Raw genomic sequence first — 43,545 nt, 5'->3', positions numbered from 1 at the left:
GAGGCCGACCTTCCCGTCATTGCGGCATCGCTGCAAATGGAGATCGACGACCTCTTCCCGGTCGCCGAAACGCTTCAGATGCTCCGGTTCGCCGAACTGGTCGGGGGAGACATCCGGCTGCCCCCGGAAGGCAAGCGTTCGCCCAAGCCGACGTCGACGAACGCAAGCAGCTGTTTTCAAAACACCTGCTGACCTATGTGGCACTTGCTGCGCACATACGCCGAATCCTGGACGAGCGGCCGAGCCACCGCGCGCCCTGGAGCCGGTTCTCGGACGAGCTTGAGGACTACATGTTGCCGGACGCAGCCGAAAAGACGCTGCGGGCGATCATCAGTTGGGGCCGTTATGCGGAAGTGTTTTCCTACAATGACGTAACGCAAACCTTCAGTCTTGAAAATCCCTGAGGGGAGGTGATTTTCAGATTAATGGCGTATTGTGAATTGAGCATGAGGCGATTGAAAGAGTCCCGGTCTTGAAAAGCATATTGGTGGCGCTGGATCTGGAGGGAGAAGGCGGAGCGGTGCTGAGCCGGGCGGTTGAGCTTGCTGGAAAGCACGGCGCTTGGCTTTCGCTTCTCCACGTCATCGAAGCAGAGGCGCTTTCACATGTCACCTCGGGACAGAGCGAAGGTGACCTGCAGGACGAACTCAGACGGGACGCCGTCACCCGGATCGAGGAGTTCCTGGTCGAAGCCGGGCGGACCCGGCGCACCGATGTGCGGGTTGAGTTCGGATCTCCCCACGAAGTCATCACCCGAGTGGCGAGTGAGCAATCGGCAGACCTTGTCGTGCTCGGGCCGGGCAAAAGCGAGGGCAAGTCGCTGCGCGAAAAGGCGCTGGGTTCAACCGCCGACAGGGTCATCAGGACCTCGCCCGCGCCGGTCCTCGTGGTCAAGTCCAACGCGACGGAGCCCTACCGTCACGTCATGATCGCTGTCGATTTCTCGGCTCAATCGATATCGGCCACACAGGAAGCGCGCAAACTCGCTCCCCATGCAGGGCTGCAATTGGTTCATGCTGTCGACCTCCCGCTCCCGTTCGAACAGGCCCTGCTGCGTGGCGGAACGTCGCGGACCGAGATAGACCGGTTCCGGCTAACGAGAGTTGCCAAGGCCCGCGACGAACTTTTGACATTCGCCCGAGACGTTGTGGACGTCGACACTTCCGATACGACAATCCTCGAAGGCGAGCCTGGCCCCGCGCTGATCCACCTCGCGAGAAGCAAGCGCGTCGACCTGCTTGCTCTGGGACCGCATGGTCGCGGAGTCGTTCTCCAGGCGCTCCTGGGCAGCGTCACGCAACGGATACTCAGGGAAGCTGAGTGCGACGTTCTGGTCGCAAGCACCCGCAAATAACCGATACCGACGGTTCCGATGAGGAGAGCGGCCGGGTTCTTCGTTTTTCGGCGTCCTGCTAGACGGGCGCGGCGATGACCGCCAGGAACGCTTCTCCGTACCGCGCGATCTTGGCACCGCCGACACCCGGGATTTCCGTCATATCCTCGACACTGGCAGGGCGCCGCCGCGCCATCTCGCGCAGGCTCGTATCGTGGAAAATCACATAAGGGGGCACGCCCTGCTCACGCGCGAGACGCAAACGCTCCGCGCGCAGTGCCTGGAAGAGTGCTTCTTCCTCGGGCGAGGCCATGGGGTCCGCAGACGCCGCCGCCGAAGCGGTCCTTTGTCGCCGCCGCGATACGGGGTCGCGGCGAAGTTCGACCGGCTGCTGTCCCTGGAGAACCGACCGTGCACTTTCTTCCAGTTTGAGCGCGCCATAGGCGGTGTGGTCGATGGAAATGATGCCGCGCGCCGCGAGCTGCCTGAAGACGGATTGCCAACTCTTCTGATCGAGGTCCTTTCCGACGCCGAATGTCGGCAAATCGTCGTGCCGGCTGCGCTCGACCTTCTCCGTCTTGTTGCCGCGCAAGATATCGATCAGATGTCCGGCGCCGAAGCGCTGCCCCGTCCGGTAGATAGCAGAGAGCGCCTTGCGCGCCGCTTCCGTTCCATCCCACATTTCGGCGGGCGTAAGGCACGCATCGCAATTGCCGCAGCCGCCTTCGTGGCTCTCGCCGAAATGTGCGAGCAACGCCTGACGCCTGCAAGTGGCCGTCTCGCAGACATGAAGAAGCGCATCGAGCTTCGCGCGTTCGACCTGTTTCACCGATTCAGGCGATGCGCCCTCGTCGATCATCCGCCGCCTGAGCGAAACGTCGCTCATGCCCCAGGCCATCCACGCATCGGAAGGAAGGCCATCGCGCCCTGCCCGGCCCGTCTCCTGATAGTAAGCCTCGATGCTTGACGGCAGATCGAGATGCGCGACAAAGCGCACATCGGGCTTGTCGATGCCCATGCCGAAAGCGATGGTGGCGACGAGCACGGGACCTTCGTCCTTCAGGAAAGCGTCCTGATGCTTGTCGCGGATCGCGCGATCGAGACCCGCATGATAGGGCAGCGCGAGAATGCCCTGCGCCGTCAGCCACTCCGCCGTCTCCTCGACCTTCTTCCGGCTCAGGCAATAGACGATGCCGCTCGCGCCCTCATGCGCCCGCAGGAAATCGCGAAGCTGGCTTTTGGCGTTATCCTTGCGCACGATGGTGTAGCGGATGTTCGGACGATCGAAACTCGCGGAGAAAATCCGCGCGTCGTCGAGCTGAAGGCGGTGAATGAGATCGTCGCGTGTTTGCGGATCTGCCGTGGCCGTAAGCGCAAGACGCGGCACATCCGGAAATCGTTCCTTGAGCTTCGCGAGCTGCAGATATTCCGGCCGGAAGTCGTGCCCCCACTGGCTGATGCAATGCGCTTCGTCGATGGCGAAGAGCGCCAGAGGTACCCGCGACAGCAGGCTGATGAAACCGTCGCCCGCGAGTCGCTCGGGCGTCACATAGAGAAGATCGAGTTCTCCCTCCGTCAGCGCGTCGCGAATGCCGCGCGCTTCCTCGGGCGTCAGCGTGGAGTTGAGCGCGGCGGCACGCACACCCGACTGGCGCAGCGCCTCCACCTGATCGCGCATCAGCGCGATGAGCGGCGAGACGACGACGGCGACGCCCGCACGGCAAAGGGCGGGTATCTGGTAGCAGAGCGACTTGCCCGCGCCGGTCGGCAACAGCACCACTGCGTCGCCACCCCCGACGACATGCTCGATGATCTCGCCCTGCTGGCCCCGGAACGAGGGAAGTCCGAATATCTCCTTCAGCACCCTTTCCGGGTGAGGTTCATTTGTCACTTCCATGGGTCCGGGCATTGGCGACTCAGTCAGGGGTATCTCTCGCGGGCGGTGAAGCTAACATCTGCGCGCCCCGGAGGAACCCGCCTGAGTTGAACCAACCGCCTGACTTGTGCGTATTTCTCATAATGACGCCCGGTTAGGACTTCAGGGCTTCAGCCGCTATAATCGGTCGGCTGACGGAGGGAGGCTTGAATGACCAATATCCCCTTTGACGGAACAAGAAACGGGGAAGCTGCCGCGGAGAGCGTCGACGTGACGCCGGCAAATCTGCGCACCATGCCCGGCATCCCTCCCCTTGCCCGCCTCGCCTTTCGCGCCTTGCTGAAGATACGCCACGGCTCGATCCTGATGATCCTGCCCGACGGCAGGAAGCTCCGTTTCCAGGGCAGCGAGCCGGGCGAGCACGCGGTGATGGTCATCCGCGATTTCGGCCTGACCCGCCGCTTCTTCGCGAGCGGCGACCTTGGTGCGGCGGAAGCCTTTCTCGACGGCATGTGGGACAGCCCGAACGTGACGGCGTTCCTGCAATTCTTCCTGCGCAACAGCGAGGCGCTGCAGGACAAGCTGATGGGCGTACCCATCGCCCGCTTTGTCTCCCGCCTGGGGCACCTGATGCGGCGCAATTCCAAACGCGGCTCGAAACGCAACATCGAATACCACTACGACCTCGGCAATAATTTCTACCGGCGCTGGCTCGATCCGACGATGACCTATTCGTCCGCGCGCTTCGAGCATGCGGGGCAGGACCTGTCGGCCGCGCAAATCAACAAGTACCGCTCCCTCGCGGAGAGCATCGACCTCAAGCCTGAACATCACCTCCTCGAAATCGGCAGCGGCTGGGGCGGCTTCGCCGAATACGCGGCAAGCGAAATCGGCTGCAGCGTCACTGGCGTCACGATCAGCAAGGAACAACTCGCCTTCGCGCGCGAGCGGATGGAGAAGAAGGGCCTGACCGACAAGGTCGACATCCGCTATCAGGATTACCGCGACATCGACGAACGTTTCGACCGCATCGCCTCGATCGAGATGTTCGAGGCAGTGGGCGAGGAGTACTGGCCCGCCTATTTCGACAAGGTCAGAAACTGCCTGAAGCCGGGTGGCAAGGCCGGGCTCCAGATCATCACCATCGCCGACCGCTCCTTCGCCGCCTATCGCAAGCGCGCGGACTTCATCCAGCGCTACATCTTCCCCGGCGGCATGCTGCCCTCGCCCTCCGTGCTCCGGCAGCAGGTGGCGCGGGCGGGCCTCACCTGGGTCGGCAATCGCGATTTCGGCCTCGATTATGCCGAGACGCTCAACCAGTGGCGCAGCCGCTTCCGCGCCGCATGGCCCGACATCCAGCGGCAGGGCTTCGACGAGCGCTTCCGGCGCATGTGGGAATATTATCTCTCCTACTGCGAGGCGGGCTTCCGCGCCGGCAATATCGACGTGACGCAGGTGACCCTCGCGCGGCCCTGACGAGGCCTGCTAGACTGGGCGCCCCACCCGCTGCGGAGCTCCCACATGAAATCCCGCCTTGTCCCGACGCCGCGCACGCTGGCCGATGTCGAAATTCGCTCGCGCGAGATCATCGGCCGCGGCTGGGGCAAGCTGGAACGCTTCGTGTTCCGGCACCGCCGTTTCGACGACGGCTGGTCCGACGAGGTGACTCGCGACATCTATACGATCGGGCGGGTGGCGATGGTGCTGCCTTACGACCCGAAGCTCGACGCCGTGGTGCTGATCGAGCAGTTTCGCACCTGCGGCCTTGTCTGGGGCGAGGCGACCTGGCTCTTCGAGGCGGTGGCCGGGATTATCGATGAGGGGGAAACGCCGCCCGAGGTCGCGGCGCGCGAGGCCATGGAGGAGGCAGGCTGCCGGATCGGCGAACCCGTCCACATCTCGACGGTCTGGTCCTCGCCCGGCGGCTATGGCGAGCGGAGCTGGCTCTATACCGCCCTGACCGATCTTTCGGGCATAGGCGGCATTCACGGCCTCGCCCATGAGCACGAGGATATCCGCGCGGTGGTGGTGGGACTGGATGAAGCCCATGAGGCAATTGCCGACGGCCGGATCGTGGATGCGAAGACTATCCTGATGATTCAATGGCTTGTACTCAACAAGTCCCAAATCGGATGAGTATCGAATTCGCGCCTTCGGCTTGAACCGGGGCCTCCCCCTCCGTATGTTCCTGTTCGCACCGGGCCCATCCGGACCGCCTTCACCTTTTCAAGAACAGATAACAAAGCCTAGGCAATGGACATCAAAAACGGTCTCGTCGACTCGATCGGCAACACACCCCTGCTGCGCCTGAAGCGCGCATCGGAAGAAACCGGCTGCGAGATTCTCGGCAAGGCTGAGTTCCTGAACCCGGGCCAATCCGTGAAGGACCGCGCCGCGCTCTACATCATCGAGGATGCGGTAAAGCGCGGCACGCTGAAGCCGGGCGGCGTCATCGTGGAAGGCACGGCGGGGAACACCGGCATCGGCCTTGCGCTTGTCGGCAATGCGCTCGGCTTCCGCAGCGTGATCGTGATCCCGGAGACGCAGTCGCAGGAAAAGAAGGACATGCTGCGGCTCTGCGGCGCGAAACTGATCGAAGTGCCGGCGGTGCCTTACAAGGACCCGAACAACTACGTGAAGTATTCCGGCCGCCTCGCGGAAGAACTGGCGGCGAAGGAACCGAACGGTGCCATATGGGCGAACCAGTTCGACAATGTCGCGAACCGCCTCGCCCATATTGAGACGACAGGTCCGGAAATCTGGAAGCAGACCGACGGCAAGGTCGACGGCTTCATCTGCGCGGTCGGCACAGGCGGCACGCTGGCCGGCACCGGCATGGCGCTGAAAGAGCGCAACAGGAATGTACAGATCGGCATCGCCGACCCGATGGGTGCGGCGCTCTATCATTTCTACAAGCATGGCGAACTGAAAGCAGAGGGCACGTCCATCACCGAAGGCATCGGCCAGGGCCGCATCACCGCCAATCTGGAAGATGCACCGATCGACCAGGCCTTCCAGATCGCCGATGAGGAAGCGCTGCCGATCGTTTTCAACCTGCTGAAGGAAGAAGGCCTCTGCCTCGGCGGGTCGAGCGGCATCAATGTCGCAGGGGCGATCCGTCTCGCTAGGGAAATGGGCCCCGGCCATACTATCGTCACGGTGCTTTGCGATTACGGCACGCGCTACCAGAGCAAGCTGTTCAACCCCGCCTTCCTGAAGGAAAAGGGATTGCCTGCGCCGGACTGGCTCTGAGAAGAAGGGTTCGTTCAAGACCATGTTTGAGGCCGCCTCACCGCTCGTTACGACCGAATGGCTTGCGAAGCATCTGGACGCGCCGGATGTGCGCATTGTCGATGCCTCATGGTACCTGCCGCAGATGCAACGGGACGCGCGCGCCGAATATGAGCGCGAACACATTCCCGGTGCGGCCTTCTTCGACATCGACGAAATCTGCGATCTCGCCAGCCCCTACCCCCACATGCTGCCCGCGCCCGAGAAATTCTCGTCGCGGGTCCGCGCCATGGGGCTCGGCGACGGCAACCGCATCGTCGTCTATGACGGCGCCGGATTGTTCAGCGCCGCACGCGTCTGGTGGATGTTCCGCGTCATGGGCCACGACGATGTGGTGGTGCTCGACGGCGGCATGAAGAAATGGAAGGCGGAAGGCCGCCCGACCGACGACCAGCGCCCGCGTACCTCCGCGCGCCATTTCACGGCGCGGCGCAACACGGGCCTCATCCGCGACCGCGAGGCGATGCTGCGGAATATCGACACCTGCGCCGAACAGGTGCTGGACGCACGGAGCGCCGGCCGGTTCTGCGGCACAGAACCTGAGCCTCGCGCCGGCCTGCGCGGCGGCCACATTCCGGGCAGCCTGAACCTGCCGGCCGGAACGCTCGTCGCGTCCGACGGCACGCTGAAGAAGCCGGAAGAGCTCCGTGCGCTGTTCGAAAAGGCCGGCGTCGACCTCAACCGCCCGGTCGTCACCACCTGCGGCTCGGGCGTTACCGCCTCCATTCTAGCGCTCGGTCTTGCCGTTCTCGGCAAACCGCAAGTCCCGGTCTATGATGGCTCATGGGCCGAGTGGGGCGCCGTAACGGAGATGCCGGTCGAAGTCTGACGCGCTGGGGCATATGGGGAAGAAACACAAGACCATCGTCACCCATCTCGAAATGACGGCGCCGCCGCGACTGCCGCCCGTCCCGCGCCCGCTCGGCAAATACGCTCTGATGCGCGTGGAAAAAACCCCAATCCATTTCTACCGCTACCTCTACGACACGATTGGTCGCAACTATGTCTGGGTGAACCGCAAGCGGCTGGCCGACGACGCGCTGGCGGCAATCATCCAGCATGAGGATGTCGATATCTATGTTCTCTATTGCAACGGTGCGCCGGCTGGCTATTTCGAACTCGACTTCCGTTCGAAGCCACGTGTCGAACTGTCATTTCTCGGGGTCATGCCGGAGCATATCGGCAAGGGGCTCGGCCGCTTTCTTCTCGGCGAGGCGATCACGCTCGCCTGGGCCCGCAACCCGAACCGCCTGATCGTGCAGACCTGCACGCTCGACCATCCCCGCGCCCTGCCCCTCTACCAGCGCTTCGGCTTCTCGCCCTGCGGGCAGGAGGAAGTGGTGCTGGAGGAGATCGACTAGATTCAATGCGCCAAAATCTGCGCGAGGAATTCCTTTGTCCGCGCATTCTTCGGGGCGCTGAAGAACTCTTCCGGCGGCGCTTCCTCGATGATCTCGCCTTCATCCATGAAGACGACCCGGTTCGCGACCTCGCGCGCGAAGCCCATTTCATGCGTGACGCAGAGCATGGTCATGCCTTCGCGCGCAAGCTCGACCATCACATCGAGCACTTCCTTGATCATTTCAGGGTCGAGCGCAGAGGTCGGCTCATCGAACAGCATGATCTTCGGGTTCATGCAGAGCGCCCGGGCGATCGCCACCCGCTGCTGCTGGCCGCCTGAGAGCTGACCTGGATATTTGCCTGCCTGCTCGGGGATGCGAACGCGCTCGAGGAATTTCATGGCAAGGTCGCGCGCATCCGCTTCCGGCATCTTGCGGACCCAGAGCGGCGCCAGCGTGCAGTTTTCCAGAACCGTCATGTGCGGAAAGAGATTGAACTGCTGGAACACCATGCCGACCTCGCGGCGCACCTCGTCGATCCGCTTCAAGTCTTCGGTGAGCTCGATACCGTCGATGACGATGCGGCCTTCATCATGCGGTTCCAGATGATTGATGCACCGAATGAGGGTGGACTTGCCTGAGCCGGACGGCCCGGCGATGACGATGCGCTCGCCTTCCTTGACCGTGAGGTTGATGTCCTTCAGCACATGAAAATCGCCGAACCATTTATGCACGCCAGACATTTCGATCATCGTCTTGTCGGAGACGCTCATTTTTTTCGGGGCTGCGTTGTCCGCGGACATGGCTTCTCCTAACGCTCGTGTCCGGTATTGAGCCGGCGTTCCATGAAGTTCGAATACTGCGACATGCCGAAACAGAAGACCCAGAAGACAAGCGCCGCGAAGATGTAGCCTGTCAGCGCGCCCTGCGGTACGGTCCAGTTCGGATCGCTGAGCTGCGCACGCACCTGGCCCAACAGGTCGAAAATGCCGACGATCAGCACCAGCGTCGTATCCTTGAATAGACCGATGAACGTATTGACGATGCCGGGAATGACATGGCGAAGAGCTTGCGGCAGCACGACGCCGATCATCGCCTGCCAATAGCCGAGGCCAACCGCGCGCGCCGCCTCGTACTGCCCGGCAGGAATGGCCTGTAACCCGCCACGCACGACCTCCGCCATATAGGCCGACGAAAAGAGCGCGACGCCGACGAGACAGCGCAGCAGATTGTCCGGGTTCAGCCCTTCCGGCAGGAAGAGCGGCAACATGACGCTCGCCATGAAGAGCACGGTGATGAGCGGCACCCCGCGCCAGAACTCGATGAAGACGATCGAGAGCATGCGGATCGCGGGCATGGAGGAGCGGCGGCCGAGCGCCAGCACGATACCGAGCGGCAGCGACACGACGATGCCCGTGACGGCAACGACGAGGGTGACCAGCAGGCCGCCCCATTCACTCGTCGGGACCGGCGGCAATCCGGGCCGGTCGCCCGCGAGCAGAACCAGCGCGATCAGCGGATAGACGACGAGGAGGAAAATGAGATTGAAACGCTTCGCGGGTGCCGCAGGGATCAGCATCGGAACGATGGTCGCGATACCGAGTGCGAAGACGATGTTCACGCGCCAGATTTCGGATGGCGGATAGCGGCCATAGATGAACTGATCGATATTCGCCCAGACGAAGGGCCAGCATGCGCCGGCGTCCGGAACCAGGCAGGCCTCGCGCGTCGTCCCCGTCCATACCGCGCTGAAGATCGTGAAGTCGAGCAGCGGCGGGATAACCATCCAGAGGATGTAAACCGAAACGAGCGTCAGCACCGTATTGCCGACGCCGGAGAAAAGATTTCGGCGCGCCCAGCCGAGCGGCGAGCGCGAGGTGCCGGGTTTCATGCGAGGGCGGCCGCTGACGTCTTCCATGCCCATAACCTAGCGCTCCCTCAACGCGATGCGCGCGTTGTACCAGTTCATCGCGAGCGAGGTGAGAAGGCTCAGCGTGAGATAGACCGCCATGGTGATCGAGATGACTTCGATCGCCTGGCCCGTCTGGTTGAGCACCGTGCCGGCAAAAACAGCGACGAGATCGGGATAGGCGATGGCAACGGCGAGCGAGGAGTTCTTGGTGAGATTGAGTATCTGGCTCGTGAGCGGCGGCACGATGAGCCGAAGCGCCTGAGGGATGACGACGAGACGGAGCGTCGTGCTTTCTTTCAGCCCGAGCGCAGCCGCCGCCTCGGTCTGGCCGCGACTGACGGACTGGATACCTGCGCGCACGATCTCCGCGATGAAGGCGGCGGTATAGAGCGTGAGGCCGAGCGTGAGCGCGACGAATTCCGGCAGCAGGCGCATCCCGCCCGCATAGTCGAAGCTGCCCCGCGTTGCGAATTCAAGATGAAACGGTGCGCCGCCGATAGCCCAGACGAGTGCCGGAAGAAACACGATCAACGCCGCCGACACACGCCACGCAGGAAAAAGCTGTCCGGTCGCCAGTTGCCGCTTTCGCGACCAGCGCACGAGAAAGACGCTGCCGATAATCGCGAGGATGAGCGCTGAAAGGAAAGCGAGGGCACTGGCATCGAAAACCGGTTCCGGCAGAATGAGCCCACGATTGCTGAGAAATACGCCCGGGACCGGCTCAAGGCTTTGCATGGGCCCCGGCAAGGGCCGCAGGACGACGAAATACCAGAAGAAGAGATGAAGCAGGAGCGGAATGTTCCGCATGATTTCGACATAGGCGGCGGCGAGATTGGCCAGCAGCCAGTTACGCGAAAGCCGCGCCACACCGACGACGAAGCCGAGCAGCGTCGAAAGCGCAATACCGATGACGGCGACGACGAGTGTGTTCAGCAGACCGACGAGAAAGGCACGGCCATAGCTCGATTGTTCGGTATAGGGGATCAGTGTCTGGATGATGCCGAAGCCAGCCGTCGTATCCAGGAAGCCGAAGCCGGACGAAATATTGAGGCGCTCGAGGTTTTGCTGCGCGGTTGCGACGAAGAACCAGACAAGGCCGATGACGATGCCGAGAACCGCAGCCTGATAGATCACGGAGCGGACGCGCGGATTGTACCAGCTGAAGCCCAGCCCGTTCCCCCTCCTCGCTCCTTGACCGGCCTTCGCCATGCGCGCCCCTCGCCCCTTCGTCCCGGCTACCGGATCGGCGGCGCATACATGATGCCGCCATCGTTCCAGAGCGCATTGAGACCGCGTTTTATGCCAAGCGGCGTTTCAGCGCCGACATTGCGCTCGAATATCTCGCCGTAGTTGCCGACCGCACGGACGATGCGCGCCACCCAGTCGCCTTCAAGGCCGACTGCCTGCCCGTAAGCGCCCTCGTCGCCGAGAAGACGCCGCACCAGCGGGTTCTCGCTCGCCAGCATCTCGTCAATGTTTTTCGAGGTGATGTCGAGTTCCTCCGCATTCACCAGTGCATTGAGCGTCCAGCGGGCGATGTCGGCCCATTGGGGATCTCCCTGCCGGACGGCGGGTCCGAGCGGTTCCTTGGAGATGATTTCCGGCAGCACGATATTTTCATCCGGGTTCTTCATCTTCAGGCGCTCGGCATAAAGGCCCGAGGCATCCGTCGTGTAGCCATCGCAACGGCCCTGATCGTAGGCGCTGATCGCCTCGTCGTTCTTCTCGTAGGAAAGGACCTGGTAGCTGAGCCCCCGGCCGCGAAAGAAATCGGCGACGTTCAGTTCCGTCGTCGTGCCCGTTTGCGTGCAAATGGTGGCACCGGCAAGTTGAACGGCGGAGGTGATGCCGGACGCCTTTCGCACCATAAAGGCCTGCCCGTCATAATAGATCACGCCGACGAAATCGAAACCGAGCTGGGTGTCGCGCGACATCGTCCATGTCGTGTTCCGCGACAGAATGTCGATCTCGCCCGATTGCAGCGCCGTGAAACGGTCTTTCGCCGAGAGCGGCCGGAACCGGACCTTGGCCGGATCGTCGAAGATCGCGGCGGCCAGCGCGCGGCAATAGTCGACGTCGATGCCGGTCCAGTTGCCCCGGTCATCCGGATTGGAAAAACCGGGCAATCCCTGGCTCACGCCGCATTGAAGAAAGCCGCGCCGCTTCACCCGCTGCAGGGTGCTGCCCGCCGCGACGCGCTGCGCGCCTTCCGTAACCGGTGCCGCCTCCGGTTGTATCTCGCGCGCGCCTCTCGTAGCCGGCTCATAAGGCAGCATGAAATAGAGTCCGCCCACGCCAATCAGAATGCCCAGAATGAGGGCGACGAGTGGGTTCTTCATTCAGCTTCCTTTGCCGGGACCGGCGGACGGGGTGTTATGCTCGATTCGCTGAGACTAACCGCCAGGACCGGAAGCGCAAACCCTTACGCATTTTACTTGGACGGTGATTTTACCCTTAAATGGCGGCCTGTACCCGAACCGCGCCACGAGCAAAACCGGATGAAGAAAAAGCAGGATACGCTGATCGTAACGGCAGGCCGTGACCCGGAGGCCAATTTCGGCATCGTCAACCCACCAGTTTATCACGCATCGACTGTACTTTATCCGACGATTGAGGCCGTCAAGGCGCGCACGCAACCCGTCACCTATGGACGGCGTGGCACACCGACGACCTTTGCTCTGCAGGACGCTATCGCCGAGCTTGAGGGTGGCTACCGCTCGGTGCTGACGCCATCGGGGCTTGCCGCGGTGACCACAGCCCTGCTCGCCCACCTGAAGACCGGCGATCATCTGCTGATGACGGACAGCGTCTACGAACCTTCACGCCACTTCTGCGACAAGGTGCTGATGCGCTATGGCATCGCCGTCGAATATTACGATCCGCGCATAGGCGCCGGCATCGAAAAGCTCATCCGCCCTGAAACCAAAGCGATCTTCACGGAGTCGCCCGGCTCCGTCACTTTCGAGGTGCAGGACATCCCGGCCATCGCGGACGTCGCACACCTCTCGGGCGTCCTTCTCATGATGGACAATACCTGGGCATCGCCTCTCTATTTCAAGCCGTTCGAGCACGGCGTCGACGTCTCGATCCAGGCGGTGACGAAATATCTCTGTGGACACTCCGACGTGATGATGGGATCCATCACGACGACCGAGGCGGCCTGGAAGGAAACGCTCGCCGGGCATGGCGCTCTCGGCACCTGCGCCGCACCGGACGACATCTACCTCGTGCTGCGTGGCATTCGTACACTCTCCGTGCGTCTCGAACGTCACATGCAGACCGGTCTCAAACTCGCGCACTGGCTCGCCGGGCGCCCAGAAGTCGCACGGGTCATCCATCCCGCCCTGCCGAGCCATCCGGATCATGCAATCTGGAAGCGCGACTTCACCGGTGCGAGCGGCCTCTTCTCGATCGAACTGCAGCCCTGTTCGGACAAGGCGCTGGCGGCACTTCTCGATGGTCTCGAACTCTTCGGCATGGGCTATTCCTGGGGTGGCTTCGAAAGCCTCATCATCCCGCAATATCCGGCAAAAATTCGGACGGCGACCCGGTGGACAGCGGCGGGCCAAATCCTTCGTCTGCACGCGGGGCTTGAAGACCCGGACGACCTCATCGCAGATCTGAAAGCGGGCTTCGAGCGCCTCCACGCGGCCAACGGATAGGAAAACCATGCGCTGGGCCTTCGTCATCCCGATCACAGTTCCGACGCTCATTGCCGGACGCGCTGCCGATACGAGAACCGACCTTCTCGCCAGCTCGGCCTCACCGAGGGCATAACCGTCTGGGCACTTGTCAAGACCGTCGCCGTCGCAGGCGGCGGCAAGCCTCATTCCATGTGGTCCGAATTGGCCCTCGGCGCAAAGCCCTGCTAAAACCTCGCCGGTCCGAGGGAGGAATATCGAATGGCGTTCGAGAAGCAGATCGAGGAATTGGAAGCTCGCCGTGCAAAAGCACGCGCCATGGGCTCTCCAAAGCGTCTGGCAGAGCGGAAGGCAGCGGGCATCCTGAATGCGCGTGAACGGGTCGCGCTTCTTGCCGACGATGGCAGCTTCCGCGAATCGGGCCTCCTCGCGACCTCTGTCCAGCCCGACCACAAGGACAAGTCGCCCGCCGACGGCATGGTTTCCGGTTACGCCCGCGTCGGCGGCCGGCTCGTCGGCGTCAACGCCTCCGATTTCACGACGCTCGGTGCGTCGTCTGCCATGACGCTCGGCAAGAAGCAGGCGAAAATCAAGAACGACTGCTTCAAGAACGGATTGCCGCTCATCCAGCTCATGGAGTGCGCCGGCGGCCGTATTCCCGACATCATGGGCGCGGCGGGCATCGGCGGCAGCGGCGAGCGTGGCGAGATCAACCGCTATTCGCGCATCCGCACATCGCCTGCGCTCGCGGCCGTGATGGGTCTTACCTATGGCGGCGGCGCCTTCAACTGCATCAATTCCGATTTCGTCGTACAGCGCAAAGGCGCCGTGCTGGCGGTCTCGAGCCAGATGGTCACCTCTGTCGCGCTCTCGGAAGAACTCGATCCGGAAGAGCTCGGCGGCTGGAAGCATCATACGCAAACAGGACTTGTCGATGCCGTGGCGGATACGGACGAGGAAGCAATTGAGATCCTGAAGCGCTTTCTCTCCTACATGCCGGACCATGCGGGCCAGCGGCCGCCTCTCGCGCCTGTCCCGGCGGGTGCCGAAGAAAATATCAAGAACATTCTGAATGTCGTGCCGGAAAGCCGTGCGCAAACTTACGATGTTCGCCATGCCATCGAAGCCATCGCAGATCCCGACAGTTTTTTCCCTCTTAAGGAGCGTTTCGCCAAGGTCGCCGTCACCGGCCTCGCCCGCATCGGCGGCGAAGCCGTCGGCATCATCGCATCCAATCCGAAATTCAAGGGCGGTGCGCTCGACGCGGACGCCTGCGACAAGATCACGCCGTTCATCGTGCTCTGCGACAGTTTCAATATTCCGATCGTCTTCCTCGCGGACACACCTGGCTTTCTCGTGGGCCAGGAGAGCGAGCGCAAGCGCCTGCCCGGCAAGATCATGAACTTCATGATGGCGCTCGAACTCGCGACGGTGCCGAAAATCGCACTCATCCTGCGCAAGAGCTTCGGGCAGGCTTATCTGAACATGGGAGGCGGGAAGTCCGACCACACCGCAACATGGATGTCCGGCGAGATCAGCTTCATGGACCCGGCCGTCGCCGTGAACATCGTCTATGCGACGCGCGAAGCGGCCGATCCGGAGCGCTACAAGGACCTCGTGCGCGAGGTCGCCAAGGATACCACCGCCTACGATCTCGCCGCGCCCTATATGGCGCAGGAAGTGATCGATCCGCGCGAAACACGCCAGTACATCAAAGACATGCTCGCCGTGAATTGCCGCAACCTGACGGGCGGAATTGGCGAACATCGGCTGGCGAATTGGCCCCCCGCATTCTGATATTCAAAACAGTCGAACCGGAACAGGGAGAAGAAAAATGGCTACCGTTGAAGTGAAAAGCGAGATCACCGGCAAGGTCTGGAAGATCGAAACGAAGCCCGGCGACCGGCTGGAAGAAGACGACGCCATCCTCATACTGGAATCGATGAAGATGGAAATTCCCGTCTGCGCACCGGCCGATTGCAAGCTCGTTGAAATCCTGGTCGCCGAGGAAGACTCGGTTTCCGAAGGTCAGGTCGTTGCCATCGTCGAGGAGGAGTAAGTTTACGCCTCGCCGAAAATGCTTTTGAGGTGGGCGTTGAGAAACTTGCCCGTCGGGTCCAGCCGCCGTCGCAGCCCGCGAAACTCATCCCATTTGGGATAGAGTGCTTCGAAATCCGGCGCGGTAAGCGTATGGAGCTTGCCCCAGTGCGGCCGGCCCTCATAGCGACGAAAGATGTCTTCCACGCCGGCAAAGAGCGCCTTGTAGGGTTGCCGGTGATACTGGTGGACCGAAATCGTCACACTGTCGCGACCGTAAAAGGGACTGAGCCATGCGTCGTCGGCGGCGACGTAGCGGAACTCGAGCGGGAAGAGAAAATTGACCCCGCATTTCCGCATATGTTCGCCCACTTCGCGAATGCAGTCAGGGCCCTTTTCGGCGGGCACCGCATATTCCATTTCGTTGAAACGAACGTTGCGGTCGCTCGGAAACGCATCGTGCGACCAGCGAACCTTGGTTTTCTGCTCCCCGTTCTCGCCCGAGCCACCCGAATAACGCGAGCCGCTTGCCGAGGTCATGAACTTCTGGATGGGGCCGCGCATGAAAGGCAGCAAACGCGAGACTTCGCACGCCCACATCATCGTCTTGTCGTCGCGCGCCATCTCGCCATCCGGCCTGCGGCGGCGAGGGCGCGGTTCCTTGTCGACCTCCTTCAGGATTTTTACCAGCGCATGATCCGCGAAGGGAAACCAGAAGAACTCGAAATGCCGATTCGCATCGCGCAGCTCCGCGGCGCGAGCGAGCGCCTCGGCAATCGCCATCCGGCCGCCCGTCTCTTCCAGGGCATAGATCGGGCGGCATTGCATGGTGATCTCGGTCATCACGCCGAGGCTGCCGAAACTCACGCGTCCTGCGTCGAAGACGTCGGTGTTTTCGGTGGAGTTGCAGGAAATGATCTCGCCGCTCGCCGTCGCCAGACGGAAGCCCCGGACAGCCGCCGAGATGGAACCGAGCGTACCGCCGGTGCCGTGCGTGCCTGTGCCGACAGCGCCGGCAAGCGCCTGGCGGTCGATATCGCCCTGGTTGATGAGCGCGAGTCCACGCTCGAAAAGCTCAGGCCCCAGATCCTGGATCGTGGTGCCTGCCTTGATGCGCGCTGTCAGCGCGGCTTCGTCATGATCGATAACGCCACGAAGGCCCCACAAGGTCATGATGGTGCCGCTGCTTTCCACCAGCGGCGTGAAGGAATGCCCCCGCCCGGCGACGCGTATAGGCGAAACCGCGGTCCGTAGTACTTCCGCGACCTCTTCCTCCGTCGAAGGCGCCGCCAGCCCTTTCGGCCATGCTTTTACCCAACCGGACCAGTTCGACCAGACATCCGTCATATCGCCTCCGTTTCGTATTGCCGAGCCGATGATAACGGAGACCGCGCCTTGTTGCCTGCGAAAACAAAAGCCCCGGCTTTGCAGCCGGGGCGATCTTTTTCAGCCACGCGATGCTCGCTTATTGGGTGTTGACGATACCCTCGAGGGTCTTGGCCGCAGCCGTCATTTCCGCCGCGCTTTCTTCTCGCGTCAGAGGCTTGAAATCGCGCGCCATCTTGCTCGCTTCCTTGATTTCGGCCGGCGTCATGCTTTCGGAGAGCTTCTCGATCGCCTCGGTCGCGAAGCGCGGGAAACCGCCCTCGATTGCAAGCTGATAGAAGAAATAAGCCTTCACTTTGTTTGCTTCGACGCCGACACCGTCTTCATACATGGTGGCAATGTTGTATTGCGAGCTCGGTAGCCCCTGGCGGGCTGCCGCTTCATACCACTTCGCGGCACGGCTCATGTCCTGAGGCACACCCCAGCCCTTGTCAAACATGGTGGCCAAATCCATCTGGGCGCGCATGTCGCCGCCTTCGGCGCCGATCGTGTAATATTTGACGGCCGTCTCGACATCGCGCTCCACGACCTTGGCATCGAAATGTTCCTCGCCGAGGCGGAAGGCCGCGCCCGGATCCTTGTTCACTTCTACTGCCCGTTTCCACTCCGCAAGCGCCTCGGGGTAGAACCCTCGCGTATAGAGGTCTTCTCCCGACGCCTCGTTCGGCGCCCCCTCGATGGAGGGATCGGGTTTGCTCGGGTCGGCCATCGCCTCTTCGGCCGGCGCACTCATGCTGAAAGACACCAGGAAGGCCGTCAGCAGAGCCAGCGAGACAAACCATTGGCTGACGGAAACCTGACGGCGTTGGGCCACAGTTCCGGAATTTCGCATCTTCCACCTCCCGCAGGGCGGACGGCCCGCCTCCCCGGCGGGTCCAGTCGAGCCTCTTATTTTGAGCTTCCATGATCGGGAAGCTCATGAATATCCACAAGTTAAAGCTTGGTCAGATTATGCCCCGCAATCTCCCATCCAATAACATTATGGGTAATACTAGGGCGAAGACGAGCCGGAGTCCGGCTCGATCGTGAGATTGTTCTCGATGCTCGCCACATCGGGAGTGCCCCGAACCGCTTCCTCCACCTGCTCGCGCTCATCTTCGCTCCGCACGGCCCCGTTGATGGTGACGTCGCCGTTTGAAACCTCGACCGTTATCCTTGTGGCATCGACCGACCTGGCACCGGAAAGACGCTTGCCAACTTCCCGCATGATTGCCTCATCCGGCAGCGTTTGTTTCTCATAGCCCCCACCGGGATCGGACTTCCGATGCACCGGTGCATAATTGGAATGGGAGATGCCATAGCCCGGCCGCTCCTTGTCGGGATTATAATCGTCGTTGTTCTTGCCCACTGCAGGCCTCCGCGTGAGCCCCACCAGCGACCCGGTAAAGACATAGGTTCCGGAGTGTTCCTTCCAAGCGCACGGAGCGTAAACGTCGCGGATACGCGAACGGAACCGGCACAGTCCCCAATGCGTTTGTTTATTTACTTGTCGAACATCCTCGCCGAGAGGGCCCCCTCAAAAGAGAAAACACGCATCCGCAATGGCGAAACGCAGCACATCCAGCCGAAGCAGCGCCGCGAAGAAAAAACCGGCGCAACAATCGCGATCCCGGAAGAAATCTTCGGCCTCAGCAATCGGCTCCGCGCGTGCTGTCTGGAGCGGCAATCTTCGGCTGGCGCTGGTTTCCTTGCCCGTGAAGATTTTTCCGGCCACCAAGACGGGCGCACGTATCGAGTTTCATCAGGTCCACGAACCATCGGGTAAGCGTATCCGCTACCAGAAGATCGTGCCGGGAATTGGGCCGGTCGACACCGATGAGATCGTCAAGGGTTTCGAATTCGAAAAGGGCCACTACGTCCTGCTCGAACCGGACGAAATCGAAAGCCTGAAGCTCGAAACCAAAAGAACGCTCGATCTCGTTCAGTTCGTGAAGCAGGGAGAAATCGAGCCGCTCTGGTTCGACCGTCCTTACTACGTGGTACCGGACGACAATCTCGCCGAAGAAGGGTACCGCGTGCTGCGCGATGCCCTGCGCGCGTCCGGCAAGGTCGGCATCGGCCAGTTCGTCATGCGCGGCCGCGAGCACATCGCAACACTGAAGCCTTGCGGCAACGGCCTTCTGCTCGAAACACTCCGCTTCGCCGACGAAGTCCGTAGCGCTACACCCTATTTCACCGCCACGGACGATGAAGAGCCGGAAAAGGAACTGCTCTCGCTTGCCGAAGAATTGATCGAGCGCAAGACCGCGCCTTTCGATCCGAAGTATTTCAAGGATCAATACACCGAAGCAGTCCGCGAACTCATCGAGGCCAAGGCAAAGCGAAAGAAGCCGATTGCCGTGGCCGAGGAGGAAGCGCCCGGCGGGGGAGCGCAGGTAATCGATCTCGTGGAGGCTCTGAAGCGTTCGGTCAAGGGTGGAGGCAAGCCCGCCGCGGCAAAGCGCGCGCCCGCGAAGCGCAAGACAGGTTAGCGTGCGATGGCACGACAGAAATCGTCCGGCCTCGAAACCTACTGGGCGAAGCGTCACTTCGACAAGACGCCCGAGCCCCGGGGCAAGAAGGCCCGCCGGGCGGGGCACGGCTATTCGATCCAGATGCATCACGCCCGCAGACTTCACTACGATCTGCGTCTCGAGCTGGATGGCGTACTCAAAAGCTGGGCGATCACCAAGGGCCCAAGTCTCGATCCTGCGGTCAAGCGCCTTGCCGTGCGAACTGAAGACCATCCCGTCGACTACATAAGTTTCGAAGGCAATATTCCCGAAGGACACTACGGCGCCGGCACCGTGCTGCTGTGGGACCGCGGCGAATGGGAACCTATCGGCGACCCGCATGAGGGTCTGAAGAAGGGAAAGCTCGCTTTCGAATTGCATGGCGAACGTCTGAAAGGAAGGTGGGCGCTGGTTCGCTTCAAGGGTGAGCGCGATCCGAAGCGCGAAAACTGGCTGCTCATAAAAGAGCGCGACGAAGAGGCAAGCGACACCGAGGACCCCGTCGAGGAATACAAGACCAGCGTCTCTTCAGGCCGCGCCAGGGAGGACGTGTCCGAAGCACCGAACCTTGTCTGGGACAAAGGCACTGCGCAAAAGGTCGGATCGAAACGGAAGTCGCCCGCGCGGAGAAAGAAGCAGTCCCTGCCCCGCTTCATCGAGCCGGCATTGGCGACCTTGGTCGACGACACGCCGTCGGGAGATGAATGGCTTTTCGAAATGAAATTCGATGGCTATCGCGCACTCGCATCTGTTGCTGGCAACGAGGCCCGCATTTACACGCGAAGCGGCCTCGATTGGACCGACCGTTACGGCGCCCTTGGAGCTGCCTTCGCGGATCTCGATCTGGACCGCGCCCTGATCGACGGCGAAATCGTCGTTACCGACAGACAAGGCCGCTCCAGTTTCAGCGCCTTGCAACGCACCCTGAAAGGCGAGTGGAACGGCAAGCTGTCGTTTTTCGCGTTCGATCTCCTCTTCTCCGAAGGGGAAGATCTACGCAAAAAACCACTGATCGAACGCAAGGAACGGCTGAAGGCGCTGCTTGGCGCGGCAGGAAAAAAGGGACCGGTTTTTTACACCGATCATGTCGAGGGCCACGGCGAGGCAATGCTCGAAACGCTCTGCAAGCGCGGCTTCGAAGGCGTGATTGCCAAGCGCGCCGACCGGCCATATCGCTCGGGACGCGGCAAGACGTGGCTGAAGATCAAATGTCAGCACGAACAGGAATTCGTGATTGTCGGCTGGTCTCCGTCCGAACGCGGCCGGGCATTTTCGTCGCTGCTCCTCGCGATCCGCGAAGGCGGCAAGCTCCGCTATGCCGGAAGGGTCGGCACCGGCTTCTCGCAAAGCGACCTCAAGGCGCTCGCCAGACGATTCGCGGCGCTCGCCCGGCGAACCTCGCCGCTGGAGGATGAAGTTCCCTCGGACATAAAGCGCCGTGTACGCTGGGTTCGCCCGGAGCTCGTCGCCCAGATCGGATTCGCGGAGTTCACACATGACGGCATCGTCCGGCACGCACGCTATCTCGGCCTCCGCGAGGACAAGCCCGCCAGTGCCGTCACACGCGAAACACCGGCTCCCGTGAAGGAGGTCGAGAAAATGTCGAGCGAAGAAGAACCTGTCACGAAAGCGAACGACGGAACGATTATCGAAGGCGTCCACATCACGCATCCCGACCGCGTTCTTTTTCCGGAGCAGGGCGTCACGAAGCTGGAGCTTGTCCGGTACATGCAGAAGGCCGCCGATCTGATGCTGCCTCACCTGGCAAACCGTCTGCTCAGCCTCGTGCGCTGCCCTCAGGGATCGCAGAAGAAATGTTTCTTTCAGCGGCACGCGGGATCGAGCCTTTCCCCAGGCTTCAAGGAACTGCCCGTAAAGGGCTCCAGGGAGCGGGAAGACTATATTTACTTGACCGATACCAAAGGGCTCGTCTCCGCCGCGCAGATGGGCGTCCTGGAGCTCCATATTTGGGGTTCGCATGTCGATGACGTGGAGCGGCCGGACAGAATTGTCTTCGATCTCGATCCGGATCCGGACCTTCCCTTCGATGCCGTCATCGAAGGCGCGGAGCGTATGCGCGCCCTGCTGGAAGCGCTGGAACTGAGAAGCTTCCCGATGCTCACCGGCGGCAAGGGTATCCATGTTGTCGCGCCTCTCACGCGCCGCCACGAGTGGCCCGTGATCAAGGCCTTCACGCGCGCGCTGGCCGAACGCATGTCGGCGGACGCTCCTGACCGCTACCTCGCGAAGATGACGAAGTCGAAACGCACCGGGCGCATCTTCATCGACTATCTGCGCAATGATCGCTCCTCGACCGCGATCGCGCCCTATTCGCCGCGGGCACGCAAAGGCGCGCCGGTAGCATGGCCAGTGAGCTGGAGTGGTTTGGGCAAGGCCCGCTCGGGCGACGAAATGACGATTGAAACCGCATTCGCCGAGCGTCGCGCCGATCCGTGGAAAGACTATGGCTCGGTGCGTCAATCGCTGAAGGCATCCGCGCTGCGCGCGCTCGGCGTCGACCTCTGACGCTGGCGATCCCGGCAGGACTCGAACCTGCAACCGACAGATTAGAAATCTGTTGCTCTATCCGGTTGAGCTACGGGACCGGGAAGCAGCCTCAATGGGTCCAGAGACCCTGCCGGCCGAACTTGAAATTGTCGGCGTAGGACTTGATGGTGCGCCGCCGTCCCTTCGGCTCGAAGATCTGATATTCGATACCGTGCTTATCCGCATAGGCGACCGCTTCTTCCTTGCTGTCGAAGCGCAGCAGCACCTGTGCATTCGTATCGCGGGAACTTGTCCAGCCCATCAGCGGCTCGACATGGCGCGCGCTGCCGGGCTCGAATTCCAGAACCCACTTCTTTGTTTTCGCCCGGCCGGACTGCATGGCCGTTTTGGCCGGTTTGTAGATGCGCGCGCGTGCCAAATCCATTCCCTCGCAGTTCGGTCCCAATCTCAAACTGGGCCGTCGTGAAATTTTATTCTTATCGCCCTAAAAGAGCCGAATTTGCAAGCGACAACAAGGCCATCGCAGAGACAGCAAAGAGGCCAAGAAAAGCTTCGCCAGAGGCCGAAACGTCTCAAAACGGCGAAGATCTGGACCTGCGACCGCCAAGAAGAATGCAGCCCCCAAGGTCGGAGGAGTCCCCCCATGAGCATTCCGCCCCGTTATCTCGACCGCGATACCGCCACCGCCCTTCTTGCCGCCCAAGGCTTCAACAGCCTCGATATCGAATGCATCCTGGACCTGACAGGCCCGGCCACGAGCACCGGCACCTCGCTCTGGTCTGCCCGGAGCGTCGAGCGCCTCGCATCCCGCGCCTGGTGGCTCGACCGGGCCGAGGTCGGACTTGTCTTGCCGCACGCGGCCTGACCGGCCTGCGTCACAGCAGTACACAAACAGCCACAAAGGGAGTCCCGGTAACGGGGCTCCCTTTTGATTTTCGGCTTCGGCTGGACAGAAAGACGATTGGTCGGGGCGGAGAGATTCGAACTCCCGACCCTCTGGTCCCAAACCAGATGCGCTACCAGGCTGCGCTACGCCCCGACATCCGCTGCTGCGGTCGGCCCTGCAATACACCCGATATGCCGGGCGCCGCAACACTGCTTGAAGCAGCTAATTTACGTCCTTGTGGCGTTGCATCAACTTGAAGACACCACTCGCCTTGAGGACGGGGCGCCCGCCGACATGAAGCTCGGCCTCGCAAAAGGCGACCGATTTCGTCGCTTTGGTCACACGGGCCGTACCCTCGAGCCAGTCGCCCGGTCGGGCTGATGACAGAAAATCCGAATTCATCCGTACCGTCAGCGCCACCGTCTGCGTTTCCCGCCACACCGCCGTACCGAGAAGGCCGTCGGCAAACGCCATCAGCATCCCGCCATGCGTGATACCGCGCGAATTGCAGTGCCGCTTCTTGATCCGCACGCCATGCACGAAACCGTCTTCCGTCACCTTGTGAAAGAACGGACCATTATGGCTGGTGTAGGGACCCCGGCTCGTCGAAGGAACAAAGCCCTCCGGCGGGTTGTCGTCGTCGCTGTTCATCGGACCGCGCAGGAAAAATATGGCATCGCCGCAAAATCGCGTGCGGTCCTATAGCATGGCCGGAGAGATAATCGAACCGGCGTCAGTCCGGTGCGATCTCCGCCACCATCAGCCCTTTCGGACCTTCGCCGAACCGCACATTGATCTGCTGGCCAGGCAACAGGTCACGAATCCCGTAACGGCGCAGCGTCTCCATGTGCACGAAGATGTCCGGCGTTCCCTCGCCCCGCGTCACGAAACCATAGCCGCGTGCGCGGTTGAACCATTTGACGATGGCGATTTCGAAATCGCCGATCGGGACCACCCCGGTGACAGGTGATCGGTTTGCCTGACGGGCGCTCCCGCTGACGGTTTTGATTGCGGTCGTGTCGTCGACATCGACGACACGGATGGCTTGATTGCCTTTGGGCCGACGCACCACCTCGCAGGTGACGGTCGCCCCTTCGTCGAGTACTTCCCGTCCGGCCTGCTTCAGGCAGGACAGATGCACGAGTACATCGTCCCCCCCGTCTTCCGGAATGATGAAGCCGTATCCCTTGACCGCATCAAACCATTTGACGACGCCGGTAACTTCGAAAGACACGTCGACGGAATCCGCCGTACTTTCTAAACGCTCTTCCATCCCCACCACGATAGACATCCGGTCAGTCAATATAGGTTTGGCCTCAGTATTGGCCGCACCGGAATTTCTCACTGGTCCGTGGTTCCTCCCCCAGACCCCCCATGTAGATTATGACAACTATAACAGTGTCGGTTAAGCATTGAAAGCGGCCCGGCATCCGGAAATCGACATTGCGAAATCCGGTCTTTCTTGCCCTGCTCATGAGCGCATTGCATATTGGCACCCATCAAGGGATTCCGGCGCACTCGGCGAATGGCGGTCCTCGTCGGCCGCGCAACGAAGTGCGGTTCCCGGCTACGCAAGCCGGGCAGCCGGCGTCGTGCCATGGCCTTTCGCTCGCAGGGGGAGCATGACAAAAGCAGTTGGACTATTGATCGCGCTGTTCGCGCTCTGGCTCGCCTTGTCCGGGTACTTCAAGCCGTTCCTGCTCACCCTTGGCATTCTTTCCTGCCTTTTCACGGTCTACCTCGCCCACCGGATGAAACTTCTCGACGACGAAGCCGTCCCGCTTCAGCTGCGTCCGGCGCTGCTGCTCTACTGGGGCTGGCTGGGTGGTCAAATCTTCAAATCGGCGGTGGCCGTTTCCAGAATCATTCTTTCCCGCGACATGGCCATCAGCCAGAACCTGGTTGCGGTTCCCTGTCCGCCAAAAACCGAAATGGGGCACGTCATCTTCGCCAACTCTATTACGCTGACCCCCGGCACGATCACGGTCGAGGCCGCCAACGGCAAGTTTCTGGTCCAGTCCCTGACCGACGACGGAGCCAATCCAGAGGGCTTCGCCGAAATGGGCCGCCGCGTCGCCCAGATCGAGGGGCAGGTGAAATGATTATGTTTCTTGCTGTTGCGGCGGCGCTCTTTGTTGCGATCCTGCTTGTGCTGATCCGGCTTTTCGCCGGACCGACGGTTTACGACCGCGTATTGGCGGTCAACACTTTTGGCACGCTGACGGTGCTGTTCCTCAGCCTTGTGGGCTTCATCGGCGAACGGCCGGACTTTCTCGATATAGCCATCCTCTATGCGCTCATCAATTTCGTGAGCACCATCGCAATTCTCAAATTTTTCCGCTACCGCGCCCTCGGTCAGGCGACGCTCAATACGGAAGAGTCGTGATGGACGCTTTCTCCCTGGATCTTCTGCGCGACATCGCGAGCGGCATCTTTTTCGTGGTCGGCTGCGGCTTCATGCTTGTCGGTGCTTTCGGCATGGTGCGGCTGCCGGATGTCTGGTCGCGCCTTCATGCTGCAGGCGTCGTCGACACGGTCGGTGCGGAGCTCATTCTCCTCGGCATGGCAGTCCAGGCCGGGCTCACGCAGGCAACCCTGAAACTGGCCCTGATTGGTCTTTTTCTCTTCGTGACGAGCCCCACGGCGACACATGCGGTCGCGAACGCTTCGTTCATAGCCGGCATCCGCCCAACCCGCCTGCGCCGCAACGAAACGGCGGATGTTCTCGGCGACAAAGCCAGAGCGGAGGCCAAGTCATGACAGCCAGTTTGATCGGCATCGCCGTAATCGACATCCTCCTCTTCACGTTTCTCGTGATCACCGCCATCGCGATTGCGCGTCTGCGCAATCTTTTTGCGGTCGTCATGCTGGCGGGTGTTTTCAGCCTGCTCTCCGCCGCGCTGCTCGCCACTCTGGACGCCGTGGACGTCGCCTTTACGGAAGCTGCCGTCGGCGCCGGCATTTCCACGGTCCTCTTGCTCGGCACGCTCGCCCTTACCGGCCGCGAGGAGAAAAAGCCCCGGCACTCGCCCTTCCTGCCGCTTCTCGTCTGCCTAGTTACCGGCGCCGCGCTCATCTACGGCACGCTCGACATGCCGAGTTTCGGCGCCGCCAACAATCCGGCGCAGGAGCATCTGGCGCGGGAGTACCTCGAACGGACCCCTGTCGAAACCGGCGTCCCCAATGTGGTCACGGCAATCCTGGCAAGCTATCGCGGCTTCGACACACTGGGCGAAGTGCTCGTTGTGTTTACGGCCGCAATAGCCGTGCTGCTGCTGCTGGGCGCCTCCGGCAAGCGACCGTCTGCCGGCCGAAGGGGCGAGGAGTAAGTCCATGGAACATCATTCCGTGCTTCGCGTCGTCTCGAAGCTTCTCATCCCACCGATCATTCTCTATGCGCTTTACGTGCAATGGCACGGCGACTATGGGCCCGGCGGCGGCTTTCAGGCAGGCGTATTATTCGCCGTCGCCTTCATTCTCTACGCCCTGGTCTTCGGGATCGACTCCATGATGAAGGTTCTCCCCCCGCGCACAGCTCATATTTTCGCCGGTGCCGGCGTCCTCATCTATGCGGGAACGGGCATTGTCACGATGCTGCTCGGCGATGCGTTCCTCGGCTACAACGCCCTCGCCCACGATCCGGTCCATGCGCAGGAATGGGGAATTCTCGCCGTCGAGTTTGGCGTCGGAGTCAGCGTGGCCGCGGTGATGATCGCTCTTTTCGTTGCCTTCGCGCGGCATAATCCGCCGCTCAAGGACGAGGATTGGTAATGTCTGAACTTGTTCTCGATCTGGAATTCATCGTCGGCCACTACAATTACTGGATGTTCGTCATCCTGATGATGACGGGTCTTTACGTGACGGTCAGCCGCGGCAACCTCGTCAAGAAGATCGTCGGCCTGAACATTTTCCAGACCTCCGTCTTCATGCTCTACATCTCGATGGGCAAGATCATCGGCGGCACCGCGCCGATCCTGATCGACGATCCAGATGCGGTTTATTCAAACCCCTTGCCCCATGTCCTGATCCTCACCGCCATTGTCGTCGGAATCGCCACGACGGCGCTCGGCCTCGCCCTGGTGGTGCGCATACGCGAGACCTACGGCACGATAGAAGAGGACGAACTTCTGGTCTTGGAGCATGAGATGGAATTCGCCGAAGCTGTCCAGGGCGGGGGTTCCCGCTGATGCTCGCCATGATAGAGGCAAACCTGCCGGCCTTGCAGGTCGTGCTGCCGCTCATCGCGGCGCCGCTTTGCGCCATGTTGGGCACCGGTCGCCGGGCCTGGGCTTTCGCGACCCTTGTTTCGTTCGTTGCCTTCGCCATTGCGATATCGCTTTTCATCGCAACGATGGGCGGCACGATCATCTCCTACGAAATGGGTGGCTGGGCGCCGCCGATCGGCATCGAATACCGCGTCGATACGCTTAATGCGTTTGTGCTCGTAATCGTCTCCGGCATGGCCGCTCTGGTCCTGCCCTACGCGCGAAGAATCGTCGATTACGAAATCCCGGCGGAGCGTCAGGTCCTTTTCTATACCGCATTTCTTCTCTGCCTGACTGGCCTGCTCGGCGTCACGATCACAGGCGACGCATTCAATGTTTTCGTATTCCTCGAAATCTCGTCGCTCTCGACCTACGCGCTGATCGCCTCGGGCGCATGGCGTAACAAGCGCGCGCTGACGGCGTCCTACAACTACCTCATCATGGGTACGATCGGCGCGACCTTCTTCGTCATCGGCATCGGCATGCTGTACATGATTACGGGCACGCTCAACATGGCCGACCTCGGCGAAAAGATCGCCGCACATGGCGACAGCCGGACGCTTCGCACCGGATTCGTCTTCATTCTTATCGGCATCGGACTGAAGCTCGCGATGTTTCCGCTGCATCTCTGGTTGCCGAACGCCTACACCTTCGCTCCTTCCGCAGTAACGGCCTTCGTGGCCGCGACCGCAACCAAAGTCGCGGTTTACGTACTGCTGCGCTTCATGTTCACGATCTTCGGTTTCGATTATGCATTCCAGGCGGCGACACTCGAAAATGTCGTACTCCCTCTGGCCATCGTCGCCATGTTTGCAGCGTCTCTCGTCGCCATCTTCCAGGACGACCTGAAACGGATGCTCGCCTATTCGAGCATCGCGCAAATCGGCTACATACTGCTCGGTCTCGCCTTTCTCACGCATACCGGCCTCACGGCGTCCATCGTTCACCTTTTCAATCATGCCGTGACGAAGGGCGCCCTGTTCATGGTTGCCGGCTGTTTCATCTACGCGACCGGCAGCAGCTCGATAACGAGCCTTCGCGGCATCGGCCGCGACATGCCCTGGACGACCGCGGCTTTCGTGATCTCCGGGTTCAGTCTCATCGGCCTGCCGCTGACCGTCGGCTTCATCAGCAAGTGGTACCTCGTACAGGCGGCAATCGAACTTGGATGGTGGCCCGTGGCTCTCCTCATCATGGGTTCGTCGCTTCTGGCGATCGTCTACATCTGGCGTGTCGTCGAACAAGCTTATCTCCAGCCGGCACCCGAAGGCGCGGTTCGCCGGGAAGCGCCGCTCTCCATGCTCGTTCCCACATGGATACTTGTCGGCCTGTCCGTCTGGTTCGGTGTTTCCGCGACGATGACGGTCGGCGCCGCCAGCCGCGCGGCGACATCGCTCATCAGTTCGTCCCAGATAATGTGGCAATGAGGAGAGCATGATGACGGACACGACCGCCCTCCTCCTCGCTCTCGGCCTTCCCGCGGCCGCGACGTTTCTTATCGCCGCTCTTGGTAGCCGGCCGAACCTTCGCGACGGCGTCAGCGTCACCACCTCCGTGGCAACATTTGCCGTCGTCCTCTATCTGTTGAATGGCTTTCTCGACGGTGCGCGCCCCTCGGTCACTCTCTTTGAGGTCCTGCCGGGTCTTGTGCTGAATTTCGCGATAGAACCGCTCGGCATGCTGTTCGCAACGGTCGCCTCGGGCCTCTGGATCGTGACGGCGGTCTATTCCATCGGCTACATGCGCGGCGCCGGCGAGAAGAAGCAGACCCGTTTCTATATCTGTTTCGCCATCGCGATATCCGCCGCGCTCGGCATCGCATTCTCGGGCAATCTCTTCACGCTCTTCATCTTCTACGAAGTGCTGACCATCTCGACCTATCCCCTCGTCGCTCACAAGGAGACGCCGGAGGCGCGGCGTGGTGCGCGCATCTATCTCGGCATCCTGATGACGACGTCGATCCTCTTCCTGCTGGTCGCCGTTATCTGGACCTGGAACATCGCAGGCACCATGGATTTCCGTGCCGGCGGCATTCTCGAAGGCAGGATCGACCCTGTCTATGTGCCGCTGCTGCTTGCACTCTTCGCCTTCGGCATCGGCAAGGCAGCGTTGATGCCGTTCCACCGCTGGCTTCCCGCCGCCATGGTCGCGCCCACGCCCGTCAGTGCGTTGTTGCATGCCGTCGCCGTCGTCAAGGCAGGCGTCTTCACCATGCTGAAGGTCGGCACCTACATTTTCGGGGTCGGCTTTCTCTCTCGCACCGGCGCATCCGAATGGCTGGTGTGGCTTGCCGCCGCCTCGATCCTGATCGCCTCCATCATTGCCCTCACCAAGGACGATCTGAAGGAGCGCCTTGCCTACTCGACCGTCAGCCAGCTCTCCTACATCACGCTCGGCATGGCGCTCGCAAACCAGATGGGCGTCGTCGGCGGCGCCATGCACATCGTCATGCACGCAATGGGCAAGATCACGCTCTTCATGTGCGCAGGCGCGATCTACGTAGCCGCCCACAAGACGAAGGTAAGCGAGCTCGACGGTCTCGGCCGCAAGATGCCCTTCACCTTTATCGCCTTCACACTCGCATCATTGAGCATCATCGGCCTGCCGCCTTTCGGAGGGGCCTGGAGCAAATGGTACCTGATGCTCTCGGCCGCCGAAGCGAAACACCTCGTCGTCATCGGTGTGCTGATGGTTAGCTCGCTCCTGAATGTGGCCTATCTGCTGCCTGTCGCTGCCCGCGCCTTCTTCGTTCCTCCGCGCGGTGGAATGGCGCACTCGCTCGGTGCGGCGGCGGCTCCCCAAGGGGGCCTGGCGGAAGCGCCTGCCTTCTGCGTCATACCCATCTGCGTGACGGCCATCGGCTGCATCATCCTCTTCTTTTCCGTCGGCGGACTTTACGAATTCCTGCTTCACATACCGATTTTGCCGGAGAGCACTCAATGACCGGCCACTCCGATGGCAGCAAAGACGATCCGAAAGCGTTCTCCTGGTTGAGCCGCCACCTTCTCTGGGTCGACAACCCCCGCTACGTCGATCGGCTGGTGTGGGGGCTGGCTGTTGTCTGCCTCGCGCTGGCCTCTGCCGATTTCGCCTATCACAAGCACAGCTACTTCCCCATTGAGGACATTCCGGGCTTCTATGGATTTTACGGCTTCGTGATGTGCGCTGCGCTCGTCATCTCGGCAAAAGGCCTGCGCGTCCTGCTGAAGCGCGGAGAAGACTACTACGCACCCAACACGGTCGAGGCCGAAGAGCATCCCGAGTTTGATTTGGATCGGGAGAAATTCGATGCCTGAACTTCTGTCCCCCGCACTTGTGTATGTCGTCGCGGCCATCCTCCTGCCTTTCATTCCGCAGGGCCTGCCGCGCCAGATAACCATGCTTGCCGTCCCGTTCCTGGGGGTCGCCGTCTTCTGGGATTTATCCTACGGCACCTACGGATCGCTCAATCTCATGGGCATGCATGTCGGCCTGATGCGGATCGACGCGCTCTCTTACATTTTCGGCCTTATTTTCTCGCTCGCCGCATTTCTCGCCGCCATCTACGCGTGGCATCTCCGCGACACGGTCCAGCAGGTCGGAGCACTTCTCTATATTGGCTCGGCCATCGGCGCCGTCTTCGCCGCCGACCTCGTAACCCTGTTCGTCTTCTGGGAAGGCACCGCCATTGCCTCGGTCTTCCTCATCTGGGCGCGCCGCACGGAAGGCTCCTATGCCACCGGCATGCGGTATCTGATCGTACAGATAGGCTCCGGACTGCTGCTGCTTGCAGGCATCATCCTCCTCTATCTCGAAACCGGCTCCATTGCCTTCAACCGGATGGAACTCGGCAGCCTCGCGACATGGGCGATCTTCCTCGCCTTCGGCATCAAATGTGCCTTTCCCTTGCTGCATAACTGGCTGCAGGATGCCTATCCTGCGGCCACCGTCACAGGCGCCGTCATTCTGTCGGCCTTCACGACCAAGCTCGCGGTCTATGCATTGGCACGCGGCTTCCCCGGCACGGAAATGCTGATCTATATCGGCGCCGTGATGACGCTTTTCCCGATCTTCTATGCCGTCATTGAAAACGATCTGCGCCGCGTCCTCGCTTACAGTCTCAACAACCAGCTTGGATTTATGGTTGTCGGCATCGGCATCGGCACGCCGCTCGCATTGAACGGCACGGCGGCGCATGCTTTCTGTCACATTCTCTACAAGGCTCTGCTCTTCATGAGCGTCGGCGCGGTGCTCTTCCGCACCGGCACGGCGAAGGGCTCGGAACTCGGCGGCCTTTACAAGACGATGCCATGGACGATGGTTTTCTGCGTCGTCGGCGCCGCGTCGATTTCCGCCTTCCCGCTCTTCTCCGGCTTTATTTCGAAATCCCTGATCCTCAGCGCCAGCGCGGATGAAGGTCACTATATCGTCTGGCTCATCCTGCTCTTCGCTTCCGCCGGCGTATTCCATCACTCCGGTATCAAGATCCCCTACTTCGCCTTCTTCGCTCATGACAGCGGCAAGCGGCCGAAGGAAGCCCCGCTCCACATGCTCATTGCGATGGGCCTCACGGCAGCGCTGTGCATCGGCATCGGCGTCTATCCCGCACCGCTTTATGCGCTGCTTCCCTACGACGTCGACTATCAGCCCTACACGACCGCGCATGTGATAACGCAGCTCCAGCTCCTCTTCTTCTCCGCGCTCGCCTTCGCCGTGCTGATGAAGACCGGCATCTATCCGCCGGAACTTCGCTCGACCAACCTCGATACCGACTGGACCTACCGCCGGCTTCTTCCGGCGGCCATCGGCAAGCTGCAAAATGCCGTTGTCGGCACCTGGCGCTTCGGCGTTCGCCTCACGGAGGCGCGCCTCGACCGCCTGCTCACCGGCGTTTATCGTGCACATGGGCCGCAAGGGGCATTGGCGCGCACATGGCCCACCGGCTCCATGGTATTGTGGATCGCGGTACTGCTGGGTGTGACGCTGCTGCTGACCTATATGTAGTATCCTGCGGCCGCGCCATTTGTTACGCCGGCATGAAAAGCAAAAGGAGACACCCCGATGGAAATGTCCGGCGAATACAAGATTCCGGCGCCGCGCGAAGAAGTCTGGGTGGCGCTCAACGACCCGGATGTCCTGCGCCAGTCCATCCCCGGTGCTGAATCGGTAGTCAAGACTGCCGATGACGAGTTCGAGGCGGTCGCCAAGGCCAAGGTCGGCCCCGTCAGCGCCCGCTTCAAGGGCAAGGTCAAGCTGACCGACATCGACCCGCCAAACGGCTACACCATCTCCGGCGAAGGAAATGGCGGCGCCGCGGGCTTCGCCAAGGGCTCCGCGAAAGTGTCGCTCACCGACGCCGAGGGCGGCGGCACGCTTCTCTCCTATTCGGTCACCGCACAGGTCGGCGGCAAGCTCGCGCAGATCGGCCAGCGCTTCATCGATTCAACCGCGGCCCGCATGTCCGAGGAATTCTTCGACAATTTCTCGCGCCTCGCCGGCGGCAGCAAGGTTCAGCCCGTGGCCGACGAAACCCCCGAACTCATCGACGAAATGCAACATGGCATCCCTGTGAAATCGCCGGATCGCGATGCCATCTCGCCGACAGGCGTGCCCCTGATACCGGACGAGGAAGCCGGCATGAGCTTCTCGCCCTGGCTCTGGGGTCCACTGGTGATAATCGCTCTCATCGCGATCGTCTGGCTCGTCGGCTTCTAGCTCGCGCTTGACGGCAGCGAGCCGAGAGCCGAGACTCGGGAAAACGCTGCGGAATCCCAATCCGCCCACGAGGCCAGCCAATCAGGGAGGTTAGTGCATGCCCGTTGTCGCCATGACGGTCAACGGCAAGCCCGCAAGCGCCGACGTCGAGGCGCGCATGCTGCTTGTCCAGTTCATCCGCGAACAGCTCGGTCTCACCGGCACCCATGTCGGCTGCGACACCAGCCAGTGCGGCGCCTGCGTCGTCCATGTCGACGGTCGCGCTGTGAAGTCCTGCACCATGCTTGCGACGCAGGCCGAAGGTGCCGAAATCCTCACCATCGAAGGCCTCGCCCCGGATGGCGACCTCCACCCGGTCCAGAAGGCCTTCCGCGAACATCACGGTCTGCAATGCGGCTTCTGCACGCCCGGCATGATCATGACGGCGGTCGACATGATCCGCCGCAAGCCGGACCTCGACGAGGAAACCGTGCGCGAGGAGCTCGAAGGCAACATTTGCCGCTGCACCGGCTATCACAACATCGTGAAGGCAATCCTCGCCGCATCGCAGGAGATGCGCTGAGCAAAGCAGAACGGGAGGAGGCCACCCATGTCGGACAAAGCTTCAGGAGAAGGGATCGGCCAGCCGGTCCGCCGCAAGGAAGATTTCCGCTTCATCACGGGCAACGGCCACTACACCGACGACATCACCCGCCCGCGCCAGACCTGGGCATATTTCCTTCGCTCGCCGCATGCCCATGCGCGCATCCGCGCCATCGACACATCTCAAGCCGAACAGGCCCCGGGCGTCGTCGCCATCTTCACCGGCAAGCATGTCGCGGCCGATAAGCTCGGCGGCCTGATCTGCGGCTGGACGGTCAGTTCCAAGGACGGCACGCCGATGAAAGTCGGCCCTCATCCTATCCTCGCGCTCGATACCGTCCGCTATGTCGGGGATCACGTCGCCATGGTCGTCGCCGAAACACTGGCAGACGCCCGCGCCGCATCCGAATTGATCGACGTCGACTACGAACCGCTCCCCGCCACCATCTCGCTCGACACCTGCCAGAACGGCAACGCAGAGCAGGTCCACCCGGAAGCGCCGCGCAACACCTGCTTTGAATGGGAACTTGGCAACAAGCCGGAGACGGAAGCCGCTTTCGCCAAGGCGTCGCGTATCGTCAAGCTCGACCTGAAGAACAACCGGCTGATCCCGAACGCGATGGAGCCGCGCGCAGCGCTCGGCGAATATGACAAGGGCTCCGGCATCTACACGCTCCACACCACGAGCCAGAACCCGCATGTCGCCCGCCTCGTCCTCTCCGCCTTTGTCGGCGTCGCACCCGAGCACAAGCTCCGCGTCATCGCGCCGGATGTCGGCGGCGGCTTCGGCTCCAAGATTTTCATCTATGCGGAAGAAACCGCCTGCGTCTGGGCGGCGGCAAAAGTCGGCCGCCCGATCAAATGGACAGGCGACCGCTCCGAAGCCTTCCTGTCGGACGCCCATGGCCGCGACCACCTGAGCCACGCAGAACTGGCGCTCGACGGCAACGGCAAATTCCTCGCCCTTCGCGTCAAGACGATCGCCAATCTCGGCGCCTACCTCTCGACCTTCTCGGCTTCCGTGCCGACCTATCTCTACGGCACGCTGCTTTCCGGCCAATACGACATCCCGGCCATCTATGTCGAAGTCGATGGCGTCTACACCCACACAGCACCCGTCGACGCCTATCGCGGTGCAGGCCGCCCGGAAGCGACCTATCTTGTGGAGCGCATGGTCGAAACGGCCGCCCGTGAAACCGGCATCGACCCCGCCGAAATCCGCCGCCGCAACTACATTCGGACTTTCCCGCACCAGACGCCCGTCATCATGAATTACGACGCCGGCGACTACGAAGCCTCGCTCGACGCCGCGATGAAGGCGATCGACTACGCAGGCTTCCCCGCCCGCAAGTCGGAAGCGGCAAGACGCGGCAAACTTCGCGGCATAGGCATGTCCTCCTATATCGAAGCCTGCGGCCTCGCACCTTCCGCCGCCGTCGGCTCGCTCGGCGCGGGTGTCGGTCTCTGGGAAAGTGCCGAAGTCCGCGTGAACCCGACCGGCAATGTCGAAGTCCTCACCGGCTCGCACAGCCACGGCCAGGGCCACGAAACCACCTTCGCCCAACTCGTCGCCTCCCGCCTCGGCATCCCGATGGAACAGGTGGAGATCGTCCATGGCGATACCGACAAGGTGCAGTTCGGCATGGGCACCTATGGCTCGCGCTCCGGCGCCGTCGGCATGAGCGCCATCGTGAAGGCGCTCGACAAGGTGGAAGCCAAGGCCAAAAAGATCGCCGCCCATCTGATGGAGGCTGCTGTCGAGGACATCGTCTTCGAGAACGGCACCTTCACTGTGCAAGGCACCGACAAATCCTTGCCCTGGGCGCAGCTCGCGCTGTCCGCCTATACGGCGCATGGTTTTCCCTCCGCCGATATCGAGCCCGGCCTCAAGGAAGGCGCCTTCTACGATCCTACCAACTTCACCTTTCCCGCCGGCTGCCACATCTGCGAAGTCGAGATCGATCCCGATACCGGCATCACCCGCATCGAAAAATTCGTCGCCGTGGACGACTTCGGCACAATCGTCAATCCGATGATCGTCGAGGGACAGGTTCATGGCGGCATCGCGCAAGGCATCGGCCAGGCGTTGCTCGAACACGGCATCTACGACGCCGAGTCCGGCCAGCTCGTCACCGGCTCCTACATGGATTATTGTATGCCCCGCGCGGACGACCTGCCGAGCTTCACTCTCGGTTTCACGAAAACCGTATGCCCGTCCAATCCGTTGGGCATGAAAGGCTGCGGCGAAGCGGGCGCCATCGCCTCGCCTCCCGCCATCGTGAATGCTATTACGGATGCGCTCGGCATCCGCGACATTGAAATGCCGGCAACGCCCGCGCGCGTCTGGTCCGCCATCCAGGCCGCCACCCCGCGCGCCGCCGCCGAATAAGGAGACCGCCATGTATCAGTTCAATTATGAGCGTCCGAAATCGCTTGCCGACGCGGAAGCCCTGCTCGCGAAAGCCGACGATCCGAAACTGCTGGCGGGCGGGCAGACGCTGATCCCCACACTGAAGCAACGCCTCGCCATGCCGAGCGACGTGATCGACATCGGCGGCCTCAAGGAACTCGATTTCATCCGCGCGGAGGGCGACGCCATCATGATCGGCGCCGCGACGAAACATGCGACCGTGGCGAACTCCGCGGATGTAAGGAAGCACAACCCGGCCCTCGCGGCGCTGGCTGGCGGCATCGGCGATCCCGCCGTCCGCCACATGGGCACGCTCGGCGGCTCCATCGCCAACAATGACCCCGCCGCCGACTACCCCGCCGCCTGCCTCGCGCTCGATGCCAAGATCCACACCACGAAACGCCTCATCGAAGCCGACGAATTCTTCAAGGGCATGTTCGAAACGGCGTTGCAGGACGGCGAGATCATCAGGGAAGTCACCTTCCCGCATCCCGAAAAAGCCGCCTACATGAAATTCCGCAATCCCGCCTCGCGCTATGCCATGGTCGGCGTCTTCGTCTCGAAGGGTCCGTGGGGCATCCGCGTCGCCGTCACCGGCGCTGGCCAGAACGGCGTCTTCCGCGTGAGCGAGATGGAGGAGGCGCTGGCGAAAAACTGGTCGCCCGATGCTGTCGCGAACGTCAAGCTCCCGGCAAAAGGCATGAACGCCGATCTGCACGGCAGCGCCGAATACCGCGCCCATCTCGTCACCGTCATGGCAAAGCGCGCCGTCGCAGCGGCGGGCTGACCTGGCGGCGCTCCGGCCTGGATTGAGCTTATGACAGTGCCTTCCAATATCGACCAAACCGTCGACCTCCTCGCGCGCGGCAATTACGTCGCCGACCGTTCGCTCGCGACCGTGATTTTTCTTGCGCTCAAAATGGGCCGGCCGCTCCTCCTCGAGGGAGAAGCCGGCGTCGGCAAGACGGAGATCGCGAAAGTGCTGGCCGACGCGCTCGGCCGCCGCCTCATTCGCCTGCAATGCTACGAAGGCCTCGATACCGGCGCCGCCGTCTACGAATGGAACTATCAGGCACAGATGATCGAGATCCGCCTCGCGGAAGCCGAAGGCGTCGAGGATCGGACCGAGCTCGGCAAGGACGTCTTCTCCGAGCGTTTCCTCATCCGTCGCCCGATCCTGCAGGCGCTCGAACCCGCCATCGAAGGCCCGCCCGTCCTGCTGATCGACGAACTGGACCGCACCGACGAACCCTTCGAGGCCTATCTCCTGGAAGTCCTGTCCGATTTTCAGGTCAGCGTCCCCGAAATCGGCACCATCAAGGCCGAGCATCCGCCCATCGTGATCGTGACATCGAACCGCACGCGCGAAATCCATGACGCGCTGAAGCGCCGCTGCCTCTATCACTGGGTCGACTACCCGGATGCGGAGCGCGAGTTGGCGATCCTGAAGCTCAAGGCGCCCGCGACACCGGAAAAACTCTCCCGCGACATCGTCGCCTTCGTGCAGAAGCTGCGGGCCATGGACCTCTATAAAAATCCCGGCATCGCCGAGACGATCGATTGGGCGCAGGCGCTGACCGCGCTCGACGCCGTCGCCCTCGACCGGCAGTCCGTCAACGACACGCTCGGCGCGCTCCTGAAATATCAGGACGACATCGCCCGCGTCTCCGGCAGCGAGGCCGCCCGCATCCTGGAAGAAATCAGGATGGCCGCGCGGGCGGCCGACTGATGCCTCCCCGCCCCGCGGAAAATCATGGCCGTCTGGCGGAAAACATCGTCCATTTCGCCCGCGTGCTGCGCCGCGCCGGTCTCCGCGTCGGTCCCCGTCAGGTGCTCGACGCAGTCGAAGCCGTCGAGGCGGCAGGTATAGGCCCCCGTGCCGATTTCTACTGGACCCTCCACGCGACGCTCGTGAAGCGCCACGAGGAACACGAGATTTTCGATCAGGCGTTTCACGTCTTCTGGCGCGATCCGAAGCTCCTCGACAAGATGATGTCGCTGATGCTTCCCGAGATCGAAACGCCGCCCGGGGCGACCGACGAGGAAAAAAGCCGCCGCCTCGCCGAGGCCCTGTTCGGCGAAACACGCCCGCAGGCGCCGGAAGCGCCGGATATCGAGATCGACCGCAGCGAAACCTTCTCGGCCGAGGAGTTGCTCCGCACAAAGGACTTCGAACAGATGTCCGCCGCCGAACTGGCGGAAGCCAAGGCCGCCATCGCCCGCCTCCACCTCTCGCATGACGATATCCGCACTCGCCGCACGCGCCCCTCCTCGCGCGGCCGGATGATCGATATGCGAGCGACCTTGCGCGCGACGCTCCGCTCCGGCGGCGTCATCCCGCTGAAACGCCGGACCTTCCGCCGCCGCCGGCCGCCGCTCGTTATCCTCTGCGACATTTCCGGCTCCATGTCGGTCTATGCACGCGTCTTCCTCCACTTCCTCCATGTCCTCGCGAACGACCGCGACCGTGTCCACGTCTTCCTCTTCGGCACCCGCCTCACCCACGTCACTCGCGAGCTGAAACACCGCGACATAGACGAGGCGCTGGCCCGCGTCGCCGCCCGTGTCGAGGATTGGGATGGCGGCACCCGTATCGGCGAGACCCTCCGCCGCTTCAATGTCGATTGGGCCCGCCGTGTTCTCGGTCAGGGCGCCACGGTCCTCCTCGTGACCGATGGTCTGGACCGGGATGCAGGCGAAGGCGTCGGCCCGGAGATCGCCCGCCTCCACCGCCAGGCCCGCCGCCTCATCTGGCTGAACCCGCTCCTGCGCTATGAACGCTTCGAACCGAAATCGCTCGGCATCCGCGCGCTCCTGCCTCATGTGGACGAGTTCCGTCCGGTCCATAATCTCGCCTCGCTCGCCTCTCTGGTCGAAGCCCTCTCCGATGCCCATATCGGCAGGAAGCCGGAAAGACCGGGAAGGAAGGAAGCCGCATGACCGATCCCGCCACAAACCACGATCAGGTGCTGGAGGAAGCCGCCCGCTGGCGCGCGGAGGGTCACAAGGTCGCCCTCGCCACCGTCATTGAAACCTGGGGCTCGGCCCCGCGCCCGGTCGGCAGCCAGCTCGCCATCCGCGACGACAGCGAATTCGTCGGCTCCGTCTCCGGCGGCTGCATCGAAGGCGATGTCGTCACCCGCGCCCTCGACACGCTCGCCACCGGCAAACCCGAAATCGTCGAATATGGCGTCAGCGACGCCATGGCCTGGCAAGTCGGCCTCGCCTGCGGCGGCCGCATCCGCGTCATGGTCGAACCGGTATCGGGCTGAAATGGAAAGGGAAATCCTCGACCGGCTTGTCCGCGACCGCGCCGAAAAGCGCGCCGTAATGCTTGCGACAAGGTTAACAGATGGAATCCAAAAACTTGTTTATCCATCTGATAAATCAGAAGAAACTTGGTTAATTAAAGCTGTTTCTGAAGTGCAGTCGAGCGACAAGGCGGCGGTCGTCGCGGGCCCGGACGGCGAGTGGTTCCTGAACCCCTTCAACCCGCCCCTCCGCCTCATCCTCATCGGCGCCGTCCATATCGCCCAGCCTCTGGCCCGCATGGGCGCCCTCGCCGGCTACGACGTGACGGTGGTCGACCCCCGCACCTCCTTCGCCTCCGAAGCCCGCTTCCCGGACATGACGCTGGTCACGGACTGGCCGGACGAAGCCATGGCCGCCCTCGCGCCGGACGCCCGCACCGCCATCGTCACCCTCACCCACGACCCGAAGCTCGACGATCCCGCGCTGGTCGCCGCTCTCCGCAGCCCCGCCTTCTATATCGGCGCGCTGGGCTCGAAGAAGACCCATGCCGCCCGCGTCGCCCGCCTCACGGAAGCAGGCTTCACCGCCGAGGAGATCGCCCGGATCCACGGTCCAGTCGGCCTTGCCATCGGCGCGAAGAGCCCCGCTGAAATCGCCATCTCCATCATGGCCCAGATAACGGAGACGCTCCGCAAATGATCTTCGGCCACATGGCGCCCGACGATGCCGAGGGCGCGATCCTCGCCCATTCGCAAAAAGCCGGAAGCGGGACCTTCAAGAAAGGCCGCATCCTCAGCCGCGCGGACATTGCCGCCTTGAAGGAGGCCGGCGTCACGAGCATCGTCGCCGCCCGCCTCGAAGCCACGGATGTGCCCGAGGACGAAGCCGCCGCCGCCCTCGCAGACGCGCTTGCCGGCAAGTCCATCCGCGTCGCCGCGCCCTTCACCGGCCGCGCCAATCTCTACGCGACGGGGAACGGCGTCCTCGAAATCGACGCTGAGCGCATCCACGCCATCAACGCCATCGGCGAGGCGCTCACCGTTGCGACCCTCGCCCCCTTCGAGACCGTGACGGACCGGCAGATGCTCGCCACCGTGAAGGTGATCCCCTTCGCCGTCCCCCGCGCCGAACTCGACAAGGCGCTCGATATCGCCCGCTCCGGCCCCGCCCCCGTCGCGCTCAGCCGCTTCGAGCCGCACCACATCGGCCTCGTCGCCACGCAACTCCCCGGCACGAAGGAAAGCGTTCTCGCGAAAAGCCGCGCCGTCCTCGACGCCCGCCTCGCCGCCATGGGAAGCACAATCGCCCGCGAAATCCGCACGCCCCACGACACCGGCGCCATTGCGGATGCCGTGCGTGCGCTTGCGGCGGACGGCCTCTCCCCCATCCTCGTCTTCGGCGCCTCCGCCACGGTCGACCGGCGCGACGTGGTCCCCGCGGGCGTCGTCATGGCCGGCGGCGACATCCTCCATTTCGGCATGCCGGTCGATCCCGGCAACCTCATGCTCCTCGCCCGGCTCGGCGAGACGTCCGTCATCGGCCTGCCCGGCTGCGCCCGCTCGCCCAGGCTCAACGGCTTCGACTGGGTGCTCGCCCGCCTCCTCGCCGGACTGGAAGTCACGCCGAAGGACATCATGGGAATGGGCCTCGGCGGCCTCCTGAAGGAAATCCCCTCGCGGCCCCAGCCCCGCGAGGGCCGCGCGTCCGCCGCCGGTTCGCAACCCCGCATCGCCGCCATTGTCCTCGCGGCGGGCCGCTCGACGCGCATGGCGGGACCGCAGAACAAATTGCTGATGCCGCTCGGCGGCAAGCCGATGGTCGCCCATATCGTGGAAGCCGCCCTCGCCAGCGCCGCCCGCCCCGTCATCGTCGTCACCGGCAATGCCAACAATGAAGTCCGCGCCGCTCTCGCCGGCCAGGACGTCACCTTCGTCCACAATCCCGACTACGCCGAAGGCCTCTCGACCTCGCTGCGCACCGGCCTCGCCGCGCTGCCCGACGATGCGGATGGCGCCCTCGTCTGCCTCGGCGACATGCCGGACATAAAGGCCGCCCACCTCGACCGCCTCATCGCCGCCTTCGACCCGGAAGAAAACCGCACCATCTGCGTCCCGACCGTCGCCGGCAAACGCGGCAACCCCGTCCTCTGGGGCCGCGAATGGTTCGAAGCCATGATGGAAACCAGAGGCGACACCGGCGCCAAGCACCTCATCGGCGAAAACCCCGACGCCCTCTGCGAAGTCCCGATGCCGGACGACGCGACGCTCACCGACATCGACACGCAAGCCGAGATGGAATCCCGGCGCGGCGATTAGGTTCAAACCTTGAAGATCGCCCCGCTCCTCGGCTGAAGCGCCAGCGCCGCAGCATGCCGCGTCACCGCCCCCACCTCGAACACCGCCGCACCCGCACCCTCCGGCAAATCGAACCGCGCTGCCTCCTTGCCGAGATTGAACACGCAGAGCAGCCGCTCGCTTTCCCCCTCGCGTGTGAAGGCCAGCACGTTCCCCTCCGCGTCGAGACACGACATCGTGCCCGTCTTCAGCGCCGGATGCGCCTTCCGGAGCGCGACAACCTTCTTCGCATGCGCCAGCACGGAACCTTCATCCGCCTGCTGAACATCCACCGCCCGCATCCGGTGATAATCCGGTATCGGCAGCCAGGGCTTGGCCGTGGTGAAGCCTGCTTCCGCCCCGCCGCTCTCCCACGGCATCGGCGTCCGGCAGCCGTCGCGTCCCTTCACCCACGGGAAATAGAGGTCGCCCACCGGGTCCTTGATGTATTTCCGTTCGAGATCCACCTCCGGCAGCCCCAGCTCCTCGCCCTGGAACATCAGCACCGTGCCGCGCAGCGCCACGAGCAGCGTCAGCGCCAGCTTCGCAAGGCCGTCATCGCCTTGCCCGCCACCCCACCGCGTCACCGGCCGCACGATATCGTGGTTCGAAAACGTCACGCAGGGAAAGAGATCGCTGAGCGGCGCCAGCAACTTCTCGTAATAGGCACGGAACACCGGCGGCTCGAAACTCCAGTCCTCCAGGAAGTCGAACGTATACCCCGTATGCAGCCGTTCGACGCCGCCCGCATAAAGCCCGAACATTTCCGGCCGCTCGGAAAACTCGCCAAAGGCCAGCCGCTCGTCATACTCGTCCATGACCTTCCGCACGCGCTTCATCGCCCATTCGTTCTCGGGCATGTTCGCGTCGTGGATATGCTGCTGCAGCCGCGGCGCATGCGCCCAGTCCATGAAGCTGCGCTTGTCCATCGGCAGCGGCGGATTGTCCGTGAGCGCCGCGTCATGCAGATAGGCATTCGCCACATCCAGCCGGAACCCGTCCACGCCCCGGTCGAGCCAGAAGCGCAACACATCCATGCAGGCATCGACCACCTGCTCATTGTGGAAATTGAGCTTCGGCTGGCTTTTCAGAAACTTGTGATGGTAGTACTTCCGCCGCACCGGGTTCCACGACCAGGCCGGCCCGCCAAAGGCCGACAGCCAGTTGTTCGGCACCGTCCCGTCTTCCTTCGCATCCGCCCAGACATACCAGTCTGCCTTGGGATTGTCGGCGGAGAGCTGGCTCTCCTGAAACCATGCATGCTGCTCGGATGTATGCGCCAGCACCTGATCGAGAATGAGCTTCATGCCCCGCTCATGCACCGCCTCGACCAGCCGGTCGAAATCCGCCATCGAGCCCATCTCGGGCGCAATCGCGCAATAGTCGGAAACGTCATAGCCGAAGTCGCGATTGGGCGAGGGATAGATCGGCGACAGCCAGATCGCATCCGCCCCCAGCCCCGCCACATGGTCGAGCTTCTCCTCAATCCCCTTCAGGTCGCCGATGCCGTCGCCATTCGTGTCGCGAAAACTGCGCGGATAGATCTGATAGACCACCGCGCCCTTCCACCATTCGTTCTTCTCTCCCGCCACTTCGGCTTCCTCTTGTTCTTGACCTTGTCATCCCGCCGACACAGTCTCACGGCGGCAACCGGGCTGACAATCGGGATTTCACTTCATCGGGGGGCGTCCATGGCGCGCAGCATTCTCATCACCGACATAGCGCATTTCGTCGGCGGCCCGTCCGCCCGCGCCCTCCTCGCCGAAGGCGCCCGCGTCTATGGCGTCGATGCAAGCTTCGCGGATGCCGCCGCCCGTGCCGCCTTCGAGGCGAAAGTGCCGGGCGTGAAAGCACTGCCCGCGCAGGCCCCGCAAGATGCCGTCGCCGCCGTGCTGGAAGCCGAGGGCCGCCTCGACGTCCTCATCAACAACGATGCCTGGCCTGCGGTGCGCGGTCCCGTGGACGAAGCAACCGACAAGGACCTGCACGAAACCTTCGAGGCGCTGGTCTTCAAATCCTTCGCCATGACGCGCGCCGCCGTGCCGCAGATGAAAAGGCAGCGCGCGGGAAAAATCCTCTTCCTCTCCTCCGCCGCCCCGCTGAACGGCATCCCGAATTACAGCATCTATGCCGCCGCGCGCGGCGCCGCCAATTCGCTCGCGCTGACGCTGGCGAAGGAACTCGCACCCTCGAACATCCAGGTGAATGCCCTCGCCTTCAACTTCATCGAGAGCCCGGACTACTTCCCCGCATCGCTTCTGGAAAATCCGAAATCGCGCGACAAGATACTGTCGAACATTCCCTTGG

General features: G+C 62.5%; 45 protein-coding genes, 2 tRNA genes and 1 pseudogene. 34 read left to right on the top strand and 14 right to left on the bottom strand.

From position 1 onward, the window contains the following. Both Q8S60_RS01375 and Q8S60_RS01370 read left to right on the top strand, forming a co-directional pair. A pseudogene (locus tag Q8S60_RS01375) lies at positions 1 to 404 on the top strand (AAA-associated domain-containing protein); the annotation flags it as partial. 68 nt (positions 405 to 472) lie between these two features. Beyond that, complete coding sequence (locus tag Q8S60_RS01370; protein WP_305277939.1) at positions 473 to 1,354, top strand: universal stress protein; 882 nt, start codon at positions 473 to 475, stop codon at positions 1,352 to 1,354. Positions 1,355 to 1,412: 58 nt separating this feature from the next. Here the strand turns inward: Q8S60_RS01370 and recQ are convergent, their stop codons facing one another. Beyond that, positions 1,413 to 3,242 carry a DNA helicase RecQ gene (recQ, locus tag Q8S60_RS01365; protein ID WP_371134293.1) on the bottom strand — a complete coding sequence of 610 codons (1,830 nt, stop codon included), beginning with the start codon at positions 3,240 to 3,242 and terminating at the stop codon, positions 1,413 to 1,415. A gap of 177 nt (positions 3,243 to 3,419) precedes the next feature. Between recQ and Q8S60_RS01360 the strand changes: the two genes are divergently transcribed. The 5 genes from Q8S60_RS01360 to Q8S60_RS01340 all read left to right on the top strand — a co-directional run bounded on the left by Q8S60_RS01360 (position 3,420) and on the right by Q8S60_RS01340 (position 7,861). After that, complete coding sequence (locus Q8S60_RS01360) at positions 3,420 to 4,685, top strand: cyclopropane-fatty-acyl-phospholipid synthase family protein (RefSeq protein WP_305277940.1); 1,266 nt, start codon at positions 3,420 to 3,422, stop codon at positions 4,683 to 4,685. 45 nt (positions 4,686 to 4,730) lie between these two features. After that, positions 4,731 to 5,345, top strand: a complete 615-nt coding sequence (locus tag Q8S60_RS01355) for an NUDIX domain-containing protein (RefSeq protein ID WP_305277941.1) — start codon at positions 4,731 to 4,733, stop codon at positions 5,343 to 5,345. 117 nt (positions 5,346 to 5,462) lie between these two features. After that, entirely contained in the window at positions 5,463 to 6,461 is a 999-nt protein-coding gene (locus tag Q8S60_RS01350) for a cysteine synthase A (RefSeq protein ID WP_305277942.1), read from the top strand. Between the two features lie 22 nt (positions 6,462 to 6,483). After that, positions 6,484 to 7,329 carry a 3-mercaptopyruvate sulfurtransferase gene (sseA, locus tag Q8S60_RS01345; protein ID WP_305277943.1) on the top strand — a complete coding sequence of 282 codons (846 nt, stop codon included), beginning with the start codon at positions 6,484 to 6,486 and terminating at the stop codon, positions 7,327 to 7,329. Positions 7,330 to 7,342: 13 nt separating this feature from the next. Continuing rightward, positions 7,343 to 7,861: a GNAT family N-acetyltransferase gene (locus tag Q8S60_RS01340; RefSeq protein ID WP_305277945.1), complete on the top strand. Its 519-nt coding sequence runs from the start codon at positions 7,343 to 7,345 to the stop codon at positions 7,859 to 7,861. A 2-nt stretch (positions 7,862 to 7,863) separates the two neighbouring features. Here the strand turns inward: Q8S60_RS01340 and Q8S60_RS01335 are convergent, their stop codons facing one another. The 4 genes from Q8S60_RS01335 to Q8S60_RS01320 are packed head-to-tail and all read right to left on the bottom strand — an operon-like array spanning position 7,864 to position 12,091. Beyond that, the gene (locus Q8S60_RS01335) at positions 7,864 to 8,643 is read right to left on the bottom strand and encodes an amino acid ABC transporter ATP-binding protein (protein WP_305277946.1); all 780 of its coding nucleotides are present in this window, start codon (positions 8,641 to 8,643) and stop codon (positions 7,864 to 7,866) included. An 8-nt stretch (positions 8,644 to 8,651) separates the two neighbouring features. After that, positions 8,652 to 9,764: an amino acid ABC transporter permease gene (locus Q8S60_RS01330; RefSeq protein WP_305277947.1), complete on the bottom strand. Its 1,113-nt coding sequence runs from the start codon at positions 9,762 to 9,764 to the stop codon at positions 8,652 to 8,654. A 3-nt stretch (positions 9,765 to 9,767) separates the two neighbouring features. Next, positions 9,768 to 10,961, bottom strand: coding sequence for an amino acid ABC transporter permease (locus Q8S60_RS01325; RefSeq protein WP_305277948.1), 1,194 nt, complete (start codon positions 10,959 to 10,961; stop codon positions 9,768 to 9,770). 26 nt (positions 10,962 to 10,987) lie between these two features. After that, the gene (locus Q8S60_RS01320; RefSeq protein WP_305277949.1) at positions 10,988 to 12,091 is read right to left on the bottom strand and encodes an amino acid ABC transporter substrate-binding protein; all 1,104 of its coding nucleotides are present in this window, start codon (positions 12,089 to 12,091) and stop codon (positions 10,988 to 10,990) included. A gap of 159 nt (positions 12,092 to 12,250) precedes the next feature. Between Q8S60_RS01320 and metC the strand changes: the two genes are divergently transcribed. The 3 genes from metC (at position 12,251) to Q8S60_RS01305 (ending at position 15,452) form a co-directional block, all read left to right on the top strand. Further along, complete coding sequence (metC, locus tag Q8S60_RS01315) at positions 12,251 to 13,414, top strand: cystathionine beta-lyase (protein WP_305277951.1); 1,164 nt, start codon at positions 12,251 to 12,253, stop codon at positions 13,412 to 13,414. Positions 13,415 to 13,654: 240 nt separating this feature from the next. Next, positions 13,655 to 15,190 (top strand): acyl-CoA carboxylase subunit beta, encoded by a 1,536-nt coding sequence (locus Q8S60_RS01310; protein ID WP_305277952.1) that lies wholly within the window; start codon positions 13,655 to 13,657, stop codon positions 15,188 to 15,190. Positions 15,191 to 15,227: 37 nt separating this feature from the next. Continuing rightward, positions 15,228 to 15,452, top strand: coding sequence for an acetyl-CoA carboxylase biotin carboxyl carrier protein subunit (locus tag Q8S60_RS01305; RefSeq protein ID WP_305277954.1), 225 nt, complete (start codon positions 15,228 to 15,230; stop codon positions 15,450 to 15,452). Between the two features lie 2 nt (positions 15,453 to 15,454). On the opposite strand, the gene Q8S60_RS01300 is transcribed toward Q8S60_RS01305, so the two are convergent. The 3 genes from Q8S60_RS01300 to Q8S60_RS01290 all read right to left on the bottom strand — a co-directional run bounded on the left by Q8S60_RS01300 (position 15,455) and on the right by Q8S60_RS01290 (position 18,164). Next, positions 15,455 to 16,777, bottom strand: coding sequence for a D-arabinono-1,4-lactone oxidase (locus Q8S60_RS01300; protein WP_305277955.1), 1,323 nt, complete (start codon positions 16,775 to 16,777; stop codon positions 15,455 to 15,457). 118 nt (positions 16,778 to 16,895) lie between these two features. Continuing rightward, positions 16,896 to 17,648: a tetratricopeptide repeat protein gene (locus Q8S60_RS01295; protein WP_305277956.1), complete on the bottom strand. Its 753-nt coding sequence runs from the start codon at positions 17,646 to 17,648 to the stop codon at positions 16,896 to 16,898. Positions 17,649 to 17,807: 159 nt separating this feature from the next. Beyond that, positions 17,808 to 18,164, bottom strand: a complete 357-nt coding sequence (locus Q8S60_RS01290; protein WP_305277957.1) for a BON domain-containing protein — start codon at positions 18,162 to 18,164, stop codon at positions 17,808 to 17,810. A gap of 120 nt (positions 18,165 to 18,284) precedes the next feature. Between Q8S60_RS01290 and Q8S60_RS01285 the strand changes: the two genes are divergently transcribed. Genes Q8S60_RS01285 through ligD form a run of 3 tightly spaced genes read left to right on the top strand, consistent with a single transcriptional unit; the run spans position 18,285 to position 21,834 of the window. Further along, positions 18,285 to 18,581, top strand: coding sequence for a hypothetical protein (locus tag Q8S60_RS01285; RefSeq protein ID WP_305277959.1), 297 nt, complete (start codon positions 18,285 to 18,287; stop codon positions 18,579 to 18,581). After that, positions 18,511 to 19,287 (top strand): Ku protein, encoded by a 777-nt coding sequence (locus tag Q8S60_RS01280; RefSeq protein ID WP_305277960.1) that lies wholly within the window; start codon positions 18,511 to 18,513, stop codon positions 19,285 to 19,287. Before Q8S60_RS01285 ends, Q8S60_RS01280 begins: the two co-directional genes overlap by 71 nt. A 6-nt stretch (positions 19,288 to 19,293) precedes the next feature. Next, positions 19,294 to 21,834 (top strand): DNA ligase D, encoded by a 2,541-nt coding sequence (ligD, locus tag Q8S60_RS01275; RefSeq protein WP_305277962.1) that lies wholly within the window; start codon positions 19,294 to 19,296, stop codon positions 21,832 to 21,834. 3 nt (positions 21,835 to 21,837) lie between these two features. Here the strand turns inward: ligD and Q8S60_RS01270 are convergent. Beyond that, positions 21,838 to 21,914 (bottom strand) — tRNA-Arg (locus Q8S60_RS01270). Between the two features lie 11 nt (positions 21,915 to 21,925). Then, positions 21,926 to 22,240, bottom strand: a complete 315-nt coding sequence (locus tag Q8S60_RS01265) for an ETC complex I subunit (protein WP_305277963.1) — start codon at positions 22,238 to 22,240, stop codon at positions 21,926 to 21,928. Positions 22,241 to 22,459: 219 nt separating this feature from the next. Here Q8S60_RS01265 and Q8S60_RS01260 point away from each other — a divergent pair, with 219 nt between their 5' ends. After that, positions 22,460 to 22,681, top strand: a complete 222-nt coding sequence (locus tag Q8S60_RS01260) for a hypothetical protein (protein WP_305277964.1) — start codon at positions 22,460 to 22,462, stop codon at positions 22,679 to 22,681. A gap of 97 nt (positions 22,682 to 22,778) precedes the next feature. Here the strand turns inward: Q8S60_RS01260 and Q8S60_RS01255 are convergent. The 3 genes from Q8S60_RS01255 to Q8S60_RS01245 all read right to left on the bottom strand — a co-directional run bounded on the left by Q8S60_RS01255 (position 22,779) and on the right by Q8S60_RS01245 (position 23,993). After that, positions 22,779 to 22,855 (bottom strand) — tRNA-Pro (locus tag Q8S60_RS01255). 69 nt (positions 22,856 to 22,924) lie between these two features. Then, positions 22,925 to 23,353: a PaaI family thioesterase gene (locus Q8S60_RS01250; protein ID WP_305277967.1), complete on the bottom strand. Its 429-nt coding sequence runs from the start codon at positions 23,351 to 23,353 to the stop codon at positions 22,925 to 22,927. 82 nt (positions 23,354 to 23,435) lie between these two features. Further along, positions 23,436 to 23,993, bottom strand: a complete 558-nt coding sequence (locus Q8S60_RS01245; protein ID WP_305277968.1) for a cold-shock protein — start codon at positions 23,991 to 23,993, stop codon at positions 23,436 to 23,438. A gap of 331 nt (positions 23,994 to 24,324) precedes the next feature. Here Q8S60_RS01245 and Q8S60_RS01240 point away from each other — a divergent pair, with 331 nt between their 5' ends. From Q8S60_RS01240 to Q8S60_RS01150, 19 genes are all read left to right on the top strand, one after another. Continuing rightward, positions 24,325 to 24,804, top strand: coding sequence for a Na+/H+ antiporter subunit E (locus tag Q8S60_RS01240; RefSeq protein WP_305277970.1), 480 nt, complete (start codon positions 24,325 to 24,327; stop codon positions 24,802 to 24,804). After that, positions 24,801 to 25,088: a monovalent cation/H+ antiporter complex subunit F gene (locus tag Q8S60_RS01235; protein WP_305277971.1), complete on the top strand. Its 288-nt coding sequence runs from the start codon at positions 24,801 to 24,803 to the stop codon at positions 25,086 to 25,088. Before Q8S60_RS01240 ends, Q8S60_RS01235 begins: the two co-directional genes overlap by 4 nt. Beyond that, the gene (gene mnhG / locus Q8S60_RS01230) at positions 25,088 to 25,462 is read left to right on the top strand and encodes a monovalent cation/H(+) antiporter subunit G (protein WP_305277973.1); all 375 of its coding nucleotides are present in this window, start codon (positions 25,088 to 25,090) and stop codon (positions 25,460 to 25,462) included. Before Q8S60_RS01235 ends, mnhG begins: the two co-directional genes overlap by 1 nt. Further along, positions 25,459 to 26,031 carry a DUF4040 domain-containing protein gene (locus Q8S60_RS01225; RefSeq protein ID WP_305668274.1) on the top strand — a complete coding sequence of 191 codons (573 nt, stop codon included), beginning with the start codon at positions 25,459 to 25,461 and terminating at the stop codon, positions 26,029 to 26,031. The genes mnhG and Q8S60_RS01225 overlap by 4 nt, the downstream gene beginning before the upstream one ends. A 4-nt stretch (positions 26,032 to 26,035) precedes the next feature. Then, positions 26,036 to 26,473, top strand: coding sequence for a Na(+)/H(+) antiporter subunit B (locus Q8S60_RS01220; RefSeq protein WP_305277975.1), 438 nt, complete (start codon positions 26,036 to 26,038; stop codon positions 26,471 to 26,473). Beyond that, positions 26,473 to 26,889: a cation:proton antiporter subunit C gene (locus Q8S60_RS01215; RefSeq protein WP_305277977.1), complete on the top strand. Its 417-nt coding sequence runs from the start codon at positions 26,473 to 26,475 to the stop codon at positions 26,887 to 26,889. Before Q8S60_RS01220 ends, Q8S60_RS01215 begins: the two co-directional genes overlap by 1 nt. Further along, entirely contained in the window at positions 26,889 to 28,394 is a 1,506-nt protein-coding gene (locus tag Q8S60_RS01210; protein WP_305668273.1) for a monovalent cation/H+ antiporter subunit D family protein, read from the top strand. Before Q8S60_RS01215 ends, Q8S60_RS01210 begins: the two co-directional genes overlap by 1 nt. A gap of 10 nt (positions 28,395 to 28,404) precedes the next feature. Next, positions 28,405 to 29,910, top strand: a complete 1,506-nt coding sequence (locus tag Q8S60_RS01205; RefSeq protein ID WP_305277979.1) for a monovalent cation/H+ antiporter subunit D family protein — start codon at positions 28,405 to 28,407, stop codon at positions 29,908 to 29,910. Next, complete coding sequence (locus tag Q8S60_RS01200) at positions 29,907 to 30,263, top strand: hypothetical protein (protein ID WP_305277980.1); 357 nt, start codon at positions 29,907 to 29,909, stop codon at positions 30,261 to 30,263. Before Q8S60_RS01205 ends, Q8S60_RS01200 begins: the two co-directional genes overlap by 4 nt. Next, positions 30,256 to 31,950 carry a Na(+)/H(+) antiporter subunit D gene (locus tag Q8S60_RS01195; protein WP_305277982.1) on the top strand — a complete coding sequence of 565 codons (1,695 nt, stop codon included), beginning with the start codon at positions 30,256 to 30,258 and terminating at the stop codon, positions 31,948 to 31,950. Before Q8S60_RS01200 ends, Q8S60_RS01195 begins: the two co-directional genes overlap by 8 nt. Before the next feature lie 57 nt (positions 31,951 to 32,007). Then, positions 32,008 to 32,661 carry a carbon monoxide dehydrogenase subunit G gene (locus Q8S60_RS01190; RefSeq protein ID WP_305277983.1) on the top strand — a complete coding sequence of 218 codons (654 nt, stop codon included), beginning with the start codon at positions 32,008 to 32,010 and terminating at the stop codon, positions 32,659 to 32,661. Positions 32,662 to 32,758: 97 nt separating this feature from the next. Further along, positions 32,759 to 33,223: a (2Fe-2S)-binding protein gene (locus tag Q8S60_RS01185; protein ID WP_305277985.1), complete on the top strand. Its 465-nt coding sequence runs from the start codon at positions 32,759 to 32,761 to the stop codon at positions 33,221 to 33,223. Positions 33,224 to 33,250: 27 nt separating this feature from the next. Further along, positions 33,251 to 35,632 carry a xanthine dehydrogenase family protein molybdopterin-binding subunit gene (locus Q8S60_RS01180; protein ID WP_305277986.1) on the top strand — a complete coding sequence of 794 codons (2,382 nt, stop codon included), beginning with the start codon at positions 33,251 to 33,253 and terminating at the stop codon, positions 35,630 to 35,632. 10 nt (positions 35,633 to 35,642) lie between these two features. Then, positions 35,643 to 36,440, top strand: coding sequence for a xanthine dehydrogenase family protein subunit M (locus tag Q8S60_RS01175; protein WP_305277987.1), 798 nt, complete (start codon positions 35,643 to 35,645; stop codon positions 36,438 to 36,440). 30 nt (positions 36,441 to 36,470) lie between these two features. Continuing rightward, on the top strand, positions 36,471 to 37,382 hold the full coding sequence (locus Q8S60_RS01170) for a MoxR family ATPase (RefSeq protein WP_305277989.1): 912 nt from the start codon (positions 36,471 to 36,473) through the stop codon (positions 37,380 to 37,382). After that, positions 37,382 to 38,593: a VWA domain-containing protein gene (locus tag Q8S60_RS01165; protein WP_305277991.1), complete on the top strand. Its 1,212-nt coding sequence runs from the start codon at positions 37,382 to 37,384 to the stop codon at positions 38,591 to 38,593. The genes Q8S60_RS01170 and Q8S60_RS01165 overlap by 1 nt, the downstream gene beginning before the upstream one ends. Next, a complete protein-coding gene (locus tag Q8S60_RS01160; protein ID WP_305277993.1) occupies positions 38,590 to 38,925 on the top strand; it encodes an XdhC family protein in 336 nt (111 codons plus the stop codon). Before Q8S60_RS01165 ends, Q8S60_RS01160 begins: the two co-directional genes overlap by 4 nt. A gap of 151 nt (positions 38,926 to 39,076) precedes the next feature. Further along, positions 39,077 to 39,604, top strand: a complete 528-nt coding sequence (locus Q8S60_RS01155) for an XdhC family protein (protein WP_305277995.1) — start codon at positions 39,077 to 39,079, stop codon at positions 39,602 to 39,604. Then, complete coding sequence (locus Q8S60_RS01150) at positions 39,601 to 41,220, top strand: molybdopterin-binding/glycosyltransferase family 2 protein (protein ID WP_305277997.1); 1,620 nt, start codon at positions 39,601 to 39,603, stop codon at positions 41,218 to 41,220. Before Q8S60_RS01155 ends, Q8S60_RS01150 begins: the two co-directional genes overlap by 4 nt. Before the next feature lie 2 nt (positions 41,221 to 41,222). On the opposite strand, the gene Q8S60_RS01145 is transcribed toward Q8S60_RS01150, so the two are convergent. After that, positions 41,223 to 42,830: an alpha-glucosidase family protein gene (locus tag Q8S60_RS01145; protein ID WP_305277999.1), complete on the bottom strand. Its 1,608-nt coding sequence runs from the start codon at positions 42,828 to 42,830 to the stop codon at positions 41,223 to 41,225. A 99-nt stretch (positions 42,831 to 42,929) separates the two neighbouring features. Between Q8S60_RS01145 and Q8S60_RS01140 the strand changes: the two genes are divergently transcribed. Then, on the top strand, positions 42,930 to 43,545 hold a 616-nt coding region (locus Q8S60_RS01140; protein ID WP_305668272.1), incomplete at its 3' end, for an SDR family NAD(P)-dependent oxidoreductase.

The organism is Parvibaculum sp., assembly GCF_030694575.1.
Classification (GTDB): Bacteria; Pseudomonadota; Alphaproteobacteria; order Parvibaculales; family Parvibaculaceae; genus Parvibaculum.
This window is presented reverse-complemented; position numbering and strand designations above follow the sequence as displayed.

What these genes read in the sequence shown, in the direction of transcription:
- Q8S60_RS01340 (WP_305277945.1), top strand. Translation starts at nt 7,343, where the DNA reads ATGGGGAAGAAACACAAGACCATCGTCACCCATCTCGAAATGACGGCG.
- sseA (WP_305277943.1), top strand. Translation starts at nt 6,484, where the DNA reads ATGTTTGAGGCCGCCTCACCGCTCGTTACGACCGAATGGCTTGCGAAG.
- Q8S60_RS01180 (WP_305277986.1), top strand. Translation starts at nt 33,251, where the DNA reads ATGTCGGACAAAGCTTCAGGAGAAGGGATCGGCCAGCCGGTCCGCCGC.
- Q8S60_RS01350 (WP_305277942.1), top strand. Translation starts at nt 5,463, where the DNA reads ATGGACATCAAAAACGGTCTCGTCGACTCGATCGGCAACACACCCCTG.
- Q8S60_RS01300 (WP_305277955.1), bottom strand. Translation starts at nt 16,777, where the DNA reads ATGACGGATGTCTGGTCGAACTGGTCCGGTTGGGTAAAAGCATGGCCG.
- Q8S60_RS01190 (WP_305277983.1), top strand. Translation starts at nt 32,008, where the DNA reads ATGGAAATGTCCGGCGAATACAAGATTCCGGCGCCGCGCGAAGAAGTC.
- Q8S60_RS01265 (WP_305277963.1), bottom strand. Translation starts at nt 22,240, where the DNA reads ATGGATTTGGCACGCGCGCGCATCTACAAACCGGCCAAAACGGCCATG.
- Q8S60_RS01205 (WP_305277979.1), top strand. Translation starts at nt 28,405, where the DNA reads ATGACGGACACGACCGCCCTCCTCCTCGCTCTCGGCCTTCCCGCGGCC.
- Q8S60_RS01310 (WP_305277952.1), top strand. Translation starts at nt 13,655, where the DNA reads ATGGCGTTCGAGAAGCAGATCGAGGAATTGGAAGCTCGCCGTGCAAAA.
- mnhG (WP_305277973.1), top strand. Translation starts at nt 25,088, where the DNA reads ATGGACGCTTTCTCCCTGGATCTTCTGCGCGACATCGCGAGCGGCATC.
- Q8S60_RS01215 (WP_305277977.1), top strand. Translation starts at nt 26,473, where the DNA reads ATGTCTGAACTTGTTCTCGATCTGGAATTCATCGTCGGCCACTACAAT.
- Q8S60_RS01175 (WP_305277987.1), top strand. Translation starts at nt 35,643, where the DNA reads ATGTATCAGTTCAATTATGAGCGTCCGAAATCGCTTGCCGACGCGGAA.
- Q8S60_RS01200 (WP_305277980.1), top strand. Translation starts at nt 29,907, where the DNA reads ATGACCGGCCACTCCGATGGCAGCAAAGACGATCCGAAAGCGTTCTCC.
- Q8S60_RS01165 (WP_305277991.1), top strand. Translation starts at nt 37,382, where the DNA reads ATGCCTCCCCGCCCCGCGGAAAATCATGGCCGTCTGGCGGAAAACATC.
- Q8S60_RS01235 (WP_305277971.1), top strand. Translation starts at nt 24,801, where the DNA reads ATGATTATGTTTCTTGCTGTTGCGGCGGCGCTCTTTGTTGCGATCCTG.
- Q8S60_RS01305 (WP_305277954.1), top strand. Translation starts at nt 15,228, where the DNA reads ATGGCTACCGTTGAAGTGAAAAGCGAGATCACCGGCAAGGTCTGGAAG.
- Q8S60_RS01185 (WP_305277985.1), top strand. Translation starts at nt 32,759, where the DNA reads ATGCCCGTTGTCGCCATGACGGTCAACGGCAAGCCCGCAAGCGCCGAC.
- Q8S60_RS01170 (WP_305277989.1), top strand. Translation starts at nt 36,471, where the DNA reads ATGACAGTGCCTTCCAATATCGACCAAACCGTCGACCTCCTCGCGCGC.
- metC (WP_305277951.1), top strand. Translation starts at nt 12,251, where the DNA reads ATGAAGAAAAAGCAGGATACGCTGATCGTAACGGCAGGCCGTGACCCG.
- Q8S60_RS01225 (WP_305668274.1), top strand. Translation starts at nt 25,459, where the DNA reads ATGACAGCCAGTTTGATCGGCATCGCCGTAATCGACATCCTCCTCTTC.
- Q8S60_RS01325 (WP_305277948.1), bottom strand. Translation starts at nt 10,961, where the DNA reads ATGGCGAAGGCCGGTCAAGGAGCGAGGAGGGGGAACGGGCTGGGCTTC.
- Q8S60_RS01220 (WP_305277975.1), top strand. Translation starts at nt 26,036, where the DNA reads ATGGAACATCATTCCGTGCTTCGCGTCGTCTCGAAGCTTCTCATCCCA.
- Q8S60_RS01355 (WP_305277941.1), top strand. Translation starts at nt 4,731, where the DNA reads ATGAAATCCCGCCTTGTCCCGACGCCGCGCACGCTGGCCGATGTCGAA.
- Q8S60_RS01360 (WP_305277940.1), top strand. Translation starts at nt 3,420, where the DNA reads ATGACCAATATCCCCTTTGACGGAACAAGAAACGGGGAAGCTGCCGCG.
- Q8S60_RS01295 (WP_305277956.1), bottom strand. Translation starts at nt 17,648, where the DNA reads ATGCGAAATTCCGGAACTGTGGCCCAACGCCGTCAGGTTTCCGTCAGC.
- Q8S60_RS01320 (WP_305277949.1), bottom strand. Translation starts at nt 12,091, where the DNA reads ATGAAGAACCCACTCGTCGCCCTCATTCTGGGCATTCTGATTGGCGTG.
- Q8S60_RS01245 (WP_305277968.1), bottom strand. Translation starts at nt 23,993, where the DNA reads ATGTCTATCGTGGTGGGGATGGAAGAGCGTTTAGAAAGTACGGCGGAT.
- Q8S60_RS01250 (WP_305277967.1), bottom strand. Translation starts at nt 23,353, where the DNA reads ATGAACAGCGACGACGACAACCCGCCGGAGGGCTTTGTTCCTTCGACG.
- Q8S60_RS01210 (WP_305668273.1), top strand. Translation starts at nt 26,889, where the DNA reads ATGCTCGCCATGATAGAGGCAAACCTGCCGGCCTTGCAGGTCGTGCTG.
- Q8S60_RS01330 (WP_305277947.1), bottom strand. Translation starts at nt 9,764, where the DNA reads ATGGGCATGGAAGACGTCAGCGGCCGCCCTCGCATGAAACCCGGCACC.
- Q8S60_RS01160 (WP_305277993.1), top strand. Translation starts at nt 38,590, where the DNA reads ATGACCGATCCCGCCACAAACCACGATCAGGTGCTGGAGGAAGCCGCC.
- Q8S60_RS01260 (WP_305277964.1), top strand. Translation starts at nt 22,460, where the DNA reads ATGAGCATTCCGCCCCGTTATCTCGACCGCGATACCGCCACCGCCCTT.
- Q8S60_RS01150 (WP_305277997.1), top strand. Translation starts at nt 39,601, where the DNA reads ATGATCTTCGGCCACATGGCGCCCGACGATGCCGAGGGCGCGATCCTC.
- recQ (WP_371134293.1), bottom strand. Translation starts at nt 3,242, where the DNA reads ATGCCCGGACCCATGGAAGTGACAAATGAACCTCACCCGGAAAGGGTG.
- Q8S60_RS01195 (WP_305277982.1), top strand. Translation starts at nt 30,256, where the DNA reads ATGCCTGAACTTCTGTCCCCCGCACTTGTGTATGTCGTCGCGGCCATC.
- ligD (WP_305277962.1), top strand. Translation starts at nt 19,294, where the DNA reads ATGGCACGACAGAAATCGTCCGGCCTCGAAACCTACTGGGCGAAGCGT.
- Q8S60_RS01285 (WP_305277959.1), top strand. Translation starts at nt 18,285, where the DNA reads ATGCGTTTGTTTATTTACTTGTCGAACATCCTCGCCGAGAGGGCCCCC.
- Q8S60_RS01240 (WP_305277970.1), top strand. Translation starts at nt 24,325, where the DNA reads ATGACAAAAGCAGTTGGACTATTGATCGCGCTGTTCGCGCTCTGGCTC.
- Q8S60_RS01335 (WP_305277946.1), bottom strand. Translation starts at nt 8,643, where the DNA reads ATGTCCGCGGACAACGCAGCCCCGAAAAAAATGAGCGTCTCCGACAAG.